Below are 55,959 nucleotides of genomic sequence, written 5' to 3' on the forward strand. Positions count from 1 at the left end.
GTTGCTGGCGAACGGACCCGACACTCGCACCCGCGTTAATTCGTGCTGTTGGTGGTAGAGCCATTCTTCGCGACCGCTGTAATGGCTGTTGAGCAGGCAGCGGTGTTCGGCCAGTGCCTGAGGCGTCAGCGGCTCACCGAATCGCTCAAGATACGCGGGGCTGGCACAGGTCATTTCGTGCCAGGCCAACAGCGGTCGGGCGACCAGGCGTTCGTCGTTGGCCACTTCCGAGCGGATCGCCAAGTCAAACCCGTCCCGGGACAAGTCGCGGTAGTGGTTGTTGAGCTCCAGCTCGATCTGCACCTCGGGGTACTGCCGGGAAAATTCCAGCAGTGCGCCGTCAAAGAACGTTTCCCCCAGTGAAACCGGCACCGTCATCCGCACAGGGCCGGCCATGTCGTCTTTCAGCCGCGCCAACGCCTGACGCGCACGCTCCACTTGCACCACCAGTGCCTGGGCTTGCGGTAACAACGCCGCACCCGCCGCCGTCAGGCTCAAGCGGCGAGTGGTGCGTTGCAGCAATACCACGCCAAAGCGCGTTTCCAGCAGGCTGATGCGCTTGGAGAGTTGCCCCTTGCTGCAACCCAGTTGCTGGGCGGCCAAGGTGAAACTGCCCGCCTCGATCAATACCGCGAACGCTGCCAGATCGTCCATTTCACTCATGGATTGTTTCCATTTGAAAACCAAAGGTTGCCCATTAGCACGCTTATTTATAAAAAAAACCACACTAGACTTAACTTTAAATCCAACCCATTTAAGGAACAGCACGATGAAAATTCTGTTGATTGGCGCCTCTGGCACCGTCGGTTCGGCCATTGACCATGAACTGTCCCAGCGCCACAAAATCATTCGTATCGGCCGTAAAAGCGGTGATTTCCAGGTCGACATCAGTGACAGCGCCTCGATCCGCAAACTGTTCGAACAGACCGGCAACTTCGATGCGCTGATCTGCGCTGCCGGCAGTGTCAACTTCGTGCCGCTGGCCACCATGACCGAACAAGACTTCGAACTCGGCTTGCGCGACAAGCTGATGGGCCAGGTCAACCTGCTGCTGATCGGCCGGGAATTCGCCAATGACGGTGCGTCATTCACCTTCACCACCGGCATCCTCAGTCACGATCCGATTCGTACCGGCAGCTCCGCGTCGCTGGTCAACGGTGCCCTCGACGCCTTTGTTCGTGCGGCGGCGATCGAACTGCCACGCGGTCTGCGCATCAACTCGGTCAGCCCGAACGTGCTGGTCGAAGCCATGGGCAGCTATGCGCCGTACTTCCGTGGTTTCAAACCGGTTCCCGCCGCCGACGTGGCATTGGCCTACGCCAAAAGCGTGGAAGGCCTGCAGACCGGCCAGACCTATCGCGTCGGCTAAACCACCAGAATCAAAAGATCGCAGGCTTCGCCAGCTCCTACAAAAGGCTCGGCGTACACCCAGTAGGAGCTGCCGCAGGCTGCGATCTTTTGATCTTGATTTCGGAAAAGCGAGGGCATCGCAGGGTTGTGATGAACGGTCAGGCTGAGTAACGTGGCGACACTTGTCTGGAGACTCAAAGATGCGTGTTGCCCGATCCCTGGTACTTGTTGCCCTGCTTCCGTTGTTCGCCGCTTGCCAACTGCTCGATGGCCCACGGCAAAGTGCTTCCCATGTGGGCCAGACCCGCATGCAGGGCCAATTGACGGCGGCCGACGGCAAGCTGCTGTTCCAGCCGTGTAATGAGCAGCGCAGTTTCGTGGTCAATGACATCGGTGGCACCAGCATCCTGCAAGAGGCCGCGACCCTGGCCGATGATCAGGGCAAGCTGTTCGCCGATGTGCGCGGCCGGATCGTTACCAGTGGTGCTGACAGCCAACTCGACCTTACGCAGCTGTACCGCGTCGAGCGCTCGGGCACGGCGTGCGACGATCCCAATTTCAAGCAGCTGATCCTGCGCGCCGCCGGCCACGGCCCGGAGTGGAACGTCAAGGTCAGTGGCAAGGGCATGATCATCGACCGCGCTGGTCAGCCGCCCCTGGCCCTGCCGTACGTTGAAGAGCAACTGGGCGATGGCCGCTTCAACCTCAGCACCGAAGCCAATAATCAGCGCATCGAGCTCTGGGTCGCGCCGCAACGTTGCGTCGACAGCAGCACCGGCAGCGTGCAGCACATGAGCGCCGAGTTGCGTATCGACGGCCAGGTGCAACGCGGCTGCGGGTATTTCGGCGGATCGCGTGACGACTGATCGTTTTAGCCTCACGGGAATCATCCTTTGAGGCTTATAATCGCGGGCTTCAAACGCCTTGGCGCAGTTGTGCGCCCCGCGAACCGGATCCCGCCATGTTACGAATCACCGAACTCAAGTTGCCGATCGACCATCCCGAAGAAGACCTGCGCCCTGCCATCGTGCAGCGCCTGGGCATCGCCAGTGATGACCTGCTCGACTTCACCTTGTTCAAGCGCAGCTACGATGCGCGCAAAAAGTCCTCCGAACTGTGTTTCATCTACACCATCGACCTCAACGTTCGCGATGAGGCGGCGGTGCTGCGCACGTTCGCCGATGACCGTAACGTCAACGTGGCGCCGGATGTCAGCTACAAAGTGGTCGGCCAGGCACCGGCCGACCTGAGCCAGCGTCCGATCGTGGTCGGGTTCGGCCCGTGCGGGATCTTCGCCGGCCTGGTGCTGGCGCAGATGGGCTTCAAGCCGATCATCCTCGAACGCGGTACCGAAGTGCGCCAGCGCACCAAAGACACCTGGGGCCTGTGGCGTAAAAGTGTGCTCAACCCCGAATCCAACGTGCAATTCGGTGAAGGCGGCGCGGGAACGTTCTCCGACGGCAAACTCTACAGCCAGATCAAAGACCCGAAATTCCTCGGTCGCAAGGTGCTGCACGAGTTCGTCAAGGCCGGCGCGCCAGAAGAAATCCTCTATGTCAGCAAGCCGCACATCGGGACGTTCCGTCTGACCGGTGTGGTGGAAAACATGCGTGAGCAGATTCGCGCCCTGGGCGGCGAAGTGCGCTTCCAGCAACGGGTGACCGATGTGCTGATCGACGACGGCCAACTGGTGGGCGTCGAACTCCATGGCGGTGAACAGATCCATTCGAAACACGTGATTCTGGCCCTCGGCCACAGCGCCCGGGACACCTTCCGCATGCTGCACGGCCGTGGCGTATACATGGAAGCCAAGCCGTTCTCGGTGGGTTTCCGCATCGAGCACCCGCAGTCGCTGATCGACCGCGCGCGCCTGGGCAAATATGCTGGCCACCCGAAACTCGGCGCTGCCGACTACAAACTGGTGCACCACGCCAAAAACGGTCGATCGGTCTACAGCTTCTGCATGTGCCCGGGCGGCACTGTAGTGGCGGCGACCTCCGAGCCGAATCGCGTGGTTACCAATGGCATGAGCCAATACTCGCGTAACGAGCGCAACGCCAACTCCGGGATCGTCGTCGGCATCACCCCGGAAGTCGATTATCCGGGCGGCCCACTGGCCGGCATCGAGTTGCAGGAACGCCTGGAATCCCACGCCTTTGTGCTGGGCGGCAGCAACTACGAAGCACCGGCGCAGCTGGTCGGCGACTTCATTGCCGGCAAGCCGTCCACCGAATTGGGCAGCGTCGAGCCGTCCTACAAACCGGGCGTTGCCTTGGGTGACTTGGCCCTGGCCCTGCCGGCGTTCGCCATCGAAGCGATTCGCGAAGCCTTGCCGGCATTCGAGAAGCAGATTCGTGGCTACTCGCTGCACGACGCCGTGTTGACCGGGATCGAGACGCGCACCTCTTCGCCACTGCGCATTACCCGTAACGAGTCGATGCAGAGCCTGAACGTGAAGGGCTTGTTCCCGGCCGGTGAAGGCGCGGGTTATGCGGGCGGGATTCTGTCGGCGGGCGTCGACGGGATTCGCATTGCCGAAGCAGTGGCCCGAGACATTCTTGGGCTTGAGGCTTAAGCCTTAACATCAAAAGATCGCAGCCTTCGACAGCTCCTACGTGGGATGGTGAACTCCCTGTAGGAGCTGCCGAAGGCTGCGATCTTTTAGCTTTCCTCAGATATTGGCGCGCAACACGGTCGCTGGCAGCGGCTCGCCGCGTTCGACGCTGGCTGCCACCGCGTCCATCAAACCACTCAACTCATACCCCTGGGCCTTGAGCCAGGCCTGATCGTAATAGGTGTCGGCATAGCGCTCGCCGCCATCGCACAGAATCGCCACGATCGATCCCGACTCCCCCGCCGTCGCCATCTGCTGGGCTGCCATCAAGGCGCCGATCAGGTTAGTCCCGCTCGAACCGCCAACCCGTCGCCCCAAACGTTGCGCCAGATAATGCATGGCCGCCAGCGACAACGCATCCGGCACCTTGACCATTGCATCGATGACTTTGGGCAAGAACGACGCTTCGACACGCGGCCGTCCAATGCCTTCAATCCGTGACCCGTGATCGAGGCGCAGGCTGGCGTCGCCAGTCTTGTAGTAATCGAAAAATACCGAACGCTCGGCATCGGCGCACAGCACACGGGTGCAATGCTGGCGATAGCGCACGTAACGGCCCAGCGTCGCGGTGGTGCCGCCGGTGCCAGGGCTGGAAATCAGCCAGCTCGGCTCCGGGTGCTGCTCGAAGCGCATCTGATGGAAGATCGATTCGGCGATGTTGTTGTTCGCTCGCCAGTCGGTGGCGCGTTCGGCGTAGGTGAACTGGTCGATGAAATGCCCGTCGTGTTCGTGAGCCAGGCGTTCGGACTCAGCGTAAATCTGCGTCGGATCGTCCACCAGATGGCTCTTGCCACCGTAGAAAGCGATTTGCGCGATCTTTTCTTTGGACGTGCTCGCGGGCATCACCGCAATGAACGGCAAACCCAGCAAACGGGCGAAATACGCCTCGGAAATCGCCGTCGAACCGCTGGACGCTTCAATCACCGGCGCACCGGGCTTGAGCCAGCCGTTACACAGCGCATAGAGGAACAACGAGCGCGCCAGCCGATGTTTCAGGCTGCCGGTGGGATGGCTCGACTCATCCTTGAAGTACAACTCGATGCCCGGCAACCCCGGCAGCGGCAAGGGGATCAGGTGGGTGTCGGCGCTGCGCTGGAAGTCGGCTTCGATGATTCGGATGGCTTCGCGGGACCACTGTCGGTTGTCGCTCATGGTGGTTTTCTCGTTGAATCGGGCAAGAGTTGGCCTTGTCGCAAGGCTCAGCCCACAAGCTTAGGAAAAAACCTACACCACGCACAGATACAGCTGGGGTCCAATACGTCCGGCAACTGCTAGGCTCAGGCCTTTGCTGACCGCCCACGTTGTAACGACATATAACAAAAAAGAATATAACTTTTGTTTTAACAACTAACAGTACGGGTTAGGGTGTGTCACCTTTTGAATTCATCGATGGAGAGCGACCTTGCCTCTGCGTAGCACGTTCACGCGTTTCTTTCAGTTGGAAGCTGCCAGCGGTCTGCTATTGATCGCCGCAGCTGTCCTGGCCCTGATCATCAACAATTCATCGCTGTCGTGGCTCTATAACGGCCTGCTGGACACCCCCGTGGTGGCTCAGATCGGCGCGCTGAAGATCGCCAAGCCGCTGCTGCTGTGGATCAACGACGGCCTGATGGCCCTGTTCTTCCTGTTGATCGGCCTGGAAGTGAAGCGCGAAGTCCTCGACGGCCAACTGTCGAAACCATCGCAGATCGTCCTGCCCGGCGCGGCCGCAATTGGCGGCATGGTGGTGCCGGCGCTGATCTACTGGTTCCTCAACCGCGACAACCCGACCGCACTGAGTGGCTGGGCCATCCCGACGGCCACCGACATTGCCTTCGCCCTCGGCGTACTGGCCCTGCTGGGTAAACGCGTGCCGGTGTCGCTGAAACTGTTCCTGATGACCCTGGCGATCATCGATGACCTTGGCGCAATCATCATCATTGCGATCTTCTATTCCGGCGCTCTGTCGACCCTGTCCCTGGCGCTGGCCGCGGCCTGCATCGCGGCCTTGATCGGAATGAACCGACTTGGTGTGGTGAAACTCGGGCCGTACATGATCATCGGGCTGATCCTCTGGGTCTGCGTGCTCAAGAGCGGCGTGCATGCGACGCTGGCGGGTGTGACCTTGGCCTTCTGCATTCCACTGCGCACGAAAAACGCCGAGCCTTCGCCGCTGCTGACCCTGGAGCATGCCCTGCATCCGTGGGTGGCCTACGGCATCCTGCCGCTGTTCGCCTTCGCCAACGCCGGCCTGTCCCTGAGCGGCGTGACCGTCGAAAGCTTCACCCATCACGTACCGATGGGCATCGCCGTCGGCCTGTTGCTGGGCAAGACCGTCGGTGTCTTCGGCCTGACCTGGCTGGCGGTAAAAATCGGCATCGCCGCCCTGCCCCAAGGCGCCAACTGGGGCCAGATCATGGGGGTGGCGATCCTCTGCGGTATCGGCTTCACCATGAGTTTGTTTGTCGGCTCCCTGGCCTTCGTGCCCGGCGCCAGTGAATTCGCCGGGATGGATCGGATGGGGATTTTGACCGGCTCGATCCTGGCGGCATTGATCGGTTATGCAGTGACGGCGGCGGCGAGTCGCAAGAGCGCTGCGCTGCCTTCCTGAGCGATAGAGAACACTCTTAGCGACATTGAGGATTCGTCCTACAGCCACGATTAGCCACGTTCGTTAACGTCGTGCAGCCCCTCTTTGGGGGCTGCCGATGGACGAGCGAAAGGACAATCAGTGGCTGGCCACAAGGACATCCCCCGGGTGCAAAACCCACCGTCAGGTGACGGGCATCACGTCACTCACCGATTCATGACGGCCACCGAATTGGCCGAGCGTGATGCCAGACAAAACGCCTACGACGCCATGCTCGCAAGGCAGCAAACCTTCGAAGACAGCCTTCAAGTCGCAGCGAGAAAGGACAACGTTGCCCGCGCGGGATGCGTATTCGCCAAGTCCTGCAAACTGCCTGATGCAATCATCGACTACACGAACACCTCCGGAGTTGTTCCGACCGACAGCCTGAAAGACTACGGCGAACTGGTTCTGCTCGGCGCCCGCGAGGCTGATGAAACCGGTGTGGTGCCGCTGAAGAAAATCAGTGGCACCGCCATCCCTGCGGGTTTCGGCAGCTTCGCCCTGGGTGGCTCAGCGTTCGCCGCATTACCCACCGTCGCCGCCAGCACCGCTGCGGCTACCTTGGCAGGCCTGGTGGCTCTGGTCATACCGTCAAGCCTTGGCGACAGCTCTCTCTACACCGAAGAACAACTGCGATCCCTCAAACAGGCCCGCACTCGCGTGCGTCTGCGGGTCGAGCAACAGGCTGATGGCAGTCTCAAGGGATACGGTTTCTACACCGGCAAGAACCGTGACTGGGAGATGGTCGACGTCGTGCAATTCAGCTTGCGCGGCAGTCAGCAAGTGGCTGATCTCGGGGACGGCGTTGAGCTGATCTGGACGCCGGCCGAGGACGGTTCAGAAATTCTCGGCATCCCCGCTTTGGAATCTGCGCCACAAGCGCCGCACATCTGGGTTTACCCGCCGACGAAGGCGGCTGACAGCATCATCGTGAACCCGGTGTATCCGCCTGAGTACAAGGATTTCATTCTGGTGTTTCCGGCGGATTCGGGGGTGTTGCCGGTTTATATTGTGGTGAGTGTTCGCCGCAAAGGTACGGCCGAAGCAGGTCATACCTACCACCCGGCTCCCGAAACCAAGGACATCACTGCATTTCCTGACCTAACGAGAGTAAAAAAGAAAACCCCGTACAAGGGAGGCCTCCGAGATCGCTGGATGGATGCAAAGGGTAGAACAATCTACGAGTGGGACTTTCTACACGGCGAGCTTGAGGCGTATCGCTCAAGTGATGGCAGTCACCTAGGCTCATTCGACCATAAAACTGGTGAACAACTAGACCCACCCAAGAAGAACCGCAGCATCAAAAAATATTTATGAGGATTCTATGGGACTAAAAATAAGACTTGAATGGTATGACAAAAAGACTGAAATAGGCCAAGGAGAGGAGTTATCGAAAGACTTTGGTAATGACGGTTCGGTAATTGAAGCATTGGGAATGCCAATTGAAAACAATATAAATATCGGCGGGTTTGATGTGAATTCCAACTGGGTCAGTATTCTTCAGCCCCACTTCCATCACATCATTAACTTATCCTCTTATGATTATCAGGTAGCGTTTGTCTATCGTGACAGCTGGTAGATTTCACACGACCAAGGACTTTCGAACATTGATCCGTCCCCACGCTCCGCGTGGGAATGCCGCCGGGGACGCTCTGCGCTCCGATGGCGACGTTAGGCTTGAATCCTGCGCACTGGTAACGCGGAGCGTCACGAGATGCATTCCCACGCAAAGCGTGGGAACGATCAATAAACAGGCGAGCAAATAGACCCACCTAAAAAAAACCGCAGCATTAAAAAGTATTTGTGAGGGCAAGATGGGACTGAAGGTCAGATTGGACTGGTATGACAAAGAAACGGAAATAGGAGCCGGAAAAGAATACTCCGCTGACCTCGGTGATGACGGATCAATAATCGATGCATTAGGTCTGATGGCGGAAAGCGAAATCTACGACGGCAGATTTGATGTTTTACCGGCTTGGATACCTGAACTCCAGCCTCTGTTCGCGCATAAAATCAATAGTGCCGCTTATGATTACCAGGTTGCATTCCGATATCGGCAAGTATGGTAATTTCCAAAAATACAAAACCCCGACCAGTCACCTGATCGGGGTTTTCTTTTACCCTACATTCCCGCTTAGTGCGAAACGCGGCTGGTCCCACCCACAGTGGAAATCCGCACACGCTCACCCACACGGAACACTTCGTTTGGCTGAACTTCCTGCACGTAGGCGCGCATGCTGCCATCGTCTTCGCGTACGGTGATTTCAACGCCTTGAGTACGGGTCAGGCCTTCTTCGGCAGCCGAGCCCACCAGGCCACCCGCTACAGCGCCGATGACCGCCGCAACGATGCTGCCGCGACCGCCGCCGACGGCGCTACCGCCGACACCACCCACGACTGCGCCCGCAGCGCTGCCGATTGGGGTTTTGGTGCCTTCGATTTTCACCGGACGCAGAGCTTCGATGGTGCCCATGCGAATCGTCTGCACGCGACGCGCTTCGTCACGGGAGTAGGAGTCACCGGTCAGGCTCGATTGGCAACCGGAGAGCAACATCGCCATCGTGGAAAAGGAAGCAACCAGCAAAACAGACTTACGCATAGCATCAAACTCCATAGGACAGGTATCCATTAAAACCCGCAGCTTGACGCCTGTCACGGCATCGCCCGGATAAAATTGGTTTCATTCAGGCCTGGTACAGGCACTTCTCGAACTCACCACAGTAGCGTCAAATTACAAAATCTGCGCCGCTGACCCAAGGATTATCATGGATTACTTCATCATTGTCGTCACGACCATCGCCGGTTTGTATTTCCATTGGTGGTTGTACGTGCGGATAAAACGCTGGGTGGACCGCGATCTGGCGTTGTCACTGGCGGGTAAAGACCAACAAAAAAGAGCCTTCATGCTCCAGCAATTGGCGAACGCTCAAGCGCAGAAGATCAAGCGTCGGGACCTGCCACAGTGGCTTGAGGCCGCTGCGGCAGGGTATCCCGATCGGTAGACCGTTTACGGGGCCAGGCGCTCACGCACCCAGTCCGCACCCTGCAAGCGGTAGTTGAGGCGATCGTGCAGACGGCTCGGACGGCCCTGCCAGAATTCGATGCGTTCCGGTAGCAAGCGATAACCGCCCCAGTGTTCGGGGCAGTGAGGCTGAGTGTCGCTGAAACGCTGCTCGGTGTCCTTGAGCAGCGCTTCCAGTTCGCCGCGATCGGCGATCACCCGGCTCTGGGGCGACGCCCAGGCACCGAGACGACTGCCCAGAGGACGAACCTGATAGTAGGCGTCGGACTCTTCAGGCGTGACCTTCACCACCCGCCCTTCGATGCGCACCTGGCGCTCCAGGGCCGGCCAGAAGAACGTCATGGCCGCAAATGGATTGGCTGCCAATTGCTGACCCTTGTCGCTTTCGTAGTTGGTGAAGAACGTAAAGCCCTGCTCGTCCAGGCCCTTGAGCAGCAGAATGCGGCAATGCGGCCGACCGTCCTGGTCGACGGTGGCCAGCGTCATGGCATTCGCCTCCACCGGTACTTGCTCGGTTTTCACCGCATCGGCAAACCACTGATGGAACAGTGCGAACGGCTCGGCCGGGGCTTGCGCCTCGGTCAAGCCATCTCGGGTGTAATCGCGACGCATATCTGCCAAGGGCCGGGTCATGGCGCATTCCTTTTGGTTAACGAATCACTTCTTTGTGGCATCGGTGGCGGTGGCGCTCTTCGAGTCGACAGCGGCTTTGGCCGGTGCGGCCTTTTTCGCGGGTGCCTTTTTGGCTGGAGCCTTGGCGGCCGCTTTCTTGGCCGGTGCCTTTTTCTTCGACGAGGCAGCCGCTTTTTTCGCAGCCGGTTCCGGGGTCACAGGCTTGGCCACTGGCTTGACGTCTTGCGCGACGACTTTGGTTACCGGTGCCGGAGCCGGCATATTGTACTTGCTCAGCAGCGCGGCCATGGTGTTTTGCGGCGTCAACAACAGCTCGACGCGACGGTTCAAGGCACGACCTTCAGCACTGTCGTTGGCGGCGCGCGGTGCGTCACCGCCCATGCCACGCAACATCAGGCGATCACGCTGCAGACCGCTGAGACGGAAGATCGCTGCCACCGCCTGGGCGCGCTCCTGGCTCAGTTTCACGTTGGCCGGTGCGGCACCCGACGTATCACTGTGACCGAGTACCAGCACGGCAGTCTTTGGATCGGCTTCGAGGATTTTCGCGACACGGGTGAACGGAGCGAGGGTCACCGGCAGCAGCATGGCCGGGCGGTCCGGGTTGAACGAGCCTTCTACCGGAGCTGTGACGACCAGCACGTTTTCACGGCGCTCGAGTTGCAGGTTGCTGCCCTTGACCGCCTCGCGCAGGCGCGGTTCGTAGTCGTCGAGCCAGGCTTGGGTAACTTTCGGATCGGGCATCGGCACGGCTGCTTTGGCGGTGCTGGTGCTCTGCTCCTTGCCGCCGAACGGCCACCACCATTTGCCACCGGTATCGGCTTCAGCCTTGGCGACGGGTGCTGCGGCAGCAGGTTTCAGGGGCGCCGGGGCCGGGGCGGGTTCTTTAGTCGCGACCTTGTCGGAAGAGCCGAACGGCCACCAACTGCTGCCACCTGCGGCATCATTTTGTGGGGTTTGTGCACAACCGGTGATAGCGAAGCACAGGGCCAGGGCGAGGGTTTTATTGGACGACATTGGGTATCCACAAAATGAGGTAATTAAAAGTCAGACCGGGTTGACCCCGGCCAAAACTGACGCTTTGAAACCACAAAGGCTTTCGGGTTCCAGCCCTGGCCCCCTTAAACGTGATTTACAGACAAGTGGCCAGTACTCGCACAAGCTTTTGCGCTCGTGGATCCATCAAGACGTACGGCCCAAGGGTATTTGTCACAAAACCGAAGGCCACATCATGTTCCGGATCAGCAAAACCGATGGAGCCGCCAGCACCCGGGTGACCGAACGCCCGTGGGCCGAGGCCGTAGGTGGCGTTGGGTACGTCCGGTTGATCGAGCATGCAACCCAGACCGAAGCGGGTCCGGGTCAATAAAGTCTTGTCTTCGCCAACGCTGTGTTCGCGGGTCAGCTCGTCGAGCATTTCGCTTTCCAGCAGGCTGCCATCAAGCAGTCCGGCGTAGAAACCGGCCAGGCTGCGGGCGTTGCCGTGGCCATTGGCGGCCGGCTGCTGCATGCGCCGCCATTCCGGCTTGTTGGTGCTGGTCATGATCGACGGCGGGTTGGTGAAGGCCCGAGTGGTCATGGCCGTCGGTTCGCGCATGGTCACCTGCAGCAAGCGCTGGGCCGCGGCATCGCCGACGTTGCCTTTACCACGGGCAATGTGCGCCACACGATGGAACTCTTTGTCGGCAAGGCCGACGTGGAAATCCAGCCCCAAAGGCTTGGCGACCCGCGCCACGATGGACTCGCCCGGCCCACGACCGTCGGCACGACGCAGCAATTCACCGACCAGCCAGCCATAGGTGATCGCCGCATAACCGTGACCTTCGCCCGGCGTCCACCACGGCGCTTCGGCGGCCAGGGCATCGACCATGGTCTGCCAGTCGTAAAGCGCTTCGGGGGGCAGCAACTCGCGCAGGGCCGGCAGTCCGGCCTGATGGCAGAGCAAGTGGCGCAGCGTCACGGATTCTTTACCGGCGGCGGCAAACTCAGGCCAGTAGCGGGCGACCGGGGCATCGAGTTGCAGCTTGCCTTCAGCCACCAATTGCAGCGCCGTCACGGCGGTGAAGGTTTTGGTGCAGGAGAACAGGTTGGCGATGGTATCGCTGTGCCAGGCCTCATGGCCGTCCTTGTCGGCGGTACCGGCCCAAAGGTCGAGGACGGTTTCACCACCGATCCGGATGCACAACGCCGCGCCGCGTTCCTGAGGATCGTCGAACAGCGCTGCAAACGCTTCACGCACCGCTTCGAACTTAAGCTCGTAATGACCCTGAATCTGCACCCGCAACTCTCCCGGATAAACGCTCTACAAAGTGGCCCGCATTGTTCCAGCCCTTGAGGGATTTGGGAACAGGGTTGGGCCGGGTGGTCGCCCGGTTATGGAAATGCCACAGACATCAACAATGCAATCCCCGTGGCGAGGGGGCTTGCCCCCGTTCGACTGCGAAGCGGTCGCAAAAACCTGTATTCGCGGTGCATCTGTAAGCATGGGGGCCGCTTCGCGGCCCAACGGGGGCAAGCCCCCTCGCCACAGGTCGATCAGGAATCAATGGCCATTAGCAGAATGCCCACCCGCATGCCCAGCGCCCTTGCCCGGGCCTTTGCCTGCCTCGCCTTTCCTGCCGCCCTCGACATCGTGACTGGCTTTATCCGCTTCAGCGCTGGCCTTCTCCGCCTCTTTGCCAAGCTGATCGATGATCTGCACATTGCTTTTACGCACACTGTCGACAAAGCCCTGGAACGGCAAATCAGTAATGCCCACCAGACCGAAGTGCCCGTTCTCGCCATCCAGCAGACGACCGGTCACCGGCTGGTCGAGGTACTGGAACCAGTGCACCCCGACAATCGACGGTTCGCTCATCGCTTGTTTGAGGAAGTGAGCGTAAGCCGTGCCGCGGTCTTCCTCCTTCGCCAATTGCGTCACGCCCCCCCAGAACGGGCCACGATCTGTCGAGCCGAAGTTGAATTCGGTGATCAGCACCGGTTTGTCCAGACTGCGCAGTTTGGCGAAGTCGTAACCGTCCTGGGGTTGCAGGGTGTACATGTTGAAGCTCAACACGTCGCAGTATTGTGCACAGGACTCGACTGCCTCCGGGGAACTGACGGCAAAGCGACCACCCAGCAACAACTGGTTCGGCGCGTGCCATTTGAGCGAATCGGAAACGGTCTTGAAGTAGGTGTCGGCGAAGACCTTCTGGAAGTATTTGAAGTCGGCTTCGATTTCCGGGTGTTCGGCGCTCGGCTCCGGCGGCACGAAGCCTGGGTCTTCCATCAACTCCCAGGCCGGCAGATCAATGCCCCAGGCTTTCGACAACCCCGCCTGGTTGCGGTACTTGTCGCGCAGTTGCTTGAGGAAGGCGCGTTTGGCCGGCACGTCGGTGGTCATTTTCAAGGTGCCGTAGGCCAGCGCATAGCGGGCCTTCGGGTCATTGCCGGGACCGGCCCAGGCCAGCTCGTTGTCGGCGAAGTAACCGATCAGCCACGGATCGTCGCGATGGTCGCGGGCGGCGATGGCCACGGCGCGTTCGGTGGCCATGGCGAAACGTGGATCGAACGGGTCAGGCATGCCGCCCCACCAATCGGTGCCAGTGCTGATGCTGGCGTAATCACCGACGATCGACAGCGGCAAGGTGTACGGCACACGGTCAGCGTTACCCAACACCGGTGCGCTCCAGTTGCCTAGGGTGTTGAAACCCCAGGCTTGCAGGCGATCGAGGGTATGACTGGCCCAGCGTTGTTCGTTGAAAGCCACTTTGCAGGGTTCGACGGCGGCCTTATCGACCGTCGCCTCAACCGCATCGGCCTTGGCTGCTTCGGCAACACCAGCCTTGGTGTCGCTGCCCGGCGCGCAAGGGTCGCCATACAGACGTTGCAGGTTGGCGCCATAAAAATCGTACCAACGACCGGCGTTGTAGGCTCGGCCCTGATCAACACCATTGCCGCCACGGTTGTCGCCTTCGCCATAGTGGCTGGCCAAGGCTTCGTCGGGTTTGGGCAGGGACTCGAACATCCACTCGCGCCCGGCGACGTAAGTCTGGTTGACGCTCGGGGTCACGGTGTTGACGCCGAGGGAATAGAACGGATGCCCCTCTGGAGTCACCAGGTACCAGCGACCATCACGCTTTTCGGTGCGGAAAAAGCCGCTGGCCTTGAACACCGGGCCTTTATTCAAGCCGCCGAACTTGTCCAGGGATGCCTTCTCACGCTCGGCCAGCCAGGTTTTCAGCTGTTGCTGTTCTTTGGCGGCGGCGGATTTCAGTTGTTCATCGCTGCTGATCTTCTCTGGCCATTTGGCCCGGGTCGATTGGCCATAAGCGTCCACCAGACCGCCATAAGCGGCTTTGGTCACGGCCTCGCCGTCCTGCACGCCGAAGCGCTCAAGCAGAATGCTTTGGGCGACTTTCGGCTGATCCATCGACAAGGTCACCGACACCACCTGGCTGCGGTCCAGCTCACCGGTACTGCTGGCCAGCAATACACGCTGCCCTTCGAAATTGATCGGCATCGGTGGGCCGGCTTTCATACCCTGGCTCAGCGGTGAACTCGGCTGCAGCGGTACCAACAAGGTCTGCGCCGGGCCGGCCGGCAGATCGACACGGCTGACCAGCGTCTTGCCGTCGTTACTCTGGATTTTCACGTACAGGGTCACGGCCCAGTTCATCGCGCTCTGGATCCGCAGGCTCATGACGCCCGACTGCGACCAATCCCAGGCACCGGTCTGTGGTGTCAGGCGCAAGGTAGGCTGGGCAGCCGGGTTGAAGGTCACGCGACGCAACACTTCGCCTTCGGCCGTTTGCTCCGCATTGGATTGCGGCAGGCTGGCGTCCTGGGTCGCCACCTGAACCACGTCGGCGGGACGCACAAAGTTGAACAGCGTCTGCTGGCCGGCAGGGGCCGCCAGCAAAGGGGCTGCGAACATCAAGGCAAAAACAGCGGGCAACGAACGGCGAATCATAAGAACGTGGTTCTCCCTAACGACCATCAATGGGCCAGTGGAAAGGCAGTGGCAGTGAGGTAGACAACGCGGTGGGCAAATTTGCCCACCGGCGCATCAGGAAATTTCACGACGAAATGGCGGCAACGCATTGAGAATAGCTTTGCCGTAGCGCTGCGTGACCAAACGACGGTCAAGCAAGGTGATGGTGCCGCGGTCTTCTTCGGTTCGCAGCAGGCGACCGCAGGCCTGGACCAGTTTCAGCGAGGCGTCCGGCACGGAGATTTCCATGAACGGATTGCCGCCGCGAGCCTCGATCCACTCAGCCAGCGCGGCTTCGACCGGATCGTCAGGCACCGAGAATGGAATCTTGGCGATCACCACGTGTTCGCAGTAGGCGCCGGGCAAATCCACACCTTCGGCAAAACTCGCCAGGCCGAACAGCACGCTGGAATCCCCGCCATCGACCCGAGCCTTGTGCTTGTTCAGGGTTTCCTGCTTCGACAGGTTGCCTTGAATGAACACTTGCTTGCGCCAGTCGCGATCCAGCCCGTCGAACACGTCCTGCATCTGTTTACGCGAGGAGAACAGCACCAGAGTGCCACGGGAGCCCTCGACCAGTTCCGGCAAGTCGCGAATGATCGCCGCCGTATGAGCTGGTGCATCGCGCGGGTCGGCTTTCAGGTCCGGCACCCGCAGCACACCGGCGTCGGCATGATGGAACGGGCTCGGGACCACTGCGGTCACGGCGGTTTTAGGCAGGCCGGCGCGCATGCGGAAACGGTCGAAGGTGCCGAGAGCGGTCAGGGTCGCCGAGGTCACCAGCGCCCCGTAAGCCACGTTCCACAGGTTGCGCCGGAGCATTTCCGCCGCGAGGATCGGGCTGGCATTGACCTCGATGTCGAACAGCGAACCGCTTTCGGCCAGCGTCAGCCAACGGGCCATGGGCGGGTTGTCTTCCGGGTCTTCGACGGTGAAGGCGGTCCACAACTCCCAGTTGCCCGAAGAACGCGACAGCAGGCTACCGAACAGCGGATACCACTCTTCGGCCTGGTTGCTGGCGATGCCAATGTTGACCTCGCCGTCCATGCCTTCCTTGAGCAGTTCGGTGAGCCGGGTGAACAGATCGGTCAGCCGGGCGAAGCCCTTTTTCAGCTCGATGCCCATTTCGCGCATGTGTTCGGGAATCACCCCGCCGACGAAGCGGTGACGCGGTCGCTCGCGACCTTCGACGTCTTCGCCGGGCTTGAAGTCGGCAACCTGCTCACAGGCACTGAACATGAACTGCTGCTGGGTCTTGATCTCCCGGGCCAGTTCCGGCACTTGCTCGATCAACTTGCCCAGATCCCCCGGCAGCGGGTGTTGGGCGAGCAATTTGGTGAGGTTCTTGGCGGTGCTCTCCAGCCAGTCGGCGGTGGAGCGCAGACGTGTGTAATGGGCGAAGTGGCCGATGGCCTTGTCCGGCAGGTGATGGCCTTCGTCGAACACGTAGATCGTATCGCGCGGGTCCGGCAGAACCGCGCCGCCGCCCAGGGCCAGGTCGGCCAGGACCATGTCGTGGTTGGTGACGATCACATCGACCTTGCCCATGCCTTCGCGGGCCTTGTAGAAGGCACACTGGCCGAAGTTCGGGCAATGACGGTTGGTGCACTGGCTGTGATCGGTGGTCAGGCGCGCCCAGTCGGCGTCTTCGAGCGCGGTGGACCAACTGTCGCGGTCGCCGTCCCACTTATTGCCGGCGAGCTTCTCGATCATGCTGGTGAACAGCTTCTGACTGGCCTCATCGACCTCGATCTTGAAGCCTTCTTCTTCGAACAGCTGCGCGGTGGCGGTTTGCGCGTGACCTTCCTGGAGCAACATGTCGAGCTTGGACAGGCACATGTAGCGCCCCCGGCCCTTGGCCAGGGCGAAGCTGAAATTCAACCCGCTGTTGCGCATCAGGTCGGGCAAATCCTTGTAGACGATCTGCTCTTGCAGGGCCACCGTGGCCGTGGCGATCACCAGACGCTTGCCGGCGGCCTTGGCAGCGGGGATCGCCGCCAGGCTGTAGGCCACGGTTTTGCCGGTACCGGTGCCGGCTTCCACCGCGACAATCGCGGGGTCGCCACTGCGCCGGCCTTCGTCGTCGGTGTCGATGTCACCGAGGACTTTGGCGATTTCGGCGATCATCAGGCGTTGGCCGTAGCGCGGCTTGAGGCTCTTGGCTTCGAGAAAACGCGAGTAGGCGCCCTGGATCGTGGTTTTTAGTTCGGTGCTGATCATGGATTGTCGGGCGCAAAAACGCTGGATAAATTTTCAGTAGTTGGGATCGGCCGCTATCATACCCCGCTAATTAATCCCGCGCAGAACGGAGTACCCCAATGACACCTTTTGGCATCGTTTATACCCTGCATGTCCTGTCCGCCCTGGTATGGGTCGGCGGCATGTTTTTCGCCTGGATGGTCCTGCGCCCCGCGGCGATGAAGGCGCTGGAAGGCCCTGCCCGGTTGAAGCTGTGGGTAGAAGTGTTTCAAGGTTTTTTCCGCTGGGTCTGGGTCGCGGTGGTGCTTTTGCCGATCAGCGGTGTGGGCATGATTCATTTGCAGTTCGCCGGGTTCGAAGCGGCGCCGCGGTATGTGCAGGTGATGATGGGATTGTATGTGGTGATGACCGCGTTGTTTATCCGGATTCAGGCGTTGCTGCTGCCGGAACTGCGCACGGCGGTAACGGCTCAGGATTGGCCGACGGGCGCGGCGACGCTGGGCAAGATTCGCCGGTTGGTGGGGATTAACCTGATGGTCGGGTTGGCGCTGGTGGCGATTGCTGCGGCTCGGCCGATGTTCTGAGCAATGCATAGTCTCTGTGGCGAGGGAGCTTGCTCCCGCTCGGCTGCGCAGCAGTCGTAATCGATCACTGCGCACGTTCTGAAAGAACAGAGTCGCCGGCTTTGGGGCCGCTTCGCGACCCAGCGGGAGCAAGCTCCCTCGCCACAGGGGTTCTCGGTCGCTCTTACAACCGCTGAATGCTCACCGAACCTGCCGCTCCAGCAGGCCCTGGCTGGCCGTCGACACCGGGGCGACCGTTCTTGCCGCCATCGGCTTTATAGACAATGCAGCCCTTGGCCTTGCCGCCCGCCCCCGGTTTGCCACCCGGTCCGGCCGCGCCACCGACTCCGCCCGCCACCTCGACCTTGATCTGCTCCGCCGGATAGTCACGCGGCACTTCCAGCCGAACCAGCGCCCCCGGCGCACCAGGCTGGCCGTCGCTGCCGTCACTGCCATCAAAACCGTGACCGGCCTGACCCCAGGTGCAACCCGGTGCTTGACCGTTGGCCCCGTCGAGGCCGACAAAACCCGGGGCACCCGCGCCACCGCGAGCGTCTACCAACAATTGCGGCGCTTTCAGCGCTTTGATCTGCAAATTCAGATTGCGCCCGGAGCGGGCAGCCTTGAGATAAGTCCCGGGGGCGCCCCGCGCGGTGATCTGGCTGCCTTCAGCCAATTCGGCCCGGCTGACCTTCAACGCCAGAGCCTGTTCGCTCGGCACAATGGCGATCCGCGCTTCGCGTCCCAGGTGCAGCTCGCCGACCGTCACTTCGGTCACGTTCGAGGGAATCAGCAAGGTGCCGTAATCGGCGACTTCCAGTCGTTCCAGTTGCAGGGAACTGGCGGTGTTGGGCAAACGCATCAGCGAGTTGGTTTCAACACTCACCACCTGAGCGCAGGCCAATGGGCTGATGAGTGCGGCGAGCAGACAGAGTTTACGCATGGGAAGCCTTCGCAGTGGCAGGGGCCGGAATGGTTTGCAGGTGGAAAACGCCGAAAAAGACAATTTTCAGGCGATCACGCCAGGGGTGGGCTCGACCTTTGAGGCTGCGATTGCAGAACACCAGCTCCAGAAGATGAGCCAGCGCCAACAGGCTGCCAGCCAGATCGACCAACAGGTGCAGTGGACGAACAAACGGTATGAGCAGATTGACCAGCACCACCAACCAGAACAGCAGGGTCAACAACTTCCCCAGCCCCCAAAACACCTTCATACGCTCCCCCGTCGAGAATTATTATTTGCACGCACAGTAACGGCTTACACGCGGGATAAGCCAGAGGGCAACGGAAAATTCTTCCGAAAGGCATCGAATGGCCGCCGGATCAACCTTGACGATCATCCGACGGCTCTATCACGGGCCTCTTGATCACGGAGCCTAGCGATTGATGTGCAACTCCACACGACGGTTTTTTGCCCGCCCTTCTTCCGTATCATTGTCAGCCACCGGCTGGGTTTCACCCCGTCCTTCGCTGGTGAGTTTGTTCGGCGCCAGCCCCCGGCTCAACAGGTAGGCCGCCACGCTGCTGGCACGACGTTCCGACAGTTTCTGGTTATAGGCGTCCGAACCCTGACTGTCGGTATGGCCGACGACCTTGACGCTCACCACATCGGCACTCTGCAATTTGGGCATCAACGAATCCAGCTCGCTGCGTGCCTCGGGCGTCAGGTCGGATTTGTTGTACGCGAACAACACATTACTGCTCAGCGTGATGACTTCGGATACCGGCGGTTCAGCAGGTTTTACGCTGGCCGGATATTGCGGTAGCGGGCAACCGCGATGATCGACAGGTGTATTGGCAGGCGTATCGGGGCAACGATCGCGCCGATCGAAAACACCGTCACCGTCCTCGTCGCCATCCTGGGCGTAACAGACCAAGCCACCGGTCAAGATACCGAGCGCCGCTCCACCTGCCGCCCAACCGCCACTTTCGATCGCGCCCAGACCGCCGCCAACCAGTCCGCCAATGACACTGCAGATCGGCCAGGTACGTTGATTCAAGGGGGCGGTGCCATCGCTGTGAGTCGCGCAGCCGGTCAGAAGACTGCCAAGCAGTAGAACCGGCAAGACGGTCCTTGTGAGAACGCTCATTGTGAATGCTCCTGTGTCACCGGCCCATACCGGTCACACAGGAGTAAAGACCCGCATCCGCGACTGCACAAGCCGCGGAATACAAGGGGGTTAGCGGTCGATTTTGATTTCCGTACGCCGATTCAGCGCACGGCCTTCAGCGGTTTTGTTATCGGCCACAGGCTGGCTTTCACCTGCACCGGTCACAGACACGAAACTGCTGCGTGGCACGCCTTGGGAAATCAGGTACTCCACCACCGAATGGGCGCGTTTGTCCGACAGTTTCTGGTTGTATTTATCGCTGCCGACGCTGTCGGTATGACCGGTCACGGTCAACCGGGCGCTGGCGGATTCCTGTTTCAGACGCGTGGCGACGGTGTTGAGTACCTCTTTATCGGAAGGGGTGAGCTTGGACGAGTCGAACTGGAAGTGAACATCACGGATAACGATGACTTCTTCCTTGACCACCGCCTTCTCTTCGACCACCGGCGCAGGCGCGGGTGGAGGGCAGCCGTCGGCATCGACTCGCACGCCTCTCGGTGTGTGCGGGCACTTGTCGCGGCTATCCGGCACGCCATCGCCGTCTTCGTCGCCATCGCCATGCACCCAGCAATAAGCCGCTGCCGTGCCGCCGACCAGCAGTGCGCCATACCCCGCCCATGAAGAGCTCTCTGTCGCACCGAGCCCTGCACCGACGACACCACCGACCGCAGCACAGGTCGGCCAGTCGGTTTTCTGCAAACCTGCGCAACCAGTCAACACACTGGTTAGCAGAACCAAAGGTAATGCTGTCCGAACTATGCTCATCTAGTTTTCTCCTGAGGGATCGGCTAATAACCGATTTCAAGGAGTAAAGACCGGACTTTTAATCTCCGCCAGCAATAGGCCATTGCTGTTTTGCCTTATGTTCACGGAAGATCGGCGCTTTTTGCTTAAACACGCTCGACAAGACACGTTAATCTTGGCGTTCTGATTGAGGATCTTCGATGACTGCAAGTATTTCTTCGCGCACGCCCCAGCAGGCGTTGGCCGCATTGCTTGATCGTTACGCCCCGACGCGTCTGTTGCTGATTGGCGCCAGTGAGTTCCCCGCGCTCGAGGCATTCAAACTCGCGCACCCGGATAGCATCGTGGCTTTTGCCGCACCCGGAGCATTGCCGGCCGAACTGGCGGCGCAGCGGTTTGATCTGGCGCTGGTGGTCGATTGCCTCGAACACTTGCCCAAGCGCGACGGCCTGAATCTGCTCGGCGGGATACGCAACCTCAATGCCAGTCGCATTGCGGTGTTGGCCGACTTGCCCGCCAGCGGTTGGCAGGAGACGGATTTTTTCTCCCTGGCCCTGCAAGCCAGCGAACGCTTCCAGCGCGACGATCAAGTGTTGACGTTGTTTACCTACGATCTGCTTGACTACAAACAGGTACCCGACTGGCTCAACTCACGCTTCTGGGCCAATCCGGAAAACTTCGGGAAATACTGGTGGTAACGCAATGAGTACATCCATTTGCCCTTGCGGCAGCGGCACGCTGCTCGATGCCTGCTGCGGTCATTACCATGCCGGCCATCCGGCCCCCAGCGCCGAAGTCCTGATGCGTTCGCGCTACAGCGCCTATGTGCTGGGGCTGGTCGATTATCTGGTAGCGACCACCCTGCCCGCGCAACAGGCCGGCCTGGATCGCCAGTCGATCAGCGACTGGAGCGCTCAGAGCACCTGGCTGGGCCTGGAAGTGGAAGGCGCCGAGGTCTTCGGCGGCCAGCCGGAGCACGCCTTCGTCACCTTCACCGCTCGCTGGCACGACGGCAGCGGCGAACACAGCCACCGCGAACGTTCGTCATTCGTGCAGAACGCCGGCCGCTGGTACTTCATCGACCCTACGGTGCCGCTCAAGGCCGGGCGCAACGATGCGTGCCCGTGCGCCAGCGGGCAGAAGTTCAAGAAGTGCTGCGCGAGTTATTTCGGCGCTTGAGGTGCCCCCTGTAGCAGCTGCCGAAAGCTGCGTTCGGCCGTAGCAACTGCTACAGCGAGGCAGCTGCTACAAAGGGAGAAACACGACCATGATCACTGGACGATTCGCGCTCTATCTGTTCACTTTGCTGCTTCTGTTTTCAGGAGTCGGCGGCTGCGCCTCATGGTTCAGCAACGACTTGCCAGACCCGCAAGTGCATCTGGTCAAGGTCGAGGTGGTCCGGGCCAAGTTGCTGGAGCAGAAATTCCTGCTGCATTTTCGCGTCGACAACCCCAATGACGAAGACCTGACGGTGCGCGCCCTGGAATATCGCATTCATCTGGGGGACGTCCTGCTGACCGAAGGCGAGCACGAACATTGGTTCACCGTCGGCCCCAAGCACAGTGCCTACTTCAAGGTGCCGATCCGAACCAACCTGTGGCCCAGGGTTCGGGATGTGGTGAAACTGCTGAAAAAACCCGAGCAACCGATTCCCTATCGTCTGGAAGGCACACTTGAAACCGGTTTATTCATCGCGCACTACGTGCACCTGGCGCGCAATGGCGTGATAATCGCCGCCGATTTAATTCCGGAGTGACCCCGATGACCCAGCAACCCCACGTCCATGGCCCTGACTGCAACCACGATCATGACCATCACGACCACCATGATCACGACCATGGCCATGTCCACGGCCCAAACTGCGGCCACGCCCACCAGGAACCGGTGCGCAACGCCCTGAAAGACGTCGGTCGCAACGACCCTTGCCCCTGCGGCAACGGCAAGAAATTCAAGAAGTGCCACGGGGCTTGAGGATTCGGGCGAATAACTTCTTCGCCTGTTGAATCGCCAATCCCTGTAGGAGCGAGGCTTGCCCGCGAAAAGGGCGCCACGATCAATCAGAAAAACCGCGTCATCGTTCTTCGCGGGCAAGCCTCGCTCCTACAAGTTGATCTGCACCCCAAAAGTTGGACACCAATCCTAATTTTGGGGTCAGTTCAAGGTTTCAGTCGATCATGAGAATGCTCGCGGCGCTAACGACCGTCGCATATTCCCCATGCAGATTCCCCAGCGACATCGCATGCACTTCTTCAGCTGAATGGGCATTGCCGAAAAAGTCCGCCTTGTCGAAGGTAAAGCACGCATCCTCCACAACCCACGCCTCAAACCCCAGATTCCCAGCCGTTCGCGCCGTGGATTCCACCGAGTTGTGCGTCGCCACGCCAACGATGATCAACTGATCGATCCCCGCCTCGCGCAAACTCGCTTCCAGCCCGGTCGAGCAAAACGCATCCGGCACTTGTTTCTGTATCAGCCACTCACCGATCGATGGCTGGAAGCGCTCCTGAAACTCCACCCCCGATTGCTGCGGCCAGAACACCGAATCCACAGAGCGGGACAGGTGCTGCACATGAATCACCGGCCGCCCGGTGCGACGCCAATGCCCCAATAACTCCAGGATGCGCTCTTCGGCCTGAGGGTTGTTTCGACGGCCCAACTTGGGATGCAGGATGCCTTTTTGTTGATCGATGATGATCAGCGCCGCGTTTGTCTTAAGTTCCATGCCGACTTTTCCCATGCGAGGCTATTGAATTTGCCGCACTTCAGCATCGCCTCTTGCTACCGGCAAGCCATCAAACGCAAACAGGACAACCTGATGCCGGCGATCACCGAAAAGAAATAACCCAGCCGCCGCTTGCGCGTCCACCTCCTGCTCACTAACGTAGCGCCTTCGTCGCGTCACTACCCCCGCAGGAGCTTTGCCATGGCCTCGCCAGCCCTTACACATTTTCTTCCCCGGTTCGGCGTTGCCGCAGCAGTGGCCGGTGTTTTGAGCCTGACCGGTTGTCAGACCTGGAATGCCCAGGACACCCTCCCGCCCACCTCTGGCGTGCAAGCGCTGAAGGGCCTGGCGCAAAACGTTTCAGTCCGCCGCAATGCCATGGGCATGCCGCTGATCGAGAGCAACAGCTTCCACGATGCGCTGTTCACCCTCGGCTACGTGCACGCCAGCGACCGCATCAGCCAAATGGTCACTCTGCGCCTGCTGGCCCAGGGCCGACTGGCGGAGATGTCCGGCGCGGACCTGCTCGATGCCGACCGCTACATGCGTGCGGTCAACCTGAAGAAAAGCGCGGATGAGCTGTATAAGGCCTCGTCGCCACGCCTCAAGCGTTTCTTCGAAGTCTATGCCCGCGGGGTCAACGCCTATCTGTTCCGCTACCGCGACAAGCTGCCGGCGGACCTCGCGGCCACCGGCTACAAGCCTGAGTACTGGAAACCGGAAGATTCGGCGCTGATGTTCTGCCTGCTGAACTTCAGCCAATCGGCGAACCTGCCGGAAGAAATTTCCTCGCTGATGCTGGCCCAGACCGTCAGCACCGACAAACTGGCGTGGCTGACCCCGTCCGCTCCCGACGAAAAACTGCCGGTGGCTGAAGCTGAAAAACTTCAGGGCATCAAACTCACCGGGCAAATCCCGGGGCTGAGCGAAATCAGCAAAGCCACTGGTCAACTGTCGGATCTGAATCTGCTGGGCGCTACCTCCTCGAACAACTGGGCGATCGCCCCGCAACGCAGCCGCAGCGGTAAGAGCCTGCTGGCCAGCGACAGCCACGGACCGCTGGGCGTCCCGTCGTTGTTCAGTTACGTGCAGATTCGCGCGCCGAAATACCAGGCCTCCGGCATAACCATTGCCGGGTTACCGATGGTGCTCGCTGGTTTCAACGGCAAAGTGGCGTGGAGCATGACCACGGTCATGGGCGACAACCAGGACGTGTTCCTGGAAAAAATCAAACGCCAGGGCAATGGCCTTTCCTACGAAGTGGGCGGCAAATGGCAGCCGGCGATCGTGCGCAACGAAACCTATTTCGTCAAAGGCCAGCGGCCGATTCGCGAAGCCGTGTACGAAACCCGCCACGGGCCACTGCTCAACAGCGCCCAAGGCATGGCGCTGGCGAATGGTTTCGGCCTGGCCCTGCAAGCGCCGGACTTCACTGACGACAAAACCCTGGATGCGTTTTTCGACCTGTCCCGGGCACAAAGCACCGAGAGAGCATCGGACGCCAGCCGTGAAATCCGCGCCATCGCCCTGAATCTGGTGTTTGCCGATGCCAGCAATATCGGCTGGCAAGTCACCGGTCGCTACCCGAATCGTCGCGAAGGCGAAGGCTTGCTGCCGTCGCCGGGCTGGGAAGGTCGCTACGACTGGGACGGTTACGCCGACCCGATGCTCCATCCGTATGACCAGGACCCGGCGCAGGGCTGGCTCGGCACCGCCAACCAGCGGGTCATTCCCCATGGCTACGGCATGCAGCTGTCCAATTCCTGGGCGGCGCCGGAGCGTGGCGAACGCATGGCCGAACTGGCGGGCGTGGGCAAACACGACACCCGCAGCCTGATCGCCATGCAATACGACCAGACCACCACTTTCGCCGCCAAACTGAAGAAGATGTTTGAAGCGCCGGGCATGTCCCAGCCGCTCAAACAGGCCATCGAAGCGTTGCCGGTGGCCGATCGCGGCAAGGCTCGCGAGGCGTATACCCGCTTGATGGCCTTCGACGGCAAACTCAGCCCGACTTCCGCCGACGCGGCGATTTACGAGTTGTTCCTGCAGGAAAGCACCAAACAGATTTTCCTCGACGAACTGGGCCCGGAAAGCAGCCCGGCGTGGAAAGCCTTTATCGCCAACGGCAAATTATCCTACGCCGCCCAGGCCGATCACCTGCTTGGGCGTGAGGACAGTCCGTTCTGGGATGACGTGCGCACCACACAGAAAGAAGACAAACCGGCGATCCTGGCCCGTAGCCTGGCGGCGGCGATCAGCGCGGGTGACAGCCAGTTGGGCGGCGATCACAAAGCCTGGCAGTGGGGCAAACTGCACCGCTACGAGTGGAAAAACGCCAGCGGCCAGACCGTGCGCGGCCCGCTGGCGGCCGGCGGCGATCACACCACGCTCAACACCGCCTCGTTCGCCTGGGGTCAGGACTTCAACACCACGCAGGCCCCGGCCATGCGCTTTATTGTCGATTTCGGCCAGGCCGAACCGCTGATGGGTCAGAACGCTACCGGCCAATCCGGCAACCCGGCCAGCCCGCACTATCTCGACAGCGTCGATCCATGGCTCAAGGGTCAATACATGAGCTTGCCGATGCAGCCGCAGAACTTTGACAAGGTGTATGGCAAGACGCGGTTGACGCTGACGCCTGGCAAGTAACAAAGATCGCAGCCTGCGGCAGCGCCTACAGGGCATTCGCCCCCATCTGTAAGCGCTGCCGCAGGCTGCGATCTTTTGTTTTTAATCTCTGTAAAAATAAATAGAACTTCTCGTTTCGGGCAAACCTCCTAGCTAACAGGCCTCTCCATTCTGGTAACAATATGGACCTTGTTATCGCACGTCCTGAAGGTTTGTACTGCCCGCCCGGGGATTTCTATATCGACCCGTGGCGCCCCGTCGAACGTTCAGTCATCACCCACGCTCATAGCGACCATGCTCGCCGTGGTAATCAACATTATCTGGCTGCGGCCCCGGGTGCGGGCATTCTGCGCGCGCAGCTGGGCCAGCACATCAACCTGCAAACGCTGCCTTATGGCGAGCAATTGCTGCACCATGGCGTAAAACTGAGTTTTCACCCCGCAGGCCACATGCTCGGCTCAGCCCAGGTGCGGTTGGAATGCGGCGGTGAGGTCTGGGTCGCCTCCGGTGATTACAAAACAGAGCCCGACGGCACCTGTACACCGTTCGAACCGGTGCGCTGTCACACCTTCATCACAGAATCGACGTTCGGCCTGCCGATTTACCGCTGGCAACCCCAGGCGCAGATCCTTGCCGAGATCAATCAGTGGTGGCGGGCCAACGCCGCAGTCGATAAAACCAGCGTGCTGCTCTGCCATGCCTTCGGCAAGGCTCAGCGGATTCTTCATGGCCTCGATACCAGCCTGGGTCCGATCCTGGTGCATGGCGCGGTTGAACCGATCAATCAGTTTTATCGTCAGAGCGGCATTCATTTACCGCCAACGATTTATGCCAGCGAAGTAAAAAAGCAGGATCCGATGATACGCAAAGCTCTGGTCCTCGCGCCGCCTGCAACGGGTACCAGCAATTGGGTACGGCGCTTCGGCGACTACAGCGATGCCCTCGCCAGCGGTTGGATGCGTTTGCGCGGCACGCAGCGGCGGCATGGCGTGGATCGTGGTTTCGTGCTGTCCGATCACGCCGATTGGCCCGGCCTGCTCTGGGCCATCGAACAGTCCGGAGCCGAGCAGGTGAAGGTCACCCATGGATCGATCGGAGTGCTGGTGCGGCATCTGCGTGAACAGGGCCTCGATGCCATGGGATTGCGCACCGAATACGGCGACGATGAGAACAATGCAGCCTTCGAACCCGAGAGCGCCGAGGTGCAGGCATGAAAGCCTTCGCCGAGCTGTATGCCGAACTCGATGCCACCACCTCAAGCAACGCCAAACTGGCGGCGATGCAGCATTACTTTGCCCAGGCCACGCCCGAAGATGCCGCCTGGGCGGTGTATTTGCTGGCCGGCGGGAGGTCTCGGCAATGGGTGCCGGTACGGGTGCTGCGCGACATGGCAATCGCGTGTTCCGGGCTCTCGCCCTGGTTGTTCGAGGAAAGCTACCAGGCGGTGGGTGATCTGGCGGAAACCATTTCGCTGGTGCTGCCCGAAACGCCTCACACGTCTACCGACAGACTGACGGTGTGGATTGAAGACAAACTGTTGCCGCTGCGCAGCGCGCCCCCGCGGATCCTCGCCGAACGTCTGCCCGCGCTGTGGGCGCAACTGGATCGCCAGGGCCTGATGCTGTGCATCAAACTGATCACCGGCAGTTTCCGTGTCGGTGTCTCCAAATCGCTGGTCACCCGCGCCGTGGCAGCTATGGCCGGGCTCGACGGCAAACACGTGGCCCAGCGGCTGGTGGGTTACACCGCCCCGTCGCACCGCCCGAACGCCGCCAGTTACCTGAAGCTGATTGCCCCCGAAGCACCCGATGAACACGCCCAACGGGATGGCCAGCCCTACCCGTTTTTCCTTGCCCATGCGTTGTCGCAACCGGTTGAGCAGTTCGAAGTCCTGCTCGGCCCGGCCAGCCAATGGCAAGCGGAGTGGAAATGGGACGGCATCCGCGCCCAGGTGGTCAAGCGCGATGGGCACTTGTGGGTCTGGTCGCGAGGCGAAGAACTGGTAACCGAACGGTTCCCCGAACTGGGCAGCCTGGTTCACGACTTGCCCGACGGCACGGTGCTCGACGGTGAAATCGTCGCCTGGAAAACCGCGCCCTCGGGCTCTGGGAACGCTTCTGACCGGCAATCGCCAACATCGCTGGCGGTGGCGCCTTTCGCCCTGCTACAAAAACGCAGCAGCCGTAACACGCTGGACAAGAAAATCCTCCATGAGGTGCCCGTGGTCCTCCAGGCCTTTGACCTGCTGGAATGGCAGGGCCAGGATTTGCGCAACCAGACTCAGGCCGTGCGCCGCGCTCAGTTGGAAAACCTCGTCACCGCCTGCGCAAACCCGGTGTTACGTGCCTCGCCCATGTTGATCGGCGAAGACTGGTTCGACCTCGCCCGCCAACGAGAAGCGTCTCGCAAACTGGGGGTCGAAGGCATGATGCTCAAGGCCCGCGATGCGCATTATGGCGTCGGGCGGAATAAAGACACGGGCGTGTGGTGGAAATGGAAAGTCGACCCGTTCAGTGTCGATGCAGTGCTGATCCATGCCCAGCAGGGTCATGGCCGCCAGGCCAGTCTCTACACTGATTACACTTTCGCCGTGTGGGACGGCCCACCCTATGCCCGCGAGCGGACACTGGTGCCTTTCGCCAAGGCCTACTCCGGGTTGACCAACGAAGAAATCCGCCAGATCGACAGCATCGTACGCAAGACCACGATTGAAAAATCCGGACCGGTGATCCGTGTGCAACCGAGCCTGGTGTTTGAGCTGGGATTCGAGAGCATTGCCCCGTCGAAACGACACCCGAGCGGGATTGCGGTGCGGTTTCCGCGGATATTGCGCTGGCGGCAGGACAAGTCGGTGGAAGAAGCTGACAGCCTGGCGACGTTGCAGGATTTACTGGCTTGACCCGACTCTTGTGGCCCTGCCTTTGTAGCAGCTGGCGAAGCCTGCGTTCGGCTGCGCAGCAGTCGTGAATCCAGCTGATGCGGTCCGCCTGACTCACCGCAAGTTCTGATTTTTCGACTGCAGCGCAGCCGAACGCAGCCTCGCAGGCTCGACAGCTGCTACATAAATAGCATCAAGATTTAATGGGTATCAGCTTCCCTGTGCACCATCCAGACGCAAGAATCTGGCAATGCCCGTTTTCGTGCACAAATCGAACTTTGCCATTTCTTGTATCACCTTTTAAAACGCTTGTTCGGGACTCTGGTTCGGAAATTGCTACTTTTAATAGGTCTTACGCTTTTCAGTAACAGTACTTCTGCGCCACAAGCGCTCATATTGGTTCTTAGGGATTGAATAATGAAAAAAGCATTGCTGACCCTTTCTGCACTGGCGTTGTGCATGGCTGCCGGCTCCGCGCTGGCAAAGGAATACAAAGAATTGCGTTTTGGCGTTGACCCTTCCTACGCGCCGTTCGAGTCCAAAGCAGCCGACGGCAGCCTGGTGGGCTTCGACATCGACCTGGGCAATGCAATCTGTGCCGAGCTGAAGGTTAAGTGCAAATGGGTCGAAAGCGATTTCGACGGCATGATTCCGGGCCTCAAAGCCAATAAATTCGACGGTGTGATCTCTTCGATGACCGTTACTCCGGCCCGCGAAAAAGTCATCGACTTCTCCAGCGAGCTGTTCTCCGGCCCTACCGCCTACGTGTTCAAGAAAGGCTCCGGCCTGAGCGCAGACGTCGCCTCATTGAAGGGCAAAACCGTCGGTTATGAGCAAGGCACCATTCAGGAAGCCTATGCCAAAGCCGTGCTGGACAAGGCCGGCGTGAAAACCCAGGCCTACGCCAACCAGGATCAGGTGTATTCCGACCTGACTTCCGGTCGTCTCGACGCCGCGATCCAGGACATGCTGCAAGCTGAACTTGGCTTCATCAAATCGCCAAAAGGCGCCGATTACGAAGTCAGCAAGCCCGTCGACAGCGAATTGCTGCCGGCCAAAACAGCAGTCGGTATCTCGAAAGGTAACAAAGAGCTGAAAGCACTTCTGGATAAAGGTATCAAAGCGTTACACGACGATGGCACCTACGCCACCATTCAGAAGAAACACTTTGGCGATCTGAATCTGTACAGCGGCAAATAATGCCCGGCGCCCATCTCGCGGTGGGCGCTTTTTTCATCCGATCAGGTTGCTGATTTATGTTCGAAAACCTATTACAACACTTGGGGCTCTCTGCCTTCAGCCTTCAGGGTTTCGGTCCGTTGCTGATGGAAGGCACCTGGATGACCATCAAATTATCGGTGATGTCGCTGTTGGTGGCCGTGTTGCTCGGCCTGCTGGGCGCCAGTGCCAAGCTGTCAAAAGTCAAACTGCTGCGGATACCGGCCCAGTGCTACACCACGCTGATTCGCGGGGTACCGGACCTGGTGCTGATGCTGCTGATCTTCTACAGCCTGCAAACCTGGCTGACCTCGTTTACCGACTTCATGGAATGGGAATACATCGAGATCAACCCATTCAGCGCCGGGGTCATCACCCTGGGCTTCATTTATGGCGCGTACTTCACCGAAACGTTCCGCGGGGCGATCCTTGCCGTGCCACGGGGCCAGGTCGAAGCCGCCACCGCCTATGGCCTCAAACGCGGCCAGCGTTTTCGATTCGTGGTGTTCCCGCAAATGATGCGCTTCGCCCTGCCGGGCATCGGCAACAACTGGATGGTGATGCTCAAGGCCACCGCGCTGGTCTCGATCATCGGCCTCGCCGACTTGGTCAAGGCTGCGCAGGATGCCGGTAAAAGCACCTATCAACTGTTCTACTTCCTGGTGCTGGCCGCATTGATCTACTTGCTGATCACCAGTGCCTCCAACGTTGTCCTGCGCTGGCTCGAACGTCGCTACGCCGCCGGTGCCCGGGAGGCAGTACGATGATCGAACTCTTGCAGGAATACTGGAAACCCTTCCTTTATACCGACGGCTACAACATCACCGGCCTGGCCATGACCATGTGGCTGCTCAGTGCGTCGATCTGCATCGGTTTTCTGGTGTCGATCCCGCTGTCCATCGCCAGGGTTTCGTCCAGGTTCTACATCCGCTGGCCAGTGCAGTTTTACGTCTACCTGTTCCGGGGTACACCGCTCTACATCCAACTGCTGATTTGCTACACCGGCATCTACAGTCTGGCGGCCGTGCGTGCCCAGCCGGTTCTCGATGCGTTTTTTCGCGACGCGATGAACTGCACGATCCTGGCCTTCGCCCTGAACACCTGCGCCTACACCACGGAAATCTTCGCCGGGGCGATTCGCAGCCTGGCTCACGGTGAAGTCGAAGCGGCCAAGGCCTACGGTCTGTCAGGCTGGAAGCTCTATGCCTACGTGATCATGCCGTCGGCACTGCGTCGCTCGTTGCCTTATTACAGCAACGAAGTGATCCTGATGCTGCACTCGACCACCGTAGCGTTCACCGCGACCATCCCGGATGTCCTGAAAGTTGCTCGCGACGCGAACTCTGCGACCTTTCTGACGTTCCAGTCGTTCGGCATCGCCGCGCTGATCTACCTGACCGTTACCTTTGCGCTGGTCGGCCTGTTCCGCCTCGCCGAACGCCGATGGCTGGCCTTCCTCGGGCCGACTCACTAGGACAATTCGTACATGCGCCACCAGATTCATGACCTGCTGGCCCCACTGCCGGGGACCGTGCGACAGATCCACAGCTTTCACTTCGGCCCCCAGGCGGCCAAAGGCAAGATCTACATCCAGTCCTCCCTGCATGCCGATGAATTACCCGGCATGCTGGTGGCCTGGCACCTCAAGCAGCGTCTGGCGGAGCTGGAAGCCGCCGGCCGGCTGCGCAGCGAAATCGTTCTGGTGCCCGTGGCCAACCCGGTCGGCCTGGAACAAGTGTTGATGGACGTTCCACTGGGCCGTTACGAGCTGGAAAGCGGGCAGAACTTCAATCGCTGGTTCATCGACTTGAGTGAAGAAGTCGGCAATGAGATCGAAGGCCTGCTGGGCGACAATCCACAACGCAACCTCGAACTGATCCGCAGCAGCCTGCGCAACGTATTGGCGCGCCAGACCGCCGGCACGCAACTGCAATCCCAACGCCTGACCCTGCAACGGCTGGCTTGCGATGCGGACATGGTGCTGGACCTGCATTGCGATTTCGAAGCCGTCGCGCACCTCTACACCACGCCCGAGGCCTGGCCTCAGGTCGAGCCTCTGGCGCGTTACATCGGTGCCGAAGCCAGCCTGCTGGCCACCGACTCTGGTGGCCAGTCGTTCGATGAATGCTTCACCCTGCTCTGGTGGCAGTTGAAAGAACGCTTCGGCGAGCATTTCGATATTCCGCCGGGCAGCTTTTCGGTCACCGTCGAGTTACGCGGCCAGGGCGACGTCAATCACCCGTTGGCCAGCCTCGATTGCCAGGCGTTGATCGATTATCTGATTCACTTCGGCGCGATTGCCGGTGAGCCGGCGCCCTTACCGGAACTGCCCTACCCGGCCACGCCGCTGGCCGGCGTCGAGCCGGTAGCGACACCCGTGGGCGGACTGCTGGTGTTTACCGCCCTGCCCGGGGAATACCTGGAGGCCGGGCAACTGATCGCCGAAGTCATCGACCCGATCAATGATCGCGTCACCCCTGTTCATTGCACCGTCGCCGGGCTGATGTACGCCCGTTCGCTGCGGCGCATGGCCACTGCCGGCATGGTAATCGCCCACGTCGCGGGCACCGAAGCCTATCGCAGCGGCTACCTACTTTCGCCTTGAGGATGCATGCCCCATGTACAAACTGACCATCGAAGGCCTGCATAAAAGCTATGGCGATCATCAGGTGCTCAAAGGCGTTTCGCTCAAGGCCAAAACCGGCGACGTCATCAGCCTGATCGGCGCCAGCGGCTCGGGCAAAAGCACCTTTTTACGCTGCATCAACTTTCTCGAACAGCCCAACGACGGCACCATGAGCCTGGACGGCCAGAACATCAGCATGGTCAAGGACCGTCACGGCATCCATGTGGCCGACCCGCATGAACTGCAACGGATCCGCACCCGCCTGGCCATGGTGTTCCAGCACTTCAACCTGTGGAGCCACATGACGGTGCTGGAAAACATCACCATGGCCCCGCGGCGGGTGCTCGGTTGCAGCAAGGCAGAAGCCGAAGACCGTGCCCGACGTTACCTCGACAAGGTTGGCCTGGCGGCGCGTGTGGCGGATCAGTACCCGGCGTTCCTGTCGGGCGGCCAGCAACAACGGGTAGCCATTGCCCGCGCACTGGCCATGGAACCGGAAGTCATGCTGTTCGACGAACCAACCTCGGCACTCGACCCGGAACTGGTAGGCGAAGTACTCAAGGTAATTCAGGGCCTGGCCGAGGAAGGCCGGACCATGATCATGGTCACCCATGAAATGAGCTTCGCCCGCAAAGTGTCGAGCCAGGTGCTGTTCCTGCATCAGGGGCTGGTGGAAGAAGAAGGCGCGCCGGAAGACGTGCTGGGCAATCCGAAGAGTGAGCGGTTGAAGCAGTTTTTGAGCGGCAACCTCAAGTAAAACGCCACCTTCCCGTGGGAGCGAGCGATGCTCGCCCCCACAAAAGCGGGTATCAGACCACAGGCGCGGGAGGTGGCTCATCCGGCAGGGTGGGCTCTCCAGGTTCTGTCGGATCTTCATTGGGGCTGTCGGGATCAGGCTGATGGGGGATGCCCCCTGCCATGCTGACTGGCGGATGCGCCAACAAGGACCAGGCCAGCACGCCAACCTGATTGGGCTCGAGCCTTGCCAGTTCGGCACTTATTCGCGGATCGATCTTCATGAAGCACTCCTGAGCGATGGCCCGATCCGCCTTGCGCGAATCGGAGCAGTACACCCCATAGAGTGTACGCCCGCCCAGGAATTCCAACGGTTTGTCAGACGGTTGACTCAGGTACGCGGCAGGGTCACGCCACGTTGGCCCTGATACTTGCCGCCACGGTCCTTGTAGGACACTTCACATTCCTCGTCGGACTCGAGGAACAGCATCTGCGCCACGCCTTCGTTGGCGTAGATCTTCGCCGGCAGGTTGGTGGTGTTCGAGAACTCCAGGGTCACATGGCCTTCCCACTCGGGCTCGAGCGGGGTCACGTTGACGATGATGCCGCAGCGGGCGTAGGTGCTCTTGCCCAGACAGATGGTCAATACGTTGCGCGGAATGCGGAAGTATTCGACGGTACTGGCCAGGGCGAAGGAGTTTGGCGGGATGATGCACACGTCGCTGTGGATGTCGACGAAGCTGCCAGCGTCGAAGTTTTTCGGATCGACGATGGCCGAATTGATGTTGGTGAACACCTTGAAATGATTGGTGCAACGCACATCGTAGCCGTAGCTCGACACACCATAGGAGATCACACGACTGTCGTCACTGCCGCGCACCTGACGCTCCACGAAGGGCTCGATCATGCCGTGCTCTTGCGCCATGCGGCGAATCCACTTGTCCGATTTGATGCTCATGGCGGGAGTCCTGAATAGCGAGGTGGAAAAATTCTGTCCGGCATCTTACCGGGCAGTCGCTCGGGTTCAAAGTCCGGGAGACAATTCTCGCCGTTTCCCCGTGAATTCCGGGGCCTCACCGCCATGTTATTAACCGTCAGTCATTAAAAAAGAGAAACCTTCGCAAGAACCATTGGCACGTTCCGGAAAAAGGGTTAAGGTGGCGCCACTGTGCTGCTTGTGTCACTGAGAATCTCTACACGATATGTTGAATTTCGATCCAACCATCTACAAGAATTTTTCCTGCTCTTTGCACTCAGTCTCGGCCAGGGTTCTTCCTGAGTCGCAGTTATCTTTGTTCAAGGAGTTACACCATGTCTAATCGCCAAACCGGTACCGTTAAGTGGTTCAACGATGAAAAAGGCTTCGGCTTCATCACTCCACAATCCGGTGACGACCTGTTCGTTCACTTCAAAGCTATCCAATCCGACGGCTTCAAAAGCCTGAAAGAAGGCCAACAGGTTTCTTTCATCGCTACCCGCGGTCAGAAAGGCATGCAAGCTGAAGAAGTTCAAGTTATCTAACTTGTACTTGCTTTAGTAAAAGGCCCCGCCCTTAAAAGCGGGGCTTTTTTGTGCCTGTGTGTTTTGTGTGGCAACAAAAAATCGCAGCCTTCGGCGGCGCCCACAAGTGCGGAGCTGCCGAAAGCTGCGATCTTTTGATCTTCGAGCGTGTTACCAGGCCACGCCAAACCCTGCGGTATATCGGGTCTTGTTCAGGTCCGCATTGTCAGTACCACTGATGATGTCTTTCTCGGCCTTCAGGTTCAGCGACGCCCAGTCGGTGACTTTGTAGCGCAGGCCGGCCTCGGTATCGAGTGCGTAATCGGCGACACCCGACAGCGGCTTGCCCACTTCGCCTTTGGTGAAGAACTCGACCTTCTTGCCAATCAGGTAGCGGTTGTAGTCCCACTTCACGGCCAGGGAATAGAAGTTTTGCTTTCCGCCATCGGAAAATTCGTAGTCCGTACGGTTGAGGAGCGAGCCCAGGGAGAAGGCACCCAGTTCGTCATCCCAGAATTGATAACCAGGGCCGGTACCGACGGTGCGCTGACGGGAGAGCTCTTCGACCTTGTCGCGCTTGTAATTCAAACGCCCCTGCCAGAACCACTTCTCGGTGAGGAAGCGGTCGAGAGAATACTCGGCACGCCAGTTATCAGTGGTAACCACGTCATCCTGAAACTCGCGGTTGTACTCACCTTCCGCCGTATGACGCCACCGACCGTGACGCGCGGTGGTTTTGAAGCCGACGTCGTAATCATCGGTATCTTTTTCTGCACGCTGATAATCCAGCGCCAGGTCGACGTTACCTTTAAACACCAAATCCTCGACCACCGGTTTGGGCTTGAGGATCTGCTGAATACTGGCCAGTTCCACGGTCTTGGGCGTCTCGCCATTGGCCAGCGTGACCTTGCCGTCCTCTGCCGCGTGCAGCGACTTGGCCTTTTCGCCGGTGTAGGCATCCTGCTTGACCAGCAATTGCTGATCGCTTTCCAGGGTTTTGACCTCTTTCCAGTCAATCGGGACCGCACCGGCATACGCGGTCTGGATCAACAGCTTGCCGCCATCGAAGAGGGTGATCTTGCCGCTCAGCTTGTCACCGTTCTTCAACCAGACCGTATCGGCGAGCAAGGGAGTGGAAGCACTGACGACAGCGAGGCACAGCAAGGTTCTGGACAACATAAGCGAATCAAAGGCTCAACTTTGCGAAAAAAAGTCGGCATTATTCTTGGAAATAAGGCCCTGGCAAGGACTGACCCGACTATTTCTATTGAGTTCATTTCTCAACTGACAATCAAGGATTTACTCTACAGACGGTCAATGCGCATTTTTTTCAGGAACCCCGGACGTGACCGACTCAACCGCTGAAACCGAAAGCGCGGCGCAAATCCGACGCACGGCGCTCTACTTGACCCTGGCACAAGTGCCCGAGGGCAAAGTCGTGAGTTACGGTCAGCTCGCCGAGCTGGCGGGACTGGGTCGCGCCGCCCGCTGGGTCGGGCGAACATTGAGCCAACTGCCCGGTGACACTAAATTGCCCTGGCATCGTGTGCTGGGTGCCGGTGGTCGGATCAGTCTGCCCGCAGGCAGCCCTTCGGGAGATGAACAGCGGGCCCGATTGCGCATGGAAGGCATCAGTGTTCTGAACAATCGTGTGGATATTCAGCGCCATGGCTGGCGCCCGGTAGAGCACAGCGGTTAGAGTGCGCGCTTTGTTTCCGTAATTCTTGAGGCAGACTCCAGCCCATGCCCCGTAAAACCTGGCGCGCCGCGCTCGCCGCCTATGCCAGCCCCTCGACGCTCGTGCTGTTGCTGCTTGGTTTCGCCGCCGGCCTGCCCTACATGCTGGTGTTTTCGACGCTTTCAGTCTGGCTGCGCGAGGCCGGTGTTGCCCGCGAAACCATCGGCTATGCAAGCCTGATCGGCCTGGCCTACGCCTTTAAATGGGTCTGGTCCCCGCTGCTCGACCAATGGCGCCTGCCACTGCTCGGCAAACTTGGCCGACGACGCTCCTGGCTGGTGCTGGCTCAGGCACTGGTGATCCTCGGCCTGATCGGCATGGGTTTCTGCGACCCGCAAAAACACCTGTCCTGGCTGATCGCCATCGCGGTGGTAGTCGCCTTTGCTTCGGCAACGCAAGACATTGCCATCGACGCCTATCGCCTGGAAATCGTCGACGATACCCGCCAGGCTGCACTGGCGGCCAGCTACATGGCCGGTTATCGGGTCGCGGCCCTGCTGGCAACGGCGGGTGCGCTGTTTTTTGCCGAAGGCTTCGGCTCCACCGGTTTCAACTACAAACATGCGGCGTGGACTGGCACCTATCTGCTGTTCGGCATCTTGATGATCCCGGCGCTGCTGACCTCCCTCTTCATGCGCGAACCGCCGGTGCCACTGCGCACTCAGCTTCAAGCCGGACGCTACAGCTTCGTGCACCAGCTGGCGTCGGTGTTCGTGCTGATCGTACTGCTGGTGTCCGTACCGGCCATGTTCACCCAGTTCTACAACACCGACTTCGCCAGCGTACTGTTCAACGGTGTCAGCCTGCTCGACCTGTTGCTCGAAGACCGCGCATTCCTGCGGGCAATCCTCTATACCACGCTCACCGCCCTGTGCTTGTCGGCCATGGGCCGCCGTGGCCTGGCGCCGGTGCTGACACCGGTCAACGACTTCATTCTGCGTTACCGCTGGCAAGCCCTGTTGCTGCTCGGGCTGATCGCCACCTACCGGATGTCCGACACGGTCATGGGTGTGATGGCCAACGTGTTCTACATCGACCAAGGGTTCACCAAGGATCAGATCGCCAGCGTCAGCAAGATTTTCGGCCTGATCATGACGCTGGTCGGCGCCGGCATGGGCGGCCTGCTCATCGTGCGCTTCGGCATTCTGCCCATTCTGTTCATCGGCGGTGCCGCATCGGCGGCCACTAACCTGCTGTTCCTGATGCTCACGGACATGGGCGCCAATCTGCAGATGCTGATCGTCACCATTTCCCTGGACAACTTCAGCTCGGGCCTGGCGACTTCGGCGTTCGTCGCTTACCTGTCGAGCCTGACCAACCTCAAATTCTCCGCGACCCAGTACGCCCTGCTCAGCTCGATCATGCTCTTGTTGCCGCGCCTGATCGGCGGCTATTCAGGGGTCATGGTGGAAAAATTCGGCTACCACAACTTCTTCCTGATCACTGCCCTGCTGGGCGTTCCGACGCTGCTGTTGATCGCCTTGCACTGGTTCCAGGAAAACCGCCGTGCCGGTCCGACCCCGACGCCTGAACCGGCTCAGACCCCGGTCACGGAAGAATCGCAGCCTCTTTGATACAGGTCGCAGAGGGCGAGCAGATTCTCGCCCTCCAGCCACACAGCCGGCCGCACGCCTGTACGCCAGCAGATCTCGCCCGTACAATGCCCCATTACTTCTCGTTATCAGCAACCGACAACGGCCAACCATGCGCACCAGTCAATTTTTGCTCGCCACACAGAAAGAAACGCCTTCCGACGCGGTCGTCATCAGCCATCAGCTGATGCTGCGCGCCGGCATGATCCGCAAACTCGCCTCGGGCCTGTACACCTGGCTGCCGATGGGCTTGCGAGTGATGCGCAAGGTCGAAGCCATCGTGCGTGAAGAAATGAACGCCGCCGGTTCTCTCGAAGTGTTGATGCCGAGCACTCAACCGGCTGAGCTGTGGCAGGAATCGGGTCGCTGGGAAGAATACGGCCCTGAATTGCTGCGCTTCAAGGATCGCCACGGTCGCGACTTCTGCGCCGGCCCGACTCACGAAGAGGTCATCACCGACCTGATGCGCAACGAGTTGAGCAGCTACAAACAGCTGCCGATCAACCTGTATCAGATCCAGACCAAATTCCGTGACGAAATCCGCCCACGCTTCGGTTTGATGCGTGGCCGCGAATTCATCATGAAGGACGCCTACTCGTTCCACGCCGACCAGGCATCGCTGCAGGTCACCTACGACCGCATGCACCAGGCGTACTGCAACGTGTTCACCCGCCTGGGCCTGAAATTCCGTCCGGTTGAAGCCGACAACGGCTCCATCGGTGGCGCCGGTTCCCACGAGTTCCACGTGCTGGCTGAATCCGGCGAAGACGACATCGTCTTCAGCAACGGTTCCGACTACGCCGCGAACATCGAGAAAGCCGAAGCCGTACCGCGGGAAACCTCTCGCCCGCTGCCTGCCGAAGAGCTGCGCCTGGTCGACACGCCGAACGCCAAGACCATTGCGCAACTGGTCGAAGGCTTCGACCTGCCGATCGAAAAAACCATCAAGACCCTGGTGGTGCACGCTGAAGAGAAAGGCAAGCTGATTGCCCTGATCATCCGTGGCGACCACGAACTGAACGAAATCAAGGCCGCCAACCAGCCTGGCGTTGCCAGCCCGCTGGTCATGGCTTCCGAAGCCGAACTGCGCGACGCCATTGGCGCCGGTGCCGGTTCCCTCGGCCCGCTGAACCTGCCGCTGCCGATCATCATCGACCGTTCCGTCGAGCTGATGAGCGACTTCGGCATTGGTGCCAACATCGACGACAAGCACTACTTTGGCGTGAACTGGGAGCGCGATCTGCCGGTTCCGACCGTTGCCGACCTGCGCAACGTTGTCGCTGGCGACCCGAGCCCTGACGGCAAAGGCACCCTGGAAATCAAGCGCGGCATCGAAGTCGGGCACATCTTCCAGCTGGGCAACAAGTACAGCAAAGCGATGAAGTGCGAAGTGCTGGGCGAGAACGGTAAACCGGTGACCCTGGAAATGGGCTGCTACGGCATTGGTGTATCCCGCGTAGTAGCTGCCGCCATCGAACAGAACAACGACGAGAACGGGATCATCTGGAGCGATGCTCTGGCCCCGTTCCAGATTGCTCTGGTACCGCTGCGCTACGAAACCGAACAGGTTCGCGAAGCCACCGACAAGCTCTACGCAGAACTGACTGCCGCCGGCTTCGACGTGCTGCTGGACGACCGCGACAAGAAAACCAGCCCGGGCATCAAGTTCGCGGACATGGAGCTGATCGGCATTCCACACCGGATCGTGGTCAGTGACCGCGGCCTCGCCGACGGCAATCTGGAATACAAGAGCCGCACCGAAGCCGAGGCGCAAGCGCTGCCGGTTGCTGACGTGCTGTCTTTCCTCCAGGCCCGTATCCGCCGCTGACACCAGATAGAGACGTCATGTTCAAGCGAAACACCTTAGGCCTCGGTGGTGCCGCCCTGTGCGGCACCCTGTTGGTCAGCGGCTGTGCCAATCACATGTCACAACGCAGCGAACACGAGGAGCGGGTCGAGCGGAAGTTGCTCGATCACAGCCTGCAGATCGATGTCGGCGAACCCAAAGTGCTGGAGCTGCCGCAACGCCGGGTGAAAATCCACGAGCAGAAGACCTTCGAAGTCACCGAATTCGAAGTCACACGCCACTATGACCGTTACACGCCTTACCAACCCTGGAGGGAGATCTATGAGATCCCGCTGGGGGCGGTGGCCGTAGTGGCCGGCGTCGGTGCGAACGTGGTCAACGTGTTCGCCCTCGGTAATCTGCCGGACAGCGTGACGAAGGATTGGCTCAGCTATGGTTTTGCCGGGCTCAACCCGTTCATGAACGTGCAGTCTCACGGTCGCGCGCAGCAGAACCTGGCGGGCATCGACGAAGTCCAGCGTGACAAGCGCACGGAATACTCGAGCCTGCCCTGGAGCGAGCGTCCGGTGCAGGTCAAGGCCGGCAAGGACACGTTCGAGCTGAACACCGACCGCAACGGTGTGTTGCGCCTGAACCTGCTGGACAGCCCGTTCGCCGAACATGACCTCAATCATCTGGGCAAGCTGCAGATCAGTGTCGAGGACAACAAGGACGATGTGCACACCGACTCGTCCCTGGCGATCAGCAACAACTTGCGCGGCAAGCTGCTCGAAGCGCATGAGCTGATTTACGACGACCTCGAAGACGACGAAGTGAGCCAGTGGGTGCACCGGGTCAAACGTCTGTCGGAACTGGGTCTGGAAGAAGAGGCCAGCGAACTGGAACAGAGCCTGATCGAACTGACCCGCAACGATCCCGAGTTGCAGGCTGAGTTCCTCAAGTCACTGACCAAGGATGCCGGGCGACTGGTGGCGGATCCGGGGGCGAATTAAGCCCCATTAAAAGATCGCAGCCTTCGGCAGCGCCCACAGGCGCGTAGGAGCTGCCGAAGGCTGCGATCTTTTGCTTTTAAATCTCACCGATCAAACAACTCCAACTGCTCAAACCCGCCCCGCAAATCTTCCAGCCTCACCCCAATCCCCAACAACCGCACCGGTTTCCCGCCGCGATTGAAGGCCTGGGTCAGCAACAGCTGATAACTCCCCAGATCCCGCCCTGCCCCGGCCTGCTCCAACGTAGTCTGGGTAAAATCGTGGAATTTCACTTTGACGAACGGCTTGCCCGGACGATAACTGCTGTCGATCCGCGCCATGCGGCCATTCAGGGACTCCAGCAATTCGGGCAACTTATCCAGGCAACTCACCAGATCCGGCAGGTCCACGTCATAGGTGTTTTCAACGCTGATCGACTGCCGACGACTGTCGTTGTGCACCAACCGCTCATCGATCCCACGGGCCAGGCTCCAGAGTCGCTCGCCGAAGCTGCCGAATTCACGCACCAACGCCAATTTGTTCCACTCGCGTAATTGCGCGCAATCGACGATGCCGAGCTTGCCCAGTTTGTCAGCGGTCACTTTGCCAACACCGTGCAACTTGCTCACCGGCAAGCCGCTGACAAAGTCTTCCACCTGATCAGGCGTGATCACGAACAAGCCATTGGGCTTCTTCCAGTCGCTGGCGATCTTGGCAAGAAACTTGTTCGGCGCCACGCCGGCCGACACGGTGATGTGCAACTGATTGGACACCCGGCGACGAATGTCCTGGGCGATTCGCGTGGCGCTGCCGCCAAAATGCGCACTGTCCGACACGTCGAGATACGCCTCGTCCAGGGACAGCGGCTCGATCAGGTCGGTGTAATCGCGAAAGATCGTATGAATTTCCTTCGACGCTTCTCTATAGGCTTCCATGCGCGGCTTGACGATGGTCAGGTCCGGACACAGTTTCAAGGCATGTCCGGAAGACATGGCCGAGCGCACGCCATACGCCCGCGCTTCATAGTTACAGGTAGCAATCACCCCACGCCGATCCGCCGAGCCGCCCACCGCCAAAGGCTTACCAGCCAGGCGCGGGTCGTCACGCATCTCGATGGCGGCGTAGAAGCAGTCACAATCGACGTGGATGATTTTTCGCTGCGTCATATAAAAGCGGTGTTCATGGCGAAGAAATGAAGTATCGGCGTGTCGTACCGGCAGTATCTCACTGACACCTGTATATAGCACCAGTAGTCTGAATCTTCTTTTCAAGCGGTAGGAAAAGTACTGGAGGAATTTATTTTCTCAATCGAAAGCCACCTACCGATAGAGCCGAAAGCCTTGCCCTGCCTGCGTTTCAGCCCGATCCACACCCCACTTTTTCACCTAAGCGATTGAACAGGAACAGATTTTACCGAGATTGAAGGTTGACAGCCCGGCGATCCTCTGTAGAATGCCGACACACAGACGCGGGATGGAGCAGTCTGGTAGCTCGTCGGGCTCATAACCCGAAGGTCGTCGGTTCAAATCCGGCTCCCGCAACCAAACATCGAAAAAGGCTACTCGAAAGAGTGGCCTTTTTTGTGCGCGCCTATTTTATAAAAAATCAGCGTTTCATGCCTTACCGAGCAGAAACGAGAAATCCTTCTGATTCCGAAACTTAGCGTTCCTCGGCGACCGTTCAGCGCTGATTCTTGTTTATTTGACCCATACTTGGATTAACGGTTGACACTCCGGCATTCGCCTGTAGAATGCCGCCACACAGACGCGGGATGGAGCAGTCTGGTAGCTCGTCGGGCTCATAACCCGAAGGTCGTCGGTTCAAATCCGGCTCCCGCAACCAAACATCAAAAAAGGCTACTCGAAAGAGTGGCCTTTTTTGTATCTGTTGAAAAAGTCCTTTCGCAACAATGATCTGTCACTGTGCAGTGAGCCGTTCAGGGTCGCCAGACTGTGAGTTCAGACCTAGGCTGAACCGCAAGGAAAACCCTCGACGACTGGTGATGCGCCATCGCCGATACCCGGTGAGACGCGTTAATATTTGTGATTATTTTTTTCTACAGGGATTGGTAACTTGGCTGGATACCCCCATCCTGTCGCGCACAATCCAAGAGGTGATTGATGCGCGCCAACTCGTCTGATCCACAAGACACCGTCACAGCGACACAACCGATCAAAGCCGAGCGTCTGCGCTTGCTGGATCGAATCAGCAAATACCGTCAACCCATCGGTCTGGCGGTCACTTTGCTGCTGTTCGCCATCGCGCTGATTGCCTGTCGTCACCTGCTGAGCGAACTCGATCTGTACGCGCTGCACGACTCGATCCTGGAAGTGCCGAGACCCGCCTTGCTGGGAGCACTGGGCGCGACCGTCGTCGGCTTCATCATTCTGCTGGGTTACGAATGGTCGGCCAGCCGTTATGCCGGCGTGACGCTGGCGCCGCGAGTCGTGGCGCTGGGGGGCTTCACCGCCTTCGCCATCGGCAATGCCATCGGTCTGTCGCTGCTGTCGGGGGGCTCGGTTCGCTACCGTCTATATGCACGGCATGGCGTGGGGGCTTCGGAAGTCGCGCACATGACGCTGTTTGCCAGCCTCTCGCTCGGCTGCGCCCTCCCGCCCCTGGCCGCCCTCGCCACCCTCAGCAACCTGCCCGCCGCCTCGCTGGCCCTGGGTTTCTCCGAGACGTTGCTGGGTGCGATTGCAGTGGCCGTGCTGCTGCTCGCCACGGTACTGGCGATCGGCATCTACCGCCGGCGCTTGCCGGAACAGCCTTACCCGGACAACCTGCTGGTCAAGGTCGGCCGCCGCACCTTGCGCCTGCCGGGCCGCCGCCTGACCTTCCTGCAACTGGTCATCACCGCCCTGGACGTGGCCGCCGCCGCGACAGTGCTCTATCTGTTGCTGCCCGAAGCGCCGCCCTTCGGTGCGTTCCTGCTGGTCTATCTATTGGCCTTGGCCGCTGGCGTGCTCAGCCATGTACCCGGCGGTGTCGGGGTGTTCGAAGCGATTTTGCTGGCGGCCTTCGCCGACAAGCTCGGTGCCGCGCCACTGGCTGCCGCCCTGCTGCTCTACCGCCTGATCTACGTGATCTTGCCGCTGCTGGTGGCTTGCGTACTGCTGCTGATCAACGAAGGCCAGCGCCTGTTTCAGACACGCCAGACGCTACGCGCCGCCTCAGGCCTGGCCGCGCCGATTCTGGCGGTGCTGGTGTTCCTGTCCGGTGTAGTGTTGCTGTTCTCTGGCGTAACGCCGGAGATCGATACGCGCCTTGAACACATCGGTTTTCTGATCCCGCATCGACTGGTCGACGCCTCGCACTTCGGCGCCAGCCTGGTGGGGGTTCTCTGCCTGCTGCTGGCCCAGGGCTTGCGTCGCCGCCTGTCGGCCGCGTGGATGCTGACCACCATTCTGTTGTTGGTCGGCGCCGTGCTCTCTCTGCTCAAAGGCTTCGATTGGGAAGAAGCCAGCCTGATGACCCTGACAGCAAGTTTGCTGGGGGTTTTCCGGCGTTCGTTCTACCGCCCCAGCCGCCTGACCGAGCTGCCGTTTTCGCCGCTGTATCTGGTGTCGAGTCTTTGCGTACTCGGCGCATCAATCTGGTTGCTGCTGTTCGCCTATCAGGACGTTCCGTACAGCCATCAGCTCTGGTGGCAGTTCACCCTCGACGCCGATGCCCCGCGAGGTTTGCGTTCGTTGCTGGGTGCCGCTGTGCTGCTGGTGGTGGTGTCCCTGACGTGGCTGCTGCGCACCGCGCGTCCGATAATCCACCTGCCAACCTCCGATGAGCTGGAGCGCGCGGCTAATATCCTCATGGCCTCCTCCCAACCGGATGGCGGCTTGGCCCTGACCGGTGACAAAGCGCTGCTGTTTCACCCCAACGATGAGGCGTTCCTGATGTACGCCCGCCGTGGCCGCAGCCTGGTAGCGCTGTATGACCCGATCGGCCCGACCCAGCAACGGGCGGAAATGATCTGGCAGTTCCGTGACCTGTGCGATATCCATCACGCTCGCCCTGTGTTTTATCAAGTACGTGCCGAGAACCTGCCGTACTACATGGACATCGGCCTGACCGCGATCAAGCTCGGCGAAGAAGCCCGGGTCGATCTCAAGCGTTTCGATCTCGAAGCCAAAGGCAAAGAGATGAAGGACCTGCGCTACACCTGGAACCGTGGCACCCGTGACGGGCTGTCGCTGGAGATCCATGAGCCGGGGCAAGCGCCGATGGACGAGCTCAAGGTGATTTCCGATGCCTGGCTGACCGGCAAGAATGTGCGCGAGAAAGGCTTCTCGCTCGGGCGTTTCAGCGATGACTACCTCAAGCACTTCCGTGTCGCGGTGATTCGTTTCGAAGGGCGCCCGGTGGCGTTCGCCAACTTGCTCGAGACCTACGGCCATGAACTGGCCAGCCTCGACCTGATGCGCGCGCACCCCGACGCCCCTAAGCTGACCATGGAATTCATGATGGTCGGCCTGATTCAACATTATAAAAATCATGGATACGCGCGCTTCAGCCTGGGCATGGTGCCATTGTCGGGGTTGCAACCCCGGCGCGGCGCACCACTGACCCAGCGCTTGGGCTCGATGGTGTTCCGCCGTGGTGAGCAGCTGTATAACTTCCAAGGTTTGCGCCGCTTCAAAGACAAGTTCCAGCCTGACTGGGAACCCCGTTATATGGCCGTGCCCGCCGGACTCGATCCGCTGGTGGCCCTGGCCGACACTGCCGCCCTGATTGCGGGCGGCTTGACTGGATTGGTGAAACGCTGATGATTCAACGCTCCCTGCGGTACGTACTGGCCACACTGGTAGTGCTGGCCCTGATTGTCGGTGGCGGTTACTGGTACCTCAAACGCCCGGCGCCAGAACCGACCCTTGAACTGCTGACGCCGGCCGATGGCGCCGTGATGACCCGCGTCATCCCCGGCACCACGCCGCGCGCGCAGGTGCTGGTGGCGGTCAATGAAGAGCAGAAGCTCAGCGATAAACAATTGATGACCCTGAGCCGCAGCGGCTCGGCGCAGATCGTCCAGGTGATTCTGCCCAAGGACTGCATCCAGCAAAGTCGTGCCCTGCAAGCAGGCCTCAGAGAACTAAAAGGCCCGGCAACCCTGGTCAGCGGTATCGGCCCTGGCGCAGTGCTGGCGTGGCGCTGGCTGTCCGAGCAGAAGGACGACAAGGCCCAGGCCATTTCGGTTGACCTGGCCCTGGAAAAACCCGGCTGCACCCACCTGTTGCCAAAAAGTGCTGCCCACGGTCACTGGCTGGTGGCCTGGAACGACAACCCGGACGACACCAGCGCCGGCTTCGTGCGTGACCAGCCCAACGCCGAAACCAGCATCAGCGACTACGACATCAACCTGCCGCAAGTGCTGAACAACGAACTGCGCAAAACCCTCGTCGGTGGCGATAAAGCCGCCGGCGGCCTGCAGATCCCGGTGGTCGAAGTGCCGGCCGGTCAGGCCAAGGACACCGTCACCCTGTTCCTCTCCGGCGACGGTGGCTGGCGCGACCTGGACCGCGACGTGGCCGGCGAGATGGCCAAGATCGGCTACCCGGTGGTCGGCATCGACACCCTGCGCTACTACTGGCAGCACAAGAGCCCGGAACAAAGCGCCCTGGACCTGACCGAACTGATGCAGCACTACCGGCAGAAATGGGGCACCAAGCGCTTCATCCTGACCGGCTACTCGTTCGGCGCCGACGTGCTGCCCGCCATCTACAACCGCCTGCCGGAAGCCGAACAGCAGCGGGTCGATGCAATCATCCTGCTGGCCTTCGCCCGCACCGGCAGCTTCGAGATCGAAGTCGAAGGCTGGCTCGGCAACGCCGGCAAAGAAGCCGCCACTGGCCCGGAAATGGCCAAGCTGCCGCCGGCGAAAGTGGTGTGCATCTACGGTGAGGAAGAAGTCGACGAGAGCGGCTGCACCGACAAGACCGCCGTGGGCGAAGCGATGAAACTGCCTGGCGGCCATCACTTCGACGAAAACTACCCGGCGTTGGCCCAGCGGTTGGTGGATGCGATCGTGAAGCGTCAAACGAAGGAGACGGCGGCTCAGGAGTGATCTGAGCTTCCGAACACAAAAAGCCCCCGTAACCTTAAGGTTGCGGGGGCTTTTTTACATGTACAAACATGAAGCGCCACCAGCCGTCATTCAATTTATCAGCCGGGGCTTCAACAATTCCTCAACCATGTTCGAATTCGACTCAGATTCCATCTGTCCAGAAAGATTTTCTTCCTGGGCGTGCAGGCTGGCCATCTTGAACAAAAGCAAAATGTCTTGACTCTTCATGAAGCTAGAAACGCCGAGTGTCCACATTCCATAAAACGTGGACACTTGCCTCATTGAAAATATCGAACCGTCAAGCCCTTTCGATTTATCAGGTTTAACTGGGAAACCCTACGAATCATCTGCTAATTCGCGAACAGCTGGGGGGTAGTGACAACTCCGTTTCATTCGTCTGCCGCAACAACGCAAAAATTCAGTGACTTGTAAAATCGCTCGTCACGTTTAGTTTCGTTTACTCAAGGTATCGCAATATCGGATGACGCCCGCAGACCTTGTAGGCAAACTCCGAATCTCGCTTTTTGGGCACTTTGCCGCCTTGTTGCGTTTTTCTTCGACGGGATACTCTCCGGACGTCGCTGACCATTCAGCGATCGGGCTTGGAAACCCGTCGGATACTAGCCGCAACAGCGCCCTTTCATGATTGCATTCGCTTTTTGTGATCATGAGTTATGGCAGCTGTGCGTGGGACGCCCTCGGGCGTGCCGGTTTCCTAGTTCCCGGTTTCCAACCTGCGTACAGCTGTCACCCATTCGCTTGGAAACGAATGAGTCAGCTCCTCAACTAGGATTTTTGACTATGACTAAAATTGATGTTTCCGCGATTTCAGAACTAAAAACCCTCGGCTTCACCCCTCTCATCTACTGCTCGGATCAGGCGCTATTCAACGTCCGCGCCGGCGTCCCCATCGTTGATGCATTGTCACAAGCCTCCGACCTGCTGTTCCTCGTCAGATCATTTACCGAGGATGCAGCCTACGCAAAAGACACCGACCGCCACGCCTGGGCCGCGCATTACCTGACGGCGATGAGTAAGGCGGTGATTGATGATGTGGTGAAGGTACTGACACCGCGACCCGCCCGAACAAAGACCGAATCTGAAGAAGAGTTGCCTGAAAGCAAGTAAAGGCACAGACACAAAAAAGCCCCCGCTACCTTCATGGCAACGGGGGCTTTCTCATGGGGGCTTACATCTCGACCTGGGTACCCAACTCAATCACCCGGTTCAGCGGCAGATTGAAGAAGCGCAGGTTGCCGTTGGCGTTTTTCAGCATGAAGGCGAACAACGCCTCGCGCCAGCGGGCCATGCCTTCGAGCTTGGAGGCGATAACTGTCTCGCGGCTGAGGAAGTACGTGGTGCGCATCGGGCTGAAGTCCAGGTCATCGAGATGACACAGTTTCAGCGCTTGCGGCACGTCCGGCTCGTCGGTGAAACCGAAGTGCAGGATGACCCGGAAGAAGCCTTCGCCGTAAGAGTCGACCTCGAAACGTCGTTGCGGCGGGACGCGCGGGATGTCTTCGTACACCACTGTCAGCAACACCACTTGCTCGTGCAGCACTTGGTTATGCAGCAGATTGTGCAACAGCGCGTGGGGCACGGCATCCGGGCGAGCGGTAAGGAACACAGCGGTGCCCTGGACCCGATGTGGCGGTTGCACACGGATACTGCTGATGAAGATCGGCAGCGGCAGCCCGCCTTCGTCCAGGCGATCGACCAGCAGTTGCTTGCCGCGTTTCCAGGTAGTCATCAGGACGAACAGTGCGATACCGGCGATCACCGGGAATGCACCACCCTGAACGATTTTTGGCACGTTGGCGGCGAAGTACAGACCGTCTACCAACAAAAAGCCCAGCAACACCGGAACTGCGAGAACCGGTGGCCATTTCCACAGCAGCAGCATCACCGCCGACACCAGAATCGTGGTCATCAGCATGGTCCCGGTCACTGCCACGCCGTAGGCCGAGGCCAGGGCGCCGGAGGACTCGAAGCCAATTACCAGCAGGATCACGCCGACCATCAGCGACCAGTTCACCGCGCCGATATAAATCTGCCCTTGTTCGGCACTCGACGTGTGCTGAATGTGCATGCGCGGAATGTAGCCAAGCTGGATCGCCTGACGAGTCAGGGAGAATGCGCCAGAGATCACCGCTTGCGAGGCAATCACCGTGGCCATGGTCGACAACCCCACCAATGGAATCAGCGCCCAGCTTGGTGCCAGCAGATAGAACGGGTTGCGGGCGGCTTCCGGATCACCGAGCAGCAAGGCGCCCTGGCCGAAGTAGTTCAGCACCAGCGCGGGCAGCACAAGGATGAACCAGGCCCGAGCGATCGGCTTGCGACCGAAGTGGCCCATGTCGGCGTACAGCGCCTCGGCACCGGTCAACGCCAGCACCACGGCACCAAGAATCGTGACGCCCATGCCTGGGTGATCCATGAAGAAGCGTACGCCCCACACCGGGTTTATCGCTTGCAACACTTCTGGATGCTGGCTGATGCCATACACGCCCAACGCGCCGAGCACCAGAAACCAGGTGACCATGATCGGCCCGAACAGAATGCCGATCCGCGCCGTACCGTGGCTCTGAATCAAGAACAGCGCCACCAGCACCACGAGCGACAGCGGCACCACCCAATGGTCGATGCCTTCGAAGGCTAGCCCCAGCCCTTCAATCGCCGAAAGCACGGAAATCGCCGGGGTGATCATGCTGTCGCCGTAGAACAGCGCCGCACCGATCAGCCCGCAGACCACCAGCAGCGTGCGCAATTTTGCATGCCCTCCCGCCGCTCGTCGCGCCAGCGCGGTCAAGGCCATGATCCCGCCTTCGCCCTGGTTGTCGGCACGCAGCACGAACATCATGTATTTGATCGAGACGACCCAGATCAGCGACCAGAAGATCAGCGCCAGAATGCCCAGCACGCCGTCATGGTTGACGGGCACGCCATAGCCACCGGAAAACACTTCTTTGAGGGTGTACAACGGGCTCGTGCCGATATCGCCATAAACCACTCCGACCGCCGCGACCAGCATGCCGATCGGCTTCGCCGCCGAATGTCCGCCGGCTATCGCCTGACTACTTGCCTGCCCCATCCATCACTCCTACTACTCAGACCCGGGCTTCTTCGAAGAAGCACTATGCTTTTATCGTGCAGCATGCACTGTTTTACTTGTTGTTACAGACGTTTTATTGACTGTAAAAAATCGGTAAAGCGTAACGGCGCGAAGCATAGCGCAGCACTCGTCGTATTTCCCTGCATAAAGCTGGTCAAGTGCGCCGCCCATCGTTAGAATTGCGCACTTTTTGACCAGAGGGTGCAACATAGCGCCCGTCTGTCGCCTTGCCGTCATCGGCTGGAGGCGTCACAAATACCGAGGTTAGACATGTCCACCACTCCTGCGCCGGCCAATCCAAAGGTTGGCTTCGTATCCCTGGGTTGCCCGAAAGCACTGGTCGACTCCGAGCGCATCCTTACCCAGCTGCGCATGGAAGGCTATGACGTAGTGTCCACTTATCAGGACGCCGACGTCGTGGTGGTTAACACCTGCGGCTTCATCGACTCGGCCAAGGCTGAGTCTCTGGAAGTGATCGGCGAAGCCATCAAGGAAAACGGCAAGGTCATCGTGACCGGCTGCATGGGCGTGGAAGAAGGCAATATCCGCAACGTGCACCCAAGCGTTCTGGCCGTGACCGGTCCGCAGCAGTATGAGCAAGTGGTCAACGCCGTGCACGACGTCGTACCGCCGCGTCAGGATCACAACCCGCTGATCGACCTGGTGCCGCCGCAAGGGATCAAACTGACCCCGCGTCATTACGCCTACCTGAAGATTTCCGAAGGCTGCAACCACAGCTGCAGCTTCTGCATCATCCCCTCGATGCGCGGCAAACTGGTCAGCCGCCCGGTCGGTGACGTGCTCGACGAGGCCCAGCGCCTGGTCAAGTCCGGCGTCAAAGAGCTGTTGGTGATTTCCCAGGACACCAGCGCCTATGGCGTCGATGTGAAATACCGCACCGGTTTCTGGAACGGCGCGCCGGTGAAAACCCGCATGACCGAACTCTGCGAAGCCCTGAGCACCCTCGGTGTGTGGGTTCGTCTGCACTACGTTTACCCATACCCGCACGTCGATGAGCTGATCCCGCTGATGGCCGCCGGGAAAATCCTGCCGTACCTGGACATTCCGTTCCAGCACGCCAGCCCGAAAGTCCTCAAAGCCATGAAACGCCCGGCCTTCGAAGACAAGACCCTGGCGCGGATCAAGAACTGGCGCGAGATCTGCCCGGACCTGATCATCCGTTCGACCTTCATCGTCGGCTTCCCTGGCGAAACCGAAGAAGACTTCCAGTACCTGCTGAACTGGCTGACCGAAGCCCAGCTGGACCGCGTCGGCTGCTTCCAGTACTCGCCGGTAGAAGGCGCACCGGCCAACGATCTGGACCTGGAGATCGTTCCGGACGAGGTCAAGCAAGACCGTTGGGAGCGTTTCATGGCGCACCAGCAGGCCATCAGCTCGGCACGCCTGCAAATGCGCATCGGCCGTGAGATCGAAGTGTTGGTGGACGAAGTCGACGAGCAAGGCGCGGTCGGCCGTTGCTTCTTCGATGCCCCGGAAATCGACGGCAACGTGTTCATCGACAACGGCAGCAACCTGAAGCCGGGCGACAAGGTCTGGTGCAAAGTCACCGACGCCGACGAATACGACCTGTGGGCTGAACAGATCTAAACGCAAAAAATACGAAAAGCCCCGCTCTCTTGACGAGATGCGGGGCTTTTTTACGTCTATCGTTTTGTGGGAGAAAAAACTCGCAGCCTTACGGGAACGGCTCTTAACAGAAGGAGCAAGCGGCCATGCGCCAACATTCGGTCATTTACACACCGAAACAGAGCGACTACGAAGAGCTCACCCACGTGTGGGAAGCCTCGGTGCGCGCTACCCATGACTTTCTGCCCGACAGCTACATCGACCTGCTGAAGAACCTGGTGCTGACCCGCTACCTCGACGCCGTCATGCTGATCTGCACCAAAGACTCGCGCCAGCGCATCACCGGGTTCGCCGGCGTGGCGGCGGGAAAGATCGAAATGCTGTTCATCGATCCGGATCACCGTGGCCAAGGCCTGGGCAAGCAATTACTGCGCTATGCCCTGGAACACCTGAACGCCGATGAGCTGGACGTCAACGAGCAGAACCCACAGGCCCTGGGTTTTTACTTCAAGCAGGGCTTCGAGGTGATTGGTCGTTCGGAGCATGACGGCATGGGCCAGCCCTATCCGTTGCTGCACATGCGTTTGCGCCAGCAACGTTCACAGCATGGCTGACACAACGCATTAAAAACACATGAGGCAAATGGACCCGCGATTAACCGGCGCCAGGCAGGTACAATGCCCACCCCTTTTTTGTTACGGCCCTGTCATGACTGACCCGATTCGTCTCTCCAAACGCCTCATCGAACTCGTCGGCTGCTCCCGTCGGGAGGCTGAGCTGTTCATCGAGGGCGGCTGGGTCACCGTCGACGGTGAAGTCATCGACGAGCCGCAGTTCAAGGTCGACACCCAGAAAGTCGAGCTCGACCCAGAGGCCAAGGCCACTGCGCCGGAGCCGGTGACCATCCTGATGAACGTTCCGGCAGGCATGGACGCGGACAGCGCCATGGCGACCCTCAGTGCCGCGACCCTGAGCGAAGAACACCGCTACGGCAAACGTCCGCTCAAGGGCCACTTCCTGCGCCTGACCGCCAGCGCCGACCTGCAGGCCAACGCCAGCGGTCTGCTGGTGTTCACCCAGGACTGGAAGATTCTGCGCAAACTCACCGCCGATGCCAGCAAGATCGAGCAGGAATATGTGGTCGAGGTCGAAGGCGACATGGTGGCTCACGGCCTCAACCGCCTGAACCACGGCCTGACGTACAAGGGCAAGGAACTGCCGCCGGTCAAGGCCAGCTGGCAGAACGAAAACCGCCTGCGCTTTGCCATGAAAAATCCACAACCGGGCGTGATCGCCCTGTTCTGCCAGGCCGTCGGCCTCAAGGTCGTCGCCATCCGCCGCATCCGCATCGGCGGCGTGTCCATCGGCAAAGTGCCCGTGGGGCAATGGCGCTACCTGTCCGGCAAAGAGAAGTTCTAAGGCTTTTCCCGCCGCCATACATTTCGGCGCCGCAGCTTCATGCGGCGCCCACAGCGAAATATCAGGACTGCACACATGATTCATAACGACGTACTGCGCAGCGTGCGCTACATGCTCGACATCAGCGACAAGAAAGTCATCGAGATCATCAAGCTCGGCGGCATGGACGTCACGCTGGAAGACCTGGTGACGTACCTCGACAAGAAAGAAGAAGACGAGGAAGGTTTCGTACGCTGCCCGGACGAAGTCATGGCGCATTTCCTCGATGGCCTGGTGATCTTCAAGCGTGGCAAGGACGAAAGCCGTCCGCCGCAGCCGATCGAAGTGCCGGTGACCAACAACATCATCCTGAAGAAATTGCGCGTCGCCTTCGAACTGAAGGAGGACGACATGCACACCATCCTCAAGGCCGCCGAGTTCCCGGTATCCAAGCCTGAGCTGAGTGCGCTGTTCCGCAAATTCGGCCACACCAACTACCGCCCGTGCGGCGATCAATTGCTGCGCAACTTCCTCAAGGGCCTGACCCTGCGCGTGCGCCCGCAGTAACGTGCGAGACGGATCTACTTTGTAGGAGCTGTCGAGAGCAACGAGGCTGCGATCTTTTGATCTTTCGCTTGGAAGAAAAGATCGCAGCCTCGTTTCACTCGACAGCTCCTACACAGCTCCTGCAGGGCTGTATAGCCCCCCATTCCGCGCAAAAATAGTGGCTCCGCTTCCGGCGGCTGAAGACTAGGGTGTATTGACCCTCAGCTCTCAGGACTCGCCATGCATCCCTACTTCTCTCTGCAAGGCCGCACCGCTCTGGTGACCGGCGGCACCCGCGGTATCGGCAAAATGATCGCCAAGGCTTATGTCGAGGCCGGCGCCATCGTGTACGTGTGCGCCCGGGATGCCGAAGCCTGTCAGCAAACTGCCGATGAGCTGAGTGCCTTCGGGATTTGCCACGCCGTGGCCGCCAACCTGGCTCATGAAGAAGGCATTCAACAACTGGCTGCGCAATTGAGCGAACAGATCGGTCAGCTGGATATCCTGGTGAACAACGCCGGTACCACCTGGGGTGCGCCGCTGGAGAGTTACCCGGTCAAGGGCTGGGAAAAGGTCATGCAGCTCAACGTGACCTCGGTGTTCAACTGCATCCAGCAATTTCTACCGCTGCTGCGCAAGGCCGGTTCGGCGGCGAATCCGGCACGGATCATCAACATCGGTTCGGTGGCCGGGATTTCTTCCTTCGGCGAACAGGCGTATGCCTACGGCCCGAGCAAAGCCGCCCTGCACCAACTGTCGCGGATTCTGGCGCGAGAGTTGGTGAGCCAGCACATCAACGTCAACGTAATCGCACCGGGACGTTTCCCGAGCAAGATGACTCAGCACATCGGCAACGATGAGCAGGCGCTGGCCGAGGACACGGCGTTGATTCCGATGAAGCGCTGGGGCCGGGAGGAAGAAATGGCGGCGCTGGCGATTAGCCTGGCGAGTACGGCCGGGGCGTATATGACCGGGAATGTCATTCCTTTGGATGGCGGGTTTAGTCTCTAGATCGGCGGCGCGGCTATCGCGGGCAAGCCACGCTCCCACAGGTTTTATGCCGTACACAACATTTGCGTTCACTCGAGAACCTTGTGGGAGCGTGGCTTGCCCGCGATGACGGAGTAATAGGCAGCACCGATCTCGAGGCCGCTCGGGTTATCATGCCGCCCTAATCCCGGCCTCGACCCCAGACCATGACCTACAGCGTTTCCCCCATCGGCTTCGTGCGCTCCTGCTTCAAGGAGAAGTTCGCCATTCCGCGTCAACCGCAACTGGCCCCGGCCGCTCGGGGCGTACTGGAGCTGGTGGCGCCGTTCGATCAGGGTGATGCGGTGCAGGGGCTGGAGCAGGTCAGCCATGTGTGGCTGCTGTTCCTGTTCCATCAAGCGCTGGAAGAAAAGCCACGCCTCAAAGTCCGCCCTCCGCGTCTGGGCGGTAACAAATCCATGGGCGTGTTCGCCACCCGCGCGACGCATCGTCCTAACGGCATCGGCCTGTCGGTGGTCAAACTGGACAAGGTCGAAGCCAATCGACTGTGGATCTCCGGCATCGACTTGCTGGACGGCACGCCAGTTCTCGACATCAAACCTTACGTGCCCTACGCCGACATCATCGACACGGCGTCCAACGACATCGCCAGCGCCCCGCCGCTGCTGATTCCCGTGCAGTGGACGGACTCGGCCCTGCAACAGGCCCACGGCCACGCTCAACGGCTTGGCGAGCCTCTGGTCGAGTTGATCGAGCAATGCCTGGCACAAGACCCACGCCCGGCGTACCAGATTCCTACGCCTGAGCGCGAATACGGCGCGCAGTTCTGGGATCTGGATGTGCGCTGGCATTACCCCGAAGCCGGGGTTATCCGTGTCCTGGAAGTCATCCCCGCCTCCAACCTGTAGGAGCTGTCGAGTGAAACGAGGCTGCGATCTTTTGATGTTACTTTTAAAAACAAGATCAAAAGATCGCAGCCTCGTTTCACTCGACAGCTCCTACAAGGTTTGTGTCCGGCATAAAAAAGCCCC

At 59.8% G+C, this 55,959-nt stretch carries 53 protein-coding genes, 2 tRNA genes and 1 pseudogene (1 of these 56 running past the window's edge); 37 read left to right on the forward strand and 19 right to left on the reverse strand.

Annotation, left to right across the window (positions count from 1 at the left end; translation table 11 throughout):
- A protein-coding gene (locus ACEN9A_RS23335; RefSeq protein ID WP_019647889.1) for a LysR family transcriptional regulator crosses the window boundary here: on the reverse strand, positions 1-663 show its 5' portion. It extends 246 nt beyond the left edge of the window; the window shows 663 of its 909 coding nt (coding positions 1-663); the start codon lies at positions 661-663; its stop codon lies off the left edge, out of view.
- A gap of 106 nt (positions 664-769) precedes the next feature.
- Here ACEN9A_RS23335 and ACEN9A_RS23340 point away from each other — a divergent pair, with 106 nt between their 5' ends.
- From ACEN9A_RS23340 to ACEN9A_RS23350, 3 genes are all read left to right on the forward strand, one after another.
- Complete coding sequence (locus ACEN9A_RS23340; RefSeq protein WP_258670973.1) at positions 770-1,369, forward strand: short chain dehydrogenase; 600 nt, start codon at positions 770-772, stop codon at positions 1,367-1,369.
- A 181-nt stretch (positions 1,370-1,550) separates the two neighbouring features.
- On the forward strand, positions 1,551-2,216 hold the full coding sequence (locus tag ACEN9A_RS23345; protein ID WP_258670975.1) for a COG3650 family protein: 666 nt from the start codon (positions 1,551-1,553) through the stop codon (positions 2,214-2,216).
- A gap of 95 nt (positions 2,217-2,311) precedes the next feature.
- Positions 2,312-3,925, forward strand: a complete 1,614-nt coding sequence (locus ACEN9A_RS23350) for an NAD(P)/FAD-dependent oxidoreductase (RefSeq protein ID WP_018926906.1) — start codon at positions 2,312-2,314, stop codon at positions 3,923-3,925.
- A 96-nt stretch (positions 3,926-4,021) separates the two neighbouring features.
- On the opposite strand, the gene ACEN9A_RS23355 is transcribed toward ACEN9A_RS23350, so the two are convergent.
- Positions 4,022-5,116 (reverse strand): PLP-dependent cysteine synthase family protein, encoded by a 1,095-nt coding sequence (locus tag ACEN9A_RS23355; protein ID WP_019647886.1) that lies wholly within the window; start codon positions 5,114-5,116, stop codon positions 4,022-4,024.
- Positions 5,117-5,366: 250 nt separating this feature from the next.
- Here ACEN9A_RS23355 and nhaA point away from each other — a divergent pair, with 250 nt between their 5' ends.
- From nhaA to ACEN9A_RS23375, 4 genes are all read left to right on the forward strand, one after another.
- Positions 5,367-6,554 (forward strand): Na+/H+ antiporter NhaA, encoded by a 1,188-nt coding sequence (gene nhaA / locus ACEN9A_RS23360; protein ID WP_258670979.1) that lies wholly within the window; start codon positions 5,367-5,369, stop codon positions 6,552-6,554.
- A 120-nt stretch (positions 6,555-6,674) separates the two neighbouring features.
- The gene (locus tag ACEN9A_RS23365; protein ID WP_258670982.1) at positions 6,675-7,892 is read left to right on the forward strand and encodes an S-type pyocin domain-containing protein; all 1,218 of its coding nucleotides are present in this window, start codon (positions 6,675-6,677) and stop codon (positions 7,890-7,892) included.
- Between the two features lie 7 nt (positions 7,893-7,899).
- Positions 7,900-8,154 carry a colicin E3-like toxin immunity protein gene (locus ACEN9A_RS23370; RefSeq protein ID WP_258670984.1) on the forward strand — a complete coding sequence of 85 codons (255 nt, stop codon included), beginning with the start codon at positions 7,900-7,902 and terminating at the stop codon, positions 8,152-8,154.
- 235 nt (positions 8,155-8,389) lie between these two features.
- Positions 8,390-8,644: a colicin E3-like toxin immunity protein gene (locus ACEN9A_RS23375; protein WP_258670986.1), complete on the forward strand. Its 255-nt coding sequence runs from the start codon at positions 8,390-8,392 to the stop codon at positions 8,642-8,644.
- Positions 8,645-8,709: 65 nt separating this feature from the next.
- Here the strand turns inward: ACEN9A_RS23375 and ACEN9A_RS23380 are convergent, their stop codons facing one another.
- On the reverse strand, positions 8,710-9,174 hold the full coding sequence (locus ACEN9A_RS23380) for an outer membrane lipoprotein (RefSeq protein ID WP_019647884.1): 465 nt from the start codon (positions 9,172-9,174) through the stop codon (positions 8,710-8,712).
- A 166-nt stretch (positions 9,175-9,340) separates the two neighbouring features.
- On the opposite strand from ACEN9A_RS23380, the gene ACEN9A_RS23385 reads away from it, so the two are divergent.
- Positions 9,341-9,577: a hypothetical protein gene (locus ACEN9A_RS23385; RefSeq protein ID WP_258670989.1), complete on the forward strand. Its 237-nt coding sequence runs from the start codon at positions 9,341-9,343 to the stop codon at positions 9,575-9,577.
- A gap of 5 nt (positions 9,578-9,582) precedes the next feature.
- On the opposite strand, the gene pdxH is transcribed toward ACEN9A_RS23385, so the two are convergent.
- The 5 genes from pdxH to dinG all read right to left on the reverse strand — a co-directional run bounded on the left by pdxH (position 9,583) and on the right by dinG (position 17,422).
- Positions 9,583-10,230: a pyridoxamine 5'-phosphate oxidase gene (pdxH, locus tag ACEN9A_RS23390; RefSeq protein ID WP_258670991.1), complete on the reverse strand. Its 648-nt coding sequence runs from the start codon at positions 10,228-10,230 to the stop codon at positions 9,583-9,585.
- Positions 10,231-10,254: 24 nt separating this feature from the next.
- Positions 10,255-11,247 carry an OmpA family protein gene (locus ACEN9A_RS23395; RefSeq protein ID WP_258670993.1) on the reverse strand — a complete coding sequence of 331 codons (993 nt, stop codon included), beginning with the start codon at positions 11,245-11,247 and terminating at the stop codon, positions 10,255-10,257.
- Positions 11,248-11,362: 115 nt separating this feature from the next.
- Positions 11,363-12,508 (reverse strand): serine hydrolase domain-containing protein, encoded by a 1,146-nt coding sequence (locus ACEN9A_RS23400; RefSeq protein ID WP_258670995.1) that lies wholly within the window; start codon positions 12,506-12,508, stop codon positions 11,363-11,365.
- A 264-nt stretch (positions 12,509-12,772) separates the two neighbouring features.
- Positions 12,773-15,181 (reverse strand): beta-galactosidase, encoded by a 2,409-nt coding sequence (locus ACEN9A_RS23405; RefSeq protein ID WP_258670996.1) that lies wholly within the window; start codon positions 15,179-15,181, stop codon positions 12,773-12,775.
- Positions 15,182-15,277: 96 nt separating this feature from the next.
- Positions 15,278-17,422, reverse strand: coding sequence for an ATP-dependent DNA helicase DinG (dinG, locus tag ACEN9A_RS23410; protein ID WP_258670998.1), 2,145 nt, complete (start codon positions 17,420-17,422; stop codon positions 15,278-15,280).
- Between the two features lie 98 nt (positions 17,423-17,520).
- On the opposite strand from dinG, the gene ACEN9A_RS23415 reads away from it, so the two are divergent.
- Entirely contained in the window at positions 17,521-17,985 is a 465-nt protein-coding gene (locus ACEN9A_RS23415) for a CopD family protein (protein WP_258671000.1), read from the forward strand.
- Between the two features lie 163 nt (positions 17,986-18,148).
- On the opposite strand, the gene ACEN9A_RS23420 is transcribed toward ACEN9A_RS23415, so the two are convergent.
- The 4 genes from ACEN9A_RS23420 to ACEN9A_RS23435 form a co-directional block, all read right to left on the reverse strand.
- Positions 18,149-18,907 (reverse strand): collagen-like triple helix repeat-containing protein, encoded by a 759-nt coding sequence (locus tag ACEN9A_RS23420; RefSeq protein ID WP_258671001.1) that lies wholly within the window; start codon positions 18,905-18,907, stop codon positions 18,149-18,151.
- Positions 18,900-19,178 (reverse strand): DUF1145 domain-containing protein, encoded by a 279-nt coding sequence (locus tag ACEN9A_RS23425; protein ID WP_018926919.1) that lies wholly within the window; start codon positions 19,176-19,178, stop codon positions 18,900-18,902. The genes ACEN9A_RS23420 and ACEN9A_RS23425 overlap by 8 nt, the downstream gene beginning before the upstream one ends.
- Before the next feature lie 162 nt (positions 19,179-19,340).
- A complete protein-coding gene (locus ACEN9A_RS23430) occupies positions 19,341-20,054 on the reverse strand; it encodes a PA1041 family peptidoglycan-binding anchor lipoprotein (protein ID WP_258671003.1) in 714 nt (237 codons plus the stop codon).
- A gap of 90 nt (positions 20,055-20,144) precedes the next feature.
- Positions 20,145-20,840: a PA1041 family peptidoglycan-binding anchor lipoprotein gene (locus ACEN9A_RS23435; RefSeq protein ID WP_258671004.1), complete on the reverse strand. Its 696-nt coding sequence runs from the start codon at positions 20,838-20,840 to the stop codon at positions 20,145-20,147.
- Between the two features lie 179 nt (positions 20,841-21,019).
- On the opposite strand from ACEN9A_RS23435, the gene ACEN9A_RS23440 reads away from it, so the two are divergent.
- The 4 genes from ACEN9A_RS23440 (at position 21,020) to ACEN9A_RS23455 (ending at position 22,790) form a co-directional block, all read left to right on the forward strand.
- Positions 21,020-21,517, forward strand: coding sequence for a DUF6231 family protein (locus ACEN9A_RS23440; protein ID WP_018926922.1), 498 nt, complete (start codon positions 21,020-21,022; stop codon positions 21,515-21,517).
- 4 nt (positions 21,518-21,521) lie between these two features.
- Positions 21,522-21,998 (forward strand): YchJ family protein, encoded by a 477-nt coding sequence (locus ACEN9A_RS23445; protein WP_018926923.1) that lies wholly within the window; start codon positions 21,522-21,524, stop codon positions 21,996-21,998.
- Positions 21,999-22,086: 88 nt separating this feature from the next.
- Positions 22,087-22,575, forward strand: a complete 489-nt coding sequence (locus ACEN9A_RS23450; protein ID WP_064619955.1) for an LEA/WHy family protein — start codon at positions 22,087-22,089, stop codon at positions 22,573-22,575.
- A gap of 5 nt (positions 22,576-22,580) precedes the next feature.
- A complete protein-coding gene (locus tag ACEN9A_RS23455; protein ID WP_007906737.1) occupies positions 22,581-22,790 on the forward strand; it encodes an SEC-C metal-binding domain-containing protein in 210 nt (69 codons plus the stop codon).
- Positions 22,791-22,983: 193 nt separating this feature from the next.
- Here ACEN9A_RS23455 and ACEN9A_RS23460 read toward each other — a convergent pair whose 3' ends face one another.
- Positions 22,984-23,541, reverse strand: coding sequence for a cysteine hydrolase family protein (locus ACEN9A_RS23460; RefSeq protein WP_258671006.1), 558 nt, complete (start codon positions 23,539-23,541; stop codon positions 22,984-22,986).
- A 201-nt stretch (positions 23,542-23,742) separates the two neighbouring features.
- On the opposite strand from ACEN9A_RS23460, the gene ACEN9A_RS23465 reads away from it, so the two are divergent.
- The 8 genes from ACEN9A_RS23465 to ACEN9A_RS23500 all read left to right on the forward strand — a co-directional run bounded on the left by ACEN9A_RS23465 (position 23,743) and on the right by ACEN9A_RS23500 (position 33,651).
- Positions 23,743-26,193, forward strand: a complete 2,451-nt coding sequence (locus ACEN9A_RS23465; protein WP_258671007.1) for a penicillin acylase family protein — start codon at positions 23,743-23,745, stop codon at positions 26,191-26,193.
- 161 nt (positions 26,194-26,354) lie between these two features.
- Positions 26,355-27,386, forward strand: coding sequence for a ligase-associated DNA damage response exonuclease (locus tag ACEN9A_RS23470; RefSeq protein WP_258671009.1), 1,032 nt, complete (start codon positions 26,355-26,357; stop codon positions 27,384-27,386).
- Complete coding sequence (locus ACEN9A_RS23475) at positions 27,383-29,071, forward strand: ATP-dependent DNA ligase (RefSeq protein WP_258671011.1); 1,689 nt, start codon at positions 27,383-27,385, stop codon at positions 29,069-29,071. Before ACEN9A_RS23470 ends, ACEN9A_RS23475 begins: the two co-directional genes overlap by 4 nt.
- Positions 29,072-29,467: 396 nt before the next feature.
- The gene (locus ACEN9A_RS23480; protein ID WP_019580963.1) at positions 29,468-30,250 is read left to right on the forward strand and encodes a transporter substrate-binding domain-containing protein; all 783 of its coding nucleotides are present in this window, start codon (positions 29,468-29,470) and stop codon (positions 30,248-30,250) included.
- Between the two features lie 56 nt (positions 30,251-30,306).
- Positions 30,307-31,035: an ABC transporter permease gene (locus tag ACEN9A_RS23485; protein WP_019647866.1), complete on the forward strand. Its 729-nt coding sequence runs from the start codon at positions 30,307-30,309 to the stop codon at positions 31,033-31,035.
- Positions 31,032-31,742 carry an ABC transporter permease gene (locus ACEN9A_RS23490; RefSeq protein WP_258671012.1) on the forward strand — a complete coding sequence of 237 codons (711 nt, stop codon included), beginning with the start codon at positions 31,032-31,034 and terminating at the stop codon, positions 31,740-31,742. The genes ACEN9A_RS23485 and ACEN9A_RS23490 overlap by 4 nt, the downstream gene beginning before the upstream one ends.
- Before the next feature lie 12 nt (positions 31,743-31,754).
- Complete coding sequence (locus ACEN9A_RS23495; protein ID WP_258671013.1) at positions 31,755-32,873, forward strand: succinylglutamate desuccinylase/aspartoacylase family protein; 1,119 nt, start codon at positions 31,755-31,757, stop codon at positions 32,871-32,873.
- Between the two features lie 13 nt (positions 32,874-32,886).
- Entirely contained in the window at positions 32,887-33,651 is a 765-nt protein-coding gene (locus tag ACEN9A_RS23500; RefSeq protein ID WP_258671014.1) for an ABC transporter ATP-binding protein, read from the forward strand.
- Between the two features lie 52 nt (positions 33,652-33,703).
- Here ACEN9A_RS23500 and ACEN9A_RS23505 read toward each other — a convergent pair whose 3' ends face one another.
- Positions 33,704-33,913, reverse strand: coding sequence for a hypothetical protein (locus ACEN9A_RS23505; protein ID WP_019647862.1), 210 nt, complete (start codon positions 33,911-33,913; stop codon positions 33,704-33,706).
- 107 nt (positions 33,914-34,020) lie between these two features.
- Positions 34,021-34,587 (reverse strand): dCTP deaminase, encoded by a 567-nt coding sequence (gene dcd, locus ACEN9A_RS23510; protein ID WP_007904652.1) that lies wholly within the window; start codon positions 34,585-34,587, stop codon positions 34,021-34,023.
- Positions 34,588-34,940: 353 nt separating this feature from the next.
- Here dcd and ACEN9A_RS23515 point away from each other — a divergent pair, with 353 nt between their 5' ends.
- Positions 34,941-35,150 (forward strand): cold-shock protein, encoded by a 210-nt coding sequence (locus tag ACEN9A_RS23515; protein WP_002554837.1) that lies wholly within the window; start codon positions 34,941-34,943, stop codon positions 35,148-35,150.
- A 150-nt stretch (positions 35,151-35,300) separates the two neighbouring features.
- Here the strand turns inward: ACEN9A_RS23515 and ACEN9A_RS23520 are convergent, their stop codons facing one another.
- Complete coding sequence (locus ACEN9A_RS23520; RefSeq protein WP_258671015.1) at positions 35,301-36,308, reverse strand: DUF481 domain-containing protein; 1,008 nt, start codon at positions 36,306-36,308, stop codon at positions 35,301-35,303.
- 166 nt (positions 36,309-36,474) lie between these two features.
- On the opposite strand from ACEN9A_RS23520, the gene ACEN9A_RS23525 reads away from it, so the two are divergent.
- From ACEN9A_RS23525 to ACEN9A_RS23540, 4 genes are all read left to right on the forward strand, one after another.
- Complete coding sequence (locus tag ACEN9A_RS23525; RefSeq protein WP_018926938.1) at positions 36,475-36,828, forward strand: MGMT family protein; 354 nt, start codon at positions 36,475-36,477, stop codon at positions 36,826-36,828.
- A 44-nt stretch (positions 36,829-36,872) separates the two neighbouring features.
- Positions 36,873-38,441 (forward strand): AmpG family muropeptide MFS transporter, encoded by a 1,569-nt coding sequence (locus ACEN9A_RS23530; RefSeq protein WP_096479615.1) that lies wholly within the window; start codon positions 36,873-36,875, stop codon positions 38,439-38,441.
- Positions 38,442-38,571: 130 nt separating this feature from the next.
- Complete coding sequence (locus tag ACEN9A_RS23535; RefSeq protein ID WP_258671016.1) at positions 38,572-40,287, forward strand: proline--tRNA ligase; 1,716 nt, start codon at positions 38,572-38,574, stop codon at positions 40,285-40,287.
- Positions 40,288-40,304: 17 nt separating this feature from the next.
- Complete coding sequence (locus tag ACEN9A_RS23540; protein WP_019647858.1) at positions 40,305-41,258, forward strand: hypothetical protein; 954 nt, start codon at positions 40,305-40,307, stop codon at positions 41,256-41,258.
- 83 nt (positions 41,259-41,341) lie between these two features.
- Here the strand turns inward: ACEN9A_RS23540 and dinB are convergent, their stop codons facing one another.
- A complete protein-coding gene (dinB, locus tag ACEN9A_RS23545; RefSeq protein WP_258671017.1) occupies positions 41,342-42,403 on the reverse strand; it encodes a DNA polymerase IV in 1,062 nt (353 codons plus the stop codon).
- A 301-nt stretch (positions 42,404-42,704) separates the two neighbouring features.
- Here dinB and ACEN9A_RS23550 point away from each other — a divergent pair.
- From ACEN9A_RS23550 to ACEN9A_RS23565, 4 genes are all read left to right on the forward strand, one after another.
- Positions 42,705-42,781, forward strand: a tRNA-Met gene (locus ACEN9A_RS23550).
- 221 nt (positions 42,782-43,002) lie between these two features.
- Positions 43,003-43,079, forward strand: a tRNA-Met gene (locus ACEN9A_RS23555).
- Between the two features lie 278 nt (positions 43,080-43,357).
- Complete coding sequence (gene mprF / locus ACEN9A_RS23560; RefSeq protein ID WP_258671018.1) at positions 43,358-46,000, forward strand: bifunctional lysylphosphatidylglycerol flippase/synthetase MprF; 2,643 nt, start codon at positions 43,358-43,360, stop codon at positions 45,998-46,000.
- The gene (locus ACEN9A_RS23565; protein ID WP_019580974.1) at positions 46,000-47,295 is read left to right on the forward strand and encodes a virulence factor family protein; all 1,296 of its coding nucleotides are present in this window, start codon (positions 46,000-46,002) and stop codon (positions 47,293-47,295) included. Before mprF ends, ACEN9A_RS23565 begins: the two co-directional genes overlap by 1 nt.
- 105 nt (positions 47,296-47,400) lie before the next feature.
- Here ACEN9A_RS23565 and ACEN9A_RS23570 read toward each other — a convergent pair.
- Positions 47,401-47,550: pseudogene (locus tag ACEN9A_RS23570) on the reverse strand (MarR family transcriptional regulator); the annotation flags it as partial.
- Between the two features lie 546 nt (positions 47,551-48,096).
- On the opposite strand from ACEN9A_RS23570, the gene ACEN9A_RS23575 reads away from it, so the two are divergent.
- Positions 48,097-48,423 carry a DUF3077 domain-containing protein gene (locus ACEN9A_RS23575; RefSeq protein WP_064619972.1) on the forward strand — a complete coding sequence of 109 codons (327 nt, stop codon included), beginning with the start codon at positions 48,097-48,099 and terminating at the stop codon, positions 48,421-48,423.
- Positions 48,424-48,484: 61 nt separating this feature from the next.
- Here the strand turns inward: ACEN9A_RS23575 and ACEN9A_RS23580 are convergent, their stop codons facing one another.
- Positions 48,485-50,386 carry a potassium transporter Kup gene (locus ACEN9A_RS23580; protein ID WP_258671019.1) on the reverse strand — a complete coding sequence of 634 codons (1,902 nt, stop codon included), beginning with the start codon at positions 50,384-50,386 and terminating at the stop codon, positions 48,485-48,487.
- A 291-nt stretch (positions 50,387-50,677) separates the two neighbouring features.
- Here ACEN9A_RS23580 and rimO point away from each other — a divergent pair, with 291 nt between their 5' ends.
- The 6 genes from rimO to tsaA all read left to right on the forward strand — a co-directional run bounded on the left by rimO (position 50,678) and on the right by tsaA (position 55,836).
- Positions 50,678-52,015 carry a 30S ribosomal protein S12 methylthiotransferase RimO gene (gene rimO / locus ACEN9A_RS23585; protein WP_258671020.1) on the forward strand — a complete coding sequence of 446 codons (1,338 nt, stop codon included), beginning with the start codon at positions 50,678-50,680 and terminating at the stop codon, positions 52,013-52,015.
- Between the two features lie 125 nt (positions 52,016-52,140).
- Positions 52,141-52,608, forward strand: coding sequence for a GNAT family N-acetyltransferase (locus ACEN9A_RS23590; RefSeq protein ID WP_258671021.1), 468 nt, complete (start codon positions 52,141-52,143; stop codon positions 52,606-52,608).
- A 94-nt stretch (positions 52,609-52,702) separates the two neighbouring features.
- Positions 52,703-53,413, forward strand: a complete 711-nt coding sequence (locus tag ACEN9A_RS23595; RefSeq protein ID WP_019647851.1) for an rRNA pseudouridine synthase — start codon at positions 52,703-52,705, stop codon at positions 53,411-53,413.
- Positions 53,414-53,488: 75 nt separating this feature from the next.
- Positions 53,489-53,959 (forward strand): YehS family protein, encoded by a 471-nt coding sequence (locus tag ACEN9A_RS23600; RefSeq protein ID WP_019647850.1) that lies wholly within the window; start codon positions 53,489-53,491, stop codon positions 53,957-53,959.
- A gap of 219 nt (positions 53,960-54,178) precedes the next feature.
- Positions 54,179-54,949, forward strand: a complete 771-nt coding sequence (locus ACEN9A_RS23605; protein ID WP_019647849.1) for an SDR family oxidoreductase — start codon at positions 54,179-54,181, stop codon at positions 54,947-54,949.
- Positions 54,950-55,134: 185 nt separating this feature from the next.
- Complete coding sequence (tsaA, locus tag ACEN9A_RS23610; protein WP_258671022.1) at positions 55,135-55,836, forward strand: tRNA (N6-threonylcarbamoyladenosine(37)-N6)-methyltransferase TrmO; 702 nt, start codon at positions 55,135-55,137, stop codon at positions 55,834-55,836.
- Positions 55,837-55,959: the final 123 nt, after the last annotated feature.

The organism is Pseudomonas sp. Pseusp18 (genome assembly GCF_059506005.1).

Bases quoted from the DNA above. Each gene is read 5' to 3' on its own strand.
- ACEN9A_RS23500 (WP_258671014.1), top strand. From the start codon at position 32,887: ATGTACAAACTGACCATCGAAGGCCTGCATAAAAGCTATGGCGATCAT.
- ACEN9A_RS23350 (WP_018926906.1), top strand. From the start codon at position 2,312: ATGTTACGAATCACCGAACTCAAGTTGCCGATCGACCATCCCGAAGAA.
- ACEN9A_RS23530 (WP_096479615.1), top strand. From the start codon at position 36,873: ATGCCCCGTAAAACCTGGCGCGCCGCGCTCGCCGCCTATGCCAGCCCC.
- ACEN9A_RS23595 (WP_019647851.1), top strand. From the start codon at position 52,703: ATGACTGACCCGATTCGTCTCTCCAAACGCCTCATCGAACTCGTCGGC.
- pdxH (WP_258670991.1), bottom strand. From the start codon at position 10,230: ATGACCCGGCCCTTGGCAGATATGCGTCGCGATTACACCCGAGATGGC.
- ACEN9A_RS23590 (WP_258671021.1), top strand. From the start codon at position 52,141: ATGCGCCAACATTCGGTCATTTACACACCGAAACAGAGCGACTACGAA.
- ACEN9A_RS23450 (WP_064619955.1), top strand. From the start codon at position 22,087: ATGATCACTGGACGATTCGCGCTCTATCTGTTCACTTTGCTGCTTCTG.
- ACEN9A_RS23515 (WP_002554837.1), top strand. From the start codon at position 34,941: ATGTCTAATCGCCAAACCGGTACCGTTAAGTGGTTCAACGATGAAAAA.
- ACEN9A_RS23455 (WP_007906737.1), top strand. From the start codon at position 22,581: ATGACCCAGCAACCCCACGTCCATGGCCCTGACTGCAACCACGATCAT.
- ACEN9A_RS23470 (WP_258671009.1), top strand. From the start codon at position 26,355: ATGGACCTTGTTATCGCACGTCCTGAAGGTTTGTACTGCCCGCCCGGG.
- ACEN9A_RS23505 (WP_019647862.1), bottom strand. From the start codon at position 33,913: ATGAAGATCGATCCGCGAATAAGTGCCGAACTGGCAAGGCTCGAGCCC.
- ACEN9A_RS23370 (WP_258670984.1), top strand. From the start codon at position 7,900: ATGGGACTAAAAATAAGACTTGAATGGTATGACAAAAAGACTGAAATA.
- ACEN9A_RS23575 (WP_064619972.1), top strand. From the start codon at position 48,097: ATGACTAAAATTGATGTTTCCGCGATTTCAGAACTAAAAACCCTCGGC.
- ACEN9A_RS23395 (WP_258670993.1), bottom strand. From the start codon at position 11,247: ATGTCGTCCAATAAAACCCTCGCCCTGGCCCTGTGCTTCGCTATCACC.
- mprF (WP_258671018.1), top strand. From the start codon at position 43,358: ATGCGCGCCAACTCGTCTGATCCACAAGACACCGTCACAGCGACACAA.
- ACEN9A_RS23405 (WP_258670996.1), bottom strand. From the start codon at position 15,181: ATGATTCGCCGTTCGTTGCCCGCTGTTTTTGCCTTGATGTTCGCAGCC.
- ACEN9A_RS23485 (WP_019647866.1), top strand. From the start codon at position 30,307: ATGTTCGAAAACCTATTACAACACTTGGGGCTCTCTGCCTTCAGCCTT.
- ACEN9A_RS23490 (WP_258671012.1), top strand. From the start codon at position 31,032: ATGATCGAACTCTTGCAGGAATACTGGAAACCCTTCCTTTATACCGAC.
- ACEN9A_RS23495 (WP_258671013.1), top strand. From the start codon at position 31,755: ATGCGCCACCAGATTCATGACCTGCTGGCCCCACTGCCGGGGACCGTG.
- ACEN9A_RS23380 (WP_019647884.1), bottom strand. From the start codon at position 9,174: ATGCGTAAGTCTGTTTTGCTGGTTGCTTCCTTTTCCACGATGGCGATG.
- ACEN9A_RS23565 (WP_019580974.1), top strand. From the start codon at position 46,000: ATGATTCAACGCTCCCTGCGGTACGTACTGGCCACACTGGTAGTGCTG.
- rimO (WP_258671020.1), top strand. From the start codon at position 50,678: ATGTCCACCACTCCTGCGCCGGCCAATCCAAAGGTTGGCTTCGTATCC.
- ACEN9A_RS23440 (WP_018926922.1), top strand. From the start codon at position 21,020: ATGACTGCAAGTATTTCTTCGCGCACGCCCCAGCAGGCGTTGGCCGCA.
- ACEN9A_RS23520 (WP_258671015.1), bottom strand. From the start codon at position 36,308: ATGTTGTCCAGAACCTTGCTGTGCCTCGCTGTCGTCAGTGCTTCCACT.
- ACEN9A_RS23535 (WP_258671016.1), top strand. From the start codon at position 38,572: ATGCGCACCAGTCAATTTTTGCTCGCCACACAGAAAGAAACGCCTTCC.
- ACEN9A_RS23420 (WP_258671001.1), bottom strand. From the start codon at position 18,907: ATGCGTAAACTCTGTCTGCTCGCCGCACTCATCAGCCCATTGGCCTGC.
- tsaA (WP_258671022.1), top strand. From the start codon at position 55,135: ATGACCTACAGCGTTTCCCCCATCGGCTTCGTGCGCTCCTGCTTCAAG.
- ACEN9A_RS23425 (WP_018926919.1), bottom strand. From the start codon at position 19,178: ATGAAGGTGTTTTGGGGGCTGGGGAAGTTGTTGACCCTGCTGTTCTGG.
- ACEN9A_RS23415 (WP_258671000.1), top strand. From the start codon at position 17,521: ATGACACCTTTTGGCATCGTTTATACCCTGCATGTCCTGTCCGCCCTG.
- ACEN9A_RS23340 (WP_258670973.1), top strand. From the start codon at position 770: ATGAAAATTCTGTTGATTGGCGCCTCTGGCACCGTCGGTTCGGCCATT.
- ACEN9A_RS23430 (WP_258671003.1), bottom strand. From the start codon at position 20,054: ATGAGCGTTCTCACAAGGACCGTCTTGCCGGTTCTACTGCTTGGCAGT.
- ACEN9A_RS23465 (WP_258671007.1), top strand. From the start codon at position 23,743: ATGGCCTCGCCAGCCCTTACACATTTTCTTCCCCGGTTCGGCGTTGCC.
- ACEN9A_RS23540 (WP_019647858.1), top strand. From the start codon at position 40,305: ATGTTCAAGCGAAACACCTTAGGCCTCGGTGGTGCCGCCCTGTGCGGC.
- ACEN9A_RS23605 (WP_019647849.1), top strand. From the start codon at position 54,179: ATGCATCCCTACTTCTCTCTGCAAGGCCGCACCGCTCTGGTGACCGGC.
- ACEN9A_RS23460 (WP_258671006.1), bottom strand. From the start codon at position 23,541: ATGGAACTTAAGACAAACGCGGCGCTGATCATCATCGATCAACAAAAA.
- ACEN9A_RS23355 (WP_019647886.1), bottom strand. From the start codon at position 5,116: ATGAGCGACAACCGACAGTGGTCCCGCGAAGCCATCCGAATCATCGAA.
- ACEN9A_RS23445 (WP_018926923.1), top strand. From the start codon at position 21,522: ATGAGTACATCCATTTGCCCTTGCGGCAGCGGCACGCTGCTCGATGCC.
- ACEN9A_RS23480 (WP_019580963.1), top strand. From the start codon at position 29,468: ATGAAAAAAGCATTGCTGACCCTTTCTGCACTGGCGTTGTGCATGGCT.
- ACEN9A_RS23600 (WP_019647850.1), top strand. From the start codon at position 53,489: ATGATTCATAACGACGTACTGCGCAGCGTGCGCTACATGCTCGACATC.
- ACEN9A_RS23375 (WP_258670986.1), top strand. From the start codon at position 8,390: ATGGGACTGAAGGTCAGATTGGACTGGTATGACAAAGAAACGGAAATA.
- dinB (WP_258671017.1), bottom strand. From the start codon at position 42,403: ATGACGCAGCGAAAAATCATCCACGTCGATTGTGACTGCTTCTACGCC.
- ACEN9A_RS23435 (WP_258671004.1), bottom strand. From the start codon at position 20,840: ATGAGCATAGTTCGGACAGCATTACCTTTGGTTCTGCTAACCAGTGTG.
- ACEN9A_RS23475 (WP_258671011.1), top strand. From the start codon at position 27,383: ATGAAAGCCTTCGCCGAGCTGTATGCCGAACTCGATGCCACCACCTCA.
- dinG (WP_258670998.1), bottom strand. From the start codon at position 17,422: ATGATCAGCACCGAACTAAAAACCACGATCCAGGGCGCCTACTCGCGT.
- ACEN9A_RS23345 (WP_258670975.1), top strand. From the start codon at position 1,551: ATGCGTGTTGCCCGATCCCTGGTACTTGTTGCCCTGCTTCCGTTGTTC.
- ACEN9A_RS23580 (WP_258671019.1), bottom strand. From the start codon at position 50,386: ATGGGGCAGGCAAGTAGTCAGGCGATAGCCGGCGGACATTCGGCGGCG.
- ACEN9A_RS23385 (WP_258670989.1), top strand. From the start codon at position 9,341: ATGGATTACTTCATCATTGTCGTCACGACCATCGCCGGTTTGTATTTC.
- dcd (WP_007904652.1), bottom strand. From the start codon at position 34,587: ATGAGCATCAAATCGGACAAGTGGATTCGCCGCATGGCGCAAGAGCAC.